The organism is Modicisalibacter coralii (assembly GCF_004117855.1).
In the GTDB taxonomy this organism is placed as follows: Bacteria; Pseudomonadota; Gammaproteobacteria; order Pseudomonadales; family Halomonadaceae; genus Modicisalibacter; species Modicisalibacter coralii.
The window spans coordinates 1-57,073 of sequence record NZ_QWBW01000028.1; the positions used below are offsets into that span (position 1 = coordinate 1).

Below are 57,073 nucleotides of genomic sequence, written 5' to 3' on the forward strand. Positions count from 1 at the left end.
GGGGCCACGCGCGGCATCGCCACCGCCAGGCCCGGCGGCATCATGCGGGCGACCATCGCGTCGCGCAGCGCGTCGGAGGGCGGCTCGGCGAGCAGACGCCGCGACAGGTCGGCGAAGTCGATCACGCCCATCGACTGGATGCGCCCCTCGGCGATGTCGGCGAGCAGTTCGGAGAGCCGCCGCGAGAGGTTCTCGATGGCATTGAGCACCCGGCCGATGGCGCCGGTGAGCATGCCCAGCTCCCAGCTTTCGCCATGCTCGCGCTCGCGGACCTCGCGCCAGGTATCGAAGCGCTCGCCGAGATCCGGCGTGGCGAGCTGCGAACGCGCGCCGAGCAGGGTGTGCTGAATGGTCGACAGGGCGTTGTGGTAGTGGCGCTCGTTGTCGATGAAGGCACTCAGCTTGCCCTCGCGGGTGGGATTCTCGCGCACCCGGCGCAGTTCCTGGGTCAGCGCGCGGATCGCCATCAGGATCTGGTTGGTGATGTCGGGGATCCGCGCGAAGTCGCCCCGCGCCAGTGCGGCGAGCACCTTGGCGGCGTCGTACTCGGAATACAGCAGGTCCTCGACCTGGCTGGCCAGGGTCACCGCCTGGCGGCCACTGGGCGTGAGGCGCACCTGGCCGGTCTGGCCCTGCTTCTCGATCAGCGCGGTGCGCTTGGTGCTGCGCGGCAGCCGTGTCTCGGGGTCATCGTTCCCAGCGCACGCGGCCGGTGTCGACGCCGCGTCCCGGAAGTGAATCTCGCTGGGGGTGGCCAGCAGATTGACGACGAACGCCACGTCGTCGGCCGACAGCCGCGGATAATGCTCGCGCAGATACGCCAGACAGCGGGTCTGGGGCACGAAGGCGCTGTTGGTGGCGAAGTCGACATCGAGCAGGTAATCGAGCAGCAGGCAGCCGAGATCCAGCCAGTAGCCGTCGCGCAGGCCGCGGCGCTGTTCCTGGCTGACCTGGACGGACGGCGTGCCCGGCTCGCGGGCACTGTCGTGCAGGTCGACCAGCCGCGTGGTGGCGACGAGCAGCTTGCTCCAGGCGGTCATTTCCCTCTCCCCGGTGGGCCTTGGGCAAAGGGCGCATTATGCCAACTCCCCCGCGCCGGGTCATGGCGTCCCACGCCGGGCGGCCCTGGTGGGCGACGATATGCGACAATGACCGCGGTCGGCGAACTGTCATCGACGCTTTCGGGAAGCGCTGAACAAATAGGCGAGCGGGATGAAGCGCAAGGCGCCCGGCGCACAGGAACCGCAGCATATGGGGTATATGTGAGGATTCCGCGCACCGCGCAACGCAGCGATTCGCCCGTGCAGGCATTTGTGCAGTGTTTCCTTCGAGTGACGCCAGCGCGCCCGGCCCCGCACAGCCCCACCGTCACCGCCGCGGTGACGGCCGGACGCTCGGCGGCGGCGATCTTCCCCACCGGCTCCGGCAAGTCGCTGTGCTATCAGTTGCCGGCATTGCACCTGCCGCACCTGACGCTGGTGGTCTCGCCACTGCTGGCGCTGATGCAGGACCAGCTGGCGTTTCTCGAGCGCCACGGCATCGCCGCGGCGAGCATCGACTCCAGCCAGGGTCGCGAGCAGACGGCGGCGGTGATGGAGGGCGTGAAGCGCGGCGAGATCCGCATCCTGATGATCTCGGTGGAACGCCTCAAGAACGAGCGCTTTCGCACCTTCATCAAGAACGTGCCGATCTCGCTGCTGGTGGTCGACGAGGCCCACTGCATCAGCGAATGGGGGCACAACTTCCGCCCCGACTACCTGAAGCTGCCCGACTACCAGCGCGAGTTCGCCATCCCCCAGGCGCTGCTGCTCACCGCCACCGCCACACCGCGGGTGATCGACGACATGGCACGGCGCTTCGCCATCGCCGCCGATGACGTCACCACCACCGGCTTCTACCGGCCCAACCTCAACCTGCTGGTCGAACCGCTGGCGGCCGAGGCCAAGCCGCGCTTTCTGCGCGACTGGCTGCGTCCGCGGCTGGCCGGCGACACGCCGCCGTCGAGCATCGTCTACGTCACCCTGCAGCACACCGCCGAGCGGGTCGCCGGCTACCTGCGCCAGGCCGGGCTGGATGCCGTCGCCTACCACGCCGGGCTCGACGCCGAAACGCGCGATCGCATCCAGCGCGACTTCATGCACGACCGGGTCGCGGTGATCGTCGCCACCATCGCCTTCGGCATGGGCATCGACAAGCACGACATCCGCAACGTGGTGCACTTCGATCCGCCCAAGTCGCTGGAGAACTACAGTCAGGAGATCGGCCGCGCCGGCCGCGACGGCGAACCTTCCGATTGCCTGGTGCTGGCCGGCGGCGACAACCTGCGGGTACTGGAGAACTTCGTCTACGGCGACACCCCGGAACCGGGCGGCATCCGCACGGTGATCGAGGCGATTGTCAGCGAGCGCGAGGGCAATCACTGGGAACTGGTCCTCAATCGGCTCTCGCAGCGCAGCGACATTCGAGCGCTGCCGCTCAAGACGCTGCTGGTGCAGCTCGAGATGCGCGGCGTGATCGCCCCGCGCTACGCCTACTTCGCCGAGTACCGCTTCCAGTACCGGATCGAGCCCGACGAACTGGTGGCACGTTTTTCCGGCGAGCGCCGCGATTTCGTGGCGGCCATCGTCGCCGCCGCCGAGCGCGCCCGCACCTGGTGCCAGCTGGACTTCGAGGCCCTGCATCGCCATGGCCGGGAACACGGCCTGGACACCCGCCGCGCACGGGTGATCACGGCGCTGGACTACTTCCACGATCAGGGCTGGATCCGCCTCGAGACCCGCCAGATGACCGAGGTCTACGAAGTCCTGCAAAGCGACGTCGACCCCGCGCGGCTCGCCGCCGAACTGCACGCCGACTTCCGTGCCAAGGAAGCCGCCGAGATCGCCCGCATTCACGCCATGCTGGCGTTCTTCGCCAGCGACACCTGCCTGAGCCACCGCCTGGCCGACCACTTCGGCGACGACCGTGCGCCGCGGCACTGCGGCCACTGCTCGGTGTGCGCCGGACGCGTGGCGCGCCTGCCCGAGCCGCCGGCGCCGACGCCGCTGGCCGAACGGGATTTCCGCGAGCTGGCCGGCGAGTTCCTCGAGCGTGCCGCCGACGAGGGCGACCCGGCGAGCAGCGAGTGCGTCACGCGATTTCTGTGCGGGCTCACCACGCCGCGCCTGACCCGGCTCAAGGCACGCCGGCTGCCGGGCTTCGCGGTGCTGGAGGGCTATCCTTACGGCGAGGTACGTGGCTGGGTCGAGCAGCACCTGGAGGGGTGATGGCTGGACGCCGCGGGGCGTCTCGGCATACTAGCCTAGCTAGAGAGGCCGGATTCGCGGCTCGATCCCGGAGGCATCGCCATGACGACACTCGATCACGTTCGCCTGCTCGCCCGCTACAACGCCTGGATGAACGAGCGGCTCTATGCGGCGGCGGCGCGGCTGCCGGCCGAGGCAATGCAACGCGACCGCGGCGCCTTCTTCGGCTCGCTGCTGGGAACGCTCAATCATCTGGCCGTCGCCGACACCATCTGGCTGCAGCGCTTCGCCACGCATCCCGCCCAGCACGGCGAACTCGAGCCGGTGCGTCGCCTGCCCCGGCCGCGCTCGCTCGACGAGACCCTGTATGCCGATCTCGAGGCCCTGGGCGCGTATCGCCACTGGCTCGACACCCTGATCCAGGCCTGGTGTCAGGCGCTCGCCCCCCGGGATCTCGAGCACGTGCTGCGCTACTCCAACACGCGCGGCATCGCCGCCCACAAGCCCGTCGACCAGCTCCTGCTGCACTTCTTCAATCACCAGACCCACCATCGCGGCCAGGCCACCACCCTGCTCAACCAGGCCGGCGAGGATGTCGGCGTCACCGACCTGCTGGCCTTGATCGGCGACGTCTGACGTCGAACCGGGGCGTCACACCTTCTTGACGAACTCCGACTTGAGCTTCATCGCGCCGATGCCATCGATCTTGCAGTCGATGTTGTGATCGCCTTCCACCAGCCGGATGTTCTTGACCTTGGTCCCCACCTTCACGACCGACGACGAGCCCTTGATCTTGAGGTCCTTGACCACGGTGACGCTGTCGCCGTCCTGCAGCAGGTTGCCGTGGGCGTCGCTGACCACCGGCGTGTCGTCGTCATTTTCGACCGCGCCGTTGGCGACCCACTCGTGGGCGCACTCCGGGCAGATCAGCAGGTCCTGATCCTGATAGGTGAACTCCGATCCGCACTGGGGGCAGGCAGGCAACTGGCTCATGAAGGATGTCCGTTAACAGGGATGAAGCGCGCAGTGTAATCGGTCGCGGCGCATTGCCCAACCTGGCTGCCCAGCACGAGGCTTTCACCGGGCACGCCGCCCGCTCAGCCGGGCCCCGACCCGGCGTCGTCGCCCCACTGCGCCAGCAGCGTCTCGATGAACAGCTCGGCGGTGCTCGAAAGGGGATGATCGTTGCGCTGGCGTCGGTGCCATCGGCGTGCTGATCAAGAAGCCAACTGGTCCCGCCCGGCCTCCCTGATCGGCTTCGTCCTGGCGCCGGGTGCCGAGACCTATTTCTATCAGGCGGTCCAGTTCCAGGGCAGCATCAGGCATGCCGGGAGGAGCTGATCTGGCTGGCGGGCTTCTGCGCGCTGATTGCGGCGATCGTCGGGCTGGGCTTCATCAGCACGGCGGCGCTGTTCTGTCTGGCTTTCCTGGTGGGCATCGCCCGACTCAAGCCATGGACGGCCGCGGGAATGGCCGTCGGCGTGGTGGTCTTCCTGGTCGGCATGGCGCACTTCCTGACGCTCACCTACCCCAGCGGGGTTCTCGACCCCTGGCTGTTCGGCTGACCCCTCACTCCCCATCCCCTGCCGCCCGGCAACGGCTCGCGGCGGCAGGCCCTCCCCCGATTGTCGATCCCGGCTGAACCCGTAGCCTGCGAAGGTTATACTCGCGTCACGACGATCCCTTCCCCGATAAGGCCACCGGATGCTCGACCTCGCTGCCCGACCCTCGACTCGCGTGTTCATCGACCGGCAACACGGTATCGCCACCGATGTCGAGCCCGCCGCCCGCCAGCCCCGGGGAAGGCTCTGAAAGTCGATCTCGCCTCGCGGGGCCTTCCGGCCCAATGGCTGGCGCTGATCCTGCTCTCGGCGCTGATCGCCCTGGCGCTGGTGAGTCTGCAGGTCCCCGCCGGGCTGCTGCTGGGGCCGATGGCGGCCGGGGTCCTGGTCGCCGTGGCTGGCGTGCGCGTCCGTGTGCCGCGCTGGCCCTTCTTTCTCGCCCAGGCGAGCATCGGCTGCATGATCGCCCAGAGCATCACCCTGCCGATCCTCCACGAGATCGGTCGCGACTGGCCCACCTTCAGCATCGCGGTGGTGGCGGTGATCGCCGCCAGCAGTCTGCTCGGCTGGCTGCTGGCACGCTGGCAGGTGCTTCCCGGCACCACGGCGATCTGGGGCTCGGCCCCGGGGGCGGCCACCGCCATGGTGCTGATGGCGGAATCCTTCGGCGCCGACGTGCGCCTGGTCGCCTTCATGCAGTACCTGCGGGTGGTGATCGTGACCCTGGTCGCCTCGCTGGTGGCCTCGTTCTTCATGCCCGCCGACACCGCCGCCGCGCCCGCTCGCCAGTGGTTCGCCGCGGTCGATCCCGTCGCCCTGGCGACGACGCTGGGCGTGATCGGCGTCGGCGCCGTGGCCGGCCGCGTCTCCCGGCTACCCGCCGGCCCGCTGCTGGTGACCCTGGGCGGTGCCACCCTGTTGCAGGATTTCGCCGGGGTGACCCTCGAGCAGCCCGCACTGCTGCTCGCCGTCAGCTATGCCTTCGTCGGCTGGAGCATCGGGCTGCGCTTCGACCGCACCATCCTCGCCCACGTCGCCCGCTCGCTGCCCAGCGTGATCGCCTCGATTCTCTGCCTGGTGGCGCTATGCGGCGGCTTCGCCGCCTTGCTGGTGGTGTTCGCCGGGATCGACCCGCTCACCGCCTATCTCGCCACCAGCCCCGGCGGCGCCGACTCGGTGGCGATCATCGCCTCCTCGACCCACGTCGACGTGGCCTATGTCATGGCGATGCAGATCGCCCGCTTCGTGCTGGTGCTGCTGTTCGGCCCGCACATCGCCCGGCTGATCGCCCGACGTGCGCAGCGTCGTCGGTCCGAGGGCTGAACCGGGGGCATCCACTCACGAGCCATCCTCCGATGCATGAGCGGCATGACACATTCGGAACCCACATGAGCCCTTACAACGGCTTATGGCGCTCGACTGCCCTGACGTAGACTTGGCGGCGCTTCACTCGCCAACAAGATCAAGGAGTGCAAATCGTGGCCACCGACGCATCGTCCAAGCCGCCCAATCTCTGGCGCCGCATCCCCCTGTGGCAGAAGATTCTCGCCGGGCTACTGCTCGGCGCCCTGACCGGTGCGCTGATGGGCGAGAAAGCCGCACTATTCAAGCCGCTGGGCGATATCTTCATCAATGCCATTCGCATGCTCATCGTGCCCCTGGTGTTCTCGACCCTGGTCGTCGGTATCACCGCCATGCGCGATCCGCAGAAAATGGGCCGTATCGGCCTGCGCACCGTGGCGCTGTATCTGATCACCACGGCCTTCGCGATCGGCATCGGACTACTGGCCTCGACCCTGTTTCAGCCGGGTGTGGGCCTCGACATGAGCTTCGAGGCGAGTCAGGAGGCCAAGGAAGCCCCGAGCCTGGTCGAGATCCTGGTCGGCCTGGTTCCCAGCAATCCCATCGATGCCCTGGCCAATGGCAATATCCTGCAGATCATCGTCTTCGCCATCGGCCTGGGCATCTCGCTGACACTGATCGGTGACAAGGGCGAGCCGGTCGTTCGGCTGTTCGAGAGTTTCGCCGAGGCGATGTACAAGCTGACGAACATCGTCATGGCCTTTGCCCCCTTCGGCGTCTTCGGGCTGATCGCCTACGTGTCCGGCAGCTACGGCCTCGAGGTCCTGCTGCCGCTGGCCAAGGTCATCGGCGTCGCCTATCTGGCCAGCCTGGTTCACGTCCTGGTCGTCTACTCGGGACTCCTGGCATTCCTGGGTCGCCTCAATCCACTGCGCTACCTGCAAGGCATCATCGACGCCCTGGTCGTGGCCTATTCGTCGGCGTCATCGTCGGGGACGCTGCCCGTCTCGATTCGCTGCGCCCAGCAGAACCTCGGCGTGTCCAACGGCGTCGCGGGCTTCGTGCTGCCCGTGGGTGCCACCATCAACATGGATGGCACGGCGATCTATCAGGGGGTGGTCGCCGTCTTCATCGCCCAGTTGGTCGGGGTCGATCTGTCCCTGGCCGATTACGGCATGATCGTGCTGACCGGCACCCTGGCCTCGATCGGCACCGCCGGGGTGCCCGGCGCCGGGCTGATCATGCTGTCCATCGTCATGAGTCAGGTCGGCCTGCCCCTCGAGGCGATCGCCGTCATCGCCGGCATCGATCGTATCCTCGACATGGCGCGCACCTGCGTCAACGTGGCCGGCGACCTGATGGTCACCACCCTGGTCGGCAAGAGCGAGGGCGAACTCGACGAGCGTGTCTACAACGCCACCGCCAAGCAATGACCGAATTGCCCTCCCCGGGCGGCCCCGGGGAGGGCGAGTCAGCGCTCACCGACTCACCAGCACGACCCCGGCCAGCAAGGCGCCGCCTCCGATCACGAAGTTGACGGTCAGCGGTTCGTTCAGGAACAGGGCGCCGAAGAGCACGCCGAACACCGGCGAGAGGAACGAGAACACCCCCAGTTGCGAGGCCCAGTAGCGCCGCAACAGCGCGAACCACAGCAGCAGCGCGCCGAACGAGATCACCAGCGTCTGGAACCCCAGGCTGGCCAGCGCCGGCAGCGTCGGGCGCATGGCGCCGATGTCACCGAGTAGCAGCGCCGCCGGCAACAGCACCAGGGCGGCGATGGCCAACTGATAGCACAGCGTCTGCTCGGCCGGCGCTTCGGAAAGTCTCGTGCCGCGCAATACCAGGGTGGTCGCCGCCCACGACAGCCCTGCCAGCAGCCCCAACGCATCCCCCAGCACGATCGCACCGGCCTCGCCGAGCCCCGCCGTCGGCGTCATGGCGATCGCCATTCCCGCGAACGCCAGGCCCACGCCCCACCACTGGCGCCGAGCCAGTTGCTCGCCAGGCACCCACAGATGCAGGCCGAGCGCAGCGAACACCGGCGCCGTGTAGAGGAACACCGACATGTGCGAGGCCAGCGTGTAATCGAGCCCCCGGGCGACGAACACGAACTCGAAGGTGAATCCCAGGCCCACCAGCATCCCGGGCCCCAGGTGAGCGCGAAAATCCGCCGCGCGCAGGCCTCGCCAGCGCGCCAGGCCGCCCACCAGCAGCAAGGCCCCCAATGAACGCAGCGCGACCTGGGCCAGCGGCGAGACGTCCGCCGCCACCGCCTTGATCGCCACCTGCTGGAGACCCAGCGCCAGGCAGAAAAGCGTCATCAGCACGCTGGCCGGCATGTCGATGGAGCGCCGAGAGTGTCTATAACTGAGTGTCGAGTCGGCAGCGGACGCCGTGTTAGCGGACCCTTTCATGGCAGATCTCCTCCGGTTTTATCGCGACCATTGGAGCAACTGACAGACCCGCTCCCAACCGATTACTCTGTCACCCTAGGCTCAGGAAAAATCATCCATGATCGAAAGACTGCCGCTCAATGCCCTGCGCGCCTTCGCCGAGGCGGCCCGTACCGGCGGCTTCAAGACGGCAGCGGAACGCCTCGGCGTGACCCCGGGAGCCGTCAGCCGTCAGATCAAGCAACTCGAGGATCGCCTGGGGGTCGCGCTGTTCGAACGCCATGCCAACGGCGTGCGGGTCAACGAGGCCGGTCGACGACTGGCCGAGGACATCGATGCCGGCCTGGCGCGCATTGCCGGTGGCGTCCAGGCGGCCCGCGAACGGGCCCGCCCGGTCACGACGCTGACGCTGAGTGCACCACCTTCGCTTGCCCAGTTCTGGTTGCTGCCACGCCTGGCGGCGTTCGAGGCCCAGGAGGGGCAGATCGAGATCGCCCTGGATGCGGACCAGAATCTCACGATGCCGGCCTGGCACGACAACGGCGCGCGTCTCGCCCTGCGTTACGGTCGCGGCCCCTGGACTGGCGTGAAGAGCGTTCGGCTGTTCGGCGACGCGCTGTTCCCGGTCTGCGCCCCCGTCCTGCGGGAGCGCGGGCGTCTCGAGACGCCCGCCGACCTGCTCGCCCATCCCTTGTTCGAGGTGACCTGGGAGTCGCGCCAGAACATCGACTTCCCCGGGTGGCGCGAGTGGTTCGACGCCGCCGGCCTGGGCGATGTCGAGGTGCCGATTCGCCACCGCTTCTCGCTCTACGGCCTGGCCCTCGATCAGGTGATCGCCGGGCGCGGCGTGATGCTCGCCAGCCCCGTCGTGGCTGGCGATCGCCTGGCCAGCGGCGTGCTGATCCGGCCCTTCGGCAAGCGACAGGTGATCGATTCGCCGTTCACCTACGAGCTGATCCTGCCCGCCACCGGCCGCGCCCCGCCGATGGTTCGGCGCTTCATCGACTGGCTGATCGCGGAAGCCCAACGCTTCGATAGCGAGGCCGCCTGGGCGACGTCGGACCAGCCGGGCATTGCCTGAGGCCCGTTGCCGGTGCATCGCTGGCCGCAGACATCGAGAACGTCGATACTGACTCGCGGCGTCCGTTCATCGCGGGCGGGCAATAGTCACCCGTTCTGCTTTCCCTACCCACCCCCAAGAGGCATGACATGATCGTCATCTATGGCATCAAGGAACACCTGGACCCCATCAAGGCGCGACTCTCCGACGCGATACACGCCAGCATGCAGGCGATCCTCGGCCTGCCGGACGACAAGCGCGCACACCGGTTCATCCCGCTGGCGGCCGAGGACTTCTACTACCCCGGTGGCCGGTCGCCGGCGTACACGGTCATCGAGATCAACATGATGCAGGGACGCGCGGCGGATACTCAGAAGGCGCTGATCAAGGAGCTGTTCCGGCGCGTGGAAGCGGAGGTGGGCATTGCGCCCGTCGACCTGGAAATCACCCTCAAGGAACAGCCGGCCCATTGCTGGGGCTTTCGTGGCATGACCGGCGACGAGGCCCGCGATCTCAAGTACTCGGTGAACGTCTGACGCACTGCGCGCCCGCTCGACGCAGCGGGCATGATACGCGCGAGTGGGCCGGACTCGGCCCCGACCGTCCACCGCCAGGGAGTCCCGATCCGTGATGGCCATCCGCCCCTTCGACGCCGCCGACTGGCCCGCCGTATGGCGTTTTCTGGAACCCGTGCTGCGCGCCGGCGACACCTACAGTTTTCCCCGTGACATCGGCGAGGATCAGGCCCATCAGGCCTGGTTCAGCACGCCCCGGGCCACCTTCGTTGCGGTGGACGAGGCGGATCGCCCCCTCGGCACCTACTACATCAAGCCCAACCAGCCCGGTCAGGGCGATCACGTCTGCAACTGCGGCTATGTGGTCGACGCCGCCCAGCGCGGCCGGGGCATCGCCTCGTCACTCTGTGCGCATTCCCTGGCCACGGCCCGGGAGCTCGGGTTCACGGCGATGCAGTACAATCTGGTGGTCGCCACCAACACCGGTGCCGTGCGCTTGTGGCAGAAGCACGGCTTCGCCATCGTCGGCACCCTGCCCGGGGCGTTCCGGCATCCCGCGCAAGGGCCGGTCGATGCCCACGTGATGTATCGGCGCCTCGACCGCTGAGCCCGGGCTGCCGGGCCCGGCGATTGTCGCCACAACCGCGAGAGGACAGGTGCATGGAACTGCAGTACCGCGCGGCCCGCCGCGACGATCTGGAAAGCCTGGTGTCCCTGCTCGCCGACGACGCGCTCGGCAGCCGGCGGGAAGACACCGCCGTCCCGTTGAATGAGGCCTATATTGCCGCCTTCGAGGCCATCGACCGGGATGCGAACAACCAGCTGCTGGTCGCGGAGCTGGACGACCGGCTGGTCGGCATGCTCCAGCTGACGTTCATTCCGTACTTGACCCACACCGGCAGCTGGCGCTGCCTCGTCGAGGGCGTCAGGATCCACGAGGCGTTCCGGGGCCGCGGTCTTGGCGAGCAGATGTTCGCCCACGCCATCCGGGAAGCGCGAGCGAAAGGCTGCAGGGTCATCCAGTTGACGAGCGACAAGCAGCGCCCCGACACGCCATCAGGTTCTACGAGCGACTGGGCTTCGAGGCCACCCACGAGGGCTTCAAGCTGGCACTATGAATGCACGGGCGGTACGCGAATGCCGGCCACCTCACTGACTTCAGGAGCCCCCATGAACCTCGACGAACTGCTCGCGGAGCTGGAAGAACTGGGCGACCGGCACGATGCCACGGCCGAGACGAAGGCGCACAAGTACCTCAACATCACCCGGGAGACCGGCGAGTTCCTGACCGTGCTGATCAAGGCCGGCGCGGTGCGCCATATCCTCGAGGTGGGCACCTCGAACGGCTATTCCACCTTGTGGCTCGCCGCCGCCCTCCCCGACGGCGGTCATGTCACCACCCTGGAAATCTCCCCGGACAAGGCCGACCAGGCTCGCGACAATTTCCAGCGCGCCGGGCTGGCGCACCGGATCACGCTGGTCCGCGAGGATGCCTCCCGCTACCTCGAGCGCGCCGCGGGGCCCTTCGACCTGATCTTCCTCGATGCCGACCGGGCGAGCTACCGGGGGCTGGCGGAGACCATCGTCGCCCTCGTTCGCCCCGGCGGGCTGCTGGTCTGCGACAACGCGCTCTCCCACGCCGATGAGATGCGCGCCTTCATCGACTACATCAATGACAGCGGGGCCTTCACGACGACCACGGTGCCTGTCGGCAAGGGCGAGTTCGTCGCCTGCAAAGATGCCTAGACCGTTCCGGACAAACCGCCACCAGACGCCCCTTACCTCCATCAGGATGCTTCGACGCGACGCGCCTGGCGCCTTGCCGCCGTCGCCATCCCGACCACGCTGCCCACCACGATCAGGCATGGCGAGGGCAGCGGAGCGTCGGTCAGCTTGTCGGGCATGTCGGCGAGCGTGCCGGTCAGCGACCGCTGCTCGGGCAGCGAGGCATTGCTGATCAGCAGGATCGGCCAGTCGTCGGGCAGTCCGGCGCCACGCAGCCCCTCGCAGATCGCCGCGACCTTGGCCAGTCCCATGTAGAACACCAGCGTCTCGTCGGTGCGGGCCAGCGACTGCCAGTCGGGTGTGCCGCCCTCGCGACACAACTGCGCGGTGATGAAACGCAACTGCTGGGCGTGGGCGCGGTCGGTGAGCGCCAGGCCCATCGCCGCGGCGGCCCCGGAGGCGGCGGTGATGCCGGGCACGATCGTCGCGGGTACCTCGGCCGTGGCGAGGGCGGCGAGCTCCTCACCCATGCGGCCGAACACTCCCGGGTCGCCCCCCTTGAGGCGCACCACCGACTTGCCCTCTCTCGCCAGACTGACCAGCAAGGTGCCGATCTCGGCCTGCGCCACGCTGTGATGGCCACGCGCCTTGCCGACGTAGTAGCGCTCGCGGCCGGGAGGAATCAACGCCAGGATGTCGTCGCCGACCAGTCGGTCGTAGACGATGGCGTCGGCCTGGCCGAGCAATCGCGCGGCGCGCAGGGTGAGCAACCCCGCGTCGCCCGGCCCGGCGCCGACCAGATAGACATGACCGGGGCGGCACTCGCCAGGGACGATGCCCGGCAGCCCGGTGGCGCGCCCCGGGCCGACGATCCGCGACAGGGTTCGCGAGGCGCCCTCGGCCAGACGCGCCAGCAGCCCGGGACGTTCACAGCGCTTCGCTTGCCAGGGTTTCACGGTCGGCAGCATGGGCCGTCTCCTCTTCGATCAGGGATTTCAATTCGGGAATGCAGGAACCGCATTGGGTGCCGCAGGCCAGCCGCGCGCCCAGCGCCTCGACGCTGGCGTCGCCGGCACGGATCGCCGTGACGATCGTCTTCTGGCCGACCCGGTGACAGCTGCACACGATAGGCCCGGCATCGCTCTCGCCGGCATCGCAGCCGGCCAGCAGACGACGGCGCCGCTCGCTGGGCAGCGCCTCGCCGTTAGCGGCCTCGGCGAAGCGTGCGTCGAGCCAGTCGAGTGCCGGCAGTTCGGCGGGCGGGCCGACCATCAGCCACCAGCACAACCGATCGCCATCGAAACCGGCGGCGCGTAACCGCCCGCCGGCGGCGTCCTCGGCCCACAGCGCCGGCTCGCCCGGCAGGTTGGCCCGGGCCCAGGCCAGCCAGTCGCGAGCGGCTTTCTCCACCCCGCCGCAGGCGCTTCCCGGCTCGCCACCGGCGAGCTGCCAGCGCTGGCAATGGCCCAGGGGGATGCGTGCCCAGTAGGCGCTCTCGTCGCGCCAGCTCGGCTCGCGCTCGGCGTCACTCCCGGCTTCATTCTCAACGTCGCTGTCGAGCGGATCGGCGACGATCAGCGTCGCCTCCCAGCCCACCGCCAGCGGGGCGAGACTCACCGCGCCGTGCTTGGACTCGGGCTGACCCGAGAGCGGATCGCGATGGCCGGCCAACAGCCCACCCATGCGTGCCCGACCGCTGAAGCTGTCGTTCCAGTGCATGGGCACGAATACCTCGCCGCGGCGCATGGCGTGCGAGACGCGCACCCGAGCGCGATACTCGCCATTCGCGCCCTCGAGCCGAGCAAGCTGCTGGTCGTGCAGACCGTGTTCCCGGGCATCGTCGGGGTGCACCTCGATGAACGGCTCGGCACGATGGTTCATCAGCCGGGGCGCGCGGCCGGTGCGAGTCATGGTGTGCCACTGATCGCGCACGCGGCCGGTATTGAGCCGCAGTGGCCGCGCCTCGCTGAGCGCCTGGCGTGGGCCCCGGGGCCGCACGGCGACCAGCCTGGCGCGGCCGTCCGGGGTGGCGAAGCGACCCGCCGTGAACAACCGCGCCGTGCCCTCGGGGGCACGCTCGTTGACCGGCCACTGGATGGGCGCCAGGGCGTCGTAGCCGGCGCGGTCGAGCCCGGCGAGCCCGGAGATGTCGAAGCACCGCGCACCTTCGCCCGCGTTCTCGAAGCCGGAGAGCCGGGCATGCTCGTCGAAGATCTCGCTCGGGTGGCAATACCCGAAGGCCTCGGCGAAGCCCAGCCGCCGGGCCACCTGGGTGATGATCCACCAGTCGTGACGCGCCTCGCCCGGCGGGGCCAGCAGGCCACGCTGGCGCGAGATGCGCCGCTCGGAATTGGTCACGGTGCCATCCTTCTCGGACCAGCCCGACGCCGGCAGCACGATGTCGGCGTATTGCAGGAGGTCGGCATCGGCCATGCACTCCGACACGATCACCAGCGGACAGGCCTCGAGGATGCGCCGTATCCGGTTGGCGTCGGGCAGGCTGACGCCGGGGTTGGTGGCCATGATCCACAGCGCGCGTATCTCGCCGCGCTCGATGGCATCGAACAGCTCCACCGCCTTGTGACCGGGTCCCTCGGGCAGGGCCGGGTCCAGCGAGGCGGTGGCCCAGAAGCGCGCGACCCGATCGCGTGCACCGGGCGAGTCGTAGTCCATGTGCGCGGCGAGCTGATTGGCCAGCCCGCCCACCTCGCGGCCGCCCATGGCGTTGGGCTGGCCGGTGATCGAGAACGGCCCGGCGCCCGGCAGGCCCAGCTTGCCGCCGGCCAGGTGGCAATTGATGATGGCGTTGCCCGTGTCGGTGCCGCTGCTCGACTGGTTGACGCCCTGCGAATAGAGGGTCACCACGTGCAGCTGGCTGGCGAACCAGTAGCAGAAGGTCTCCAGGCGCTCGGGGTCGACGTCGCAGTCGGCGGCGATCGCCTCGATGGTGCAATCGTCCTCGGCCGCCGCGGCCAGCGCGGCCTCGAAGCCCTGGGTGTGGCGCTCGAGGTAGAGCGAATCGCAACGCCCCTTCGCCGCCATCCACGCCAGCAGACCGGTGAACAGCCGGGCATCGCTGCCCGGGCGCAGGCCCAGGTAGAGATCGGCGATCTCGCAGGTGTCGGTGACCCGCGGGTCGATCACCACCACCCGCAGCAGGGGATTGCGCTGCTTGGCGCCGCGCAGGCGCTGGTAGAGCACCGGATGGTTCCAGGCCAGGTTGGAGCCCACCAGCACCACCAGCTCGGCCTCTTCCAGGTCCGCGTAGTTGCCGGGCACGGCGTCGGCGCCGAAGGCGCGCTTGTAGCCGGCCACCGCCGAGGCCATGCACAGCCGTGAATTGGTATCCAGGTGGGGCGTGCCGAGAAAGCCCTTGAACAGCTTGTTGGCGACGTAGTAGTCCTCGGTCAGCAACTGGCCGGACAGATAGGCCGCCAGCGAATGGCGGCCATGCGCGGCGCGGGTCGCCTGCAGCCGCGAGGCGACAGCGTCGAGGGCGGTTTCCCAGCCGACCTCGACGCCGTCGACGCGGGGCCGGGTCAGCCGGCCGCGCCGGCCCAGCGTCTCGGCGAGCGCCGAGCCCTTGACGCACAGCCGCCCATGGTTGGCCGGATGATCGCGGTCACCCTCGACGCCGGTGACGCGCTCGCCATCGTGGCTGGCGATCACCCCGCAGCCGACGCCGCAATAGGGACACGTCGTGGATGTCTTGTGCATGCTGCCTCCCTCGAAGCGCCTAACGACAAAGGGGCCCGACCCGCCATCTGGCGGATCGGGCCCCTTTGCCCGGTGTCATCGTCTTGTCCGTCGTCGCGTTCTCGTGTGCCGATCTGCCGCCGTTGGCCGACCGTGAACGCCCGGACGTGGGTCCTTGACCCATTTCTGAAGACGTTTCAGCAACAATCGCGCCCGAACGGGTTTATCGCTTTCAAAACAGCCACCTGAAAAACCTCGGCGGCATCGGGCCCGGCGCGTGGCCGCGAAAGGCCCGGCCCCCGGCCCACGTCGCGCCCCTTGCTGGTGCAAGCGCGGACCTCATTGCACAGCCAGCGACCGAATCCGCGCCACCCGGGTCGTGACGTGGTCGCCAGAAAAACCGCCAATCGCCTGACGGCAAAGCGGAAAATCGCCACCTGGCACGTCCTTCGCTTCACATGACGCAGCGATGGATACGGATCAGCGTCGATCCCGGGCCACTGGCTCGTCATCCATTGGACAATCGACACGTCACGAATACAGGCAAAGGCGCCTGGCGCAGTGAGGACGACACCGTCCGCATTGCGTCAGGCGCCTTTTTGCGTTGGCGCGTCGGCGCCGGGAGGAAGATGCATGACCCCACACGACAGCCCCACGGACGAGCGCTTGCTGATCGTCGGCAACGGCATGGCCGGGCACCGGCTGCTCGAGGCACTGCTCGCGCGCGAGCCGCGCCCGCAACGGATCACCGTGATCGGCGACGAACACACGCCGGCCTACAACCGCATCCTGCTCTCGCCGCTGCTGGCCGGCGAGACCGACCGCGAGACGCTGACCCTGCGCGATCACGACTGGTATGCCGAGCAGGGCGTCGAGCTGATCCTCGGCGAGCGCATCGAGACGCTCGACCGAGAACGCCGCCTCGCGCTCACCGACACCGGGCGCACTCTCGCCTACGACCGGCTGGTGCTGGCGACCGGCTCACGGCCCGCGATGCCCGACGTACCGGGCATTCGCCTGCGCGGCGTCCACGGCTTTCGCGATCTGGACGACGCCGTGGCGCTGACCCGTCTCGCCGAGTCCGCCCGGGCCGGCAGCGATCGCGCGGTGGTGGTGGGCGGCGGCCTGCTCGGCCTGGAGGCCGCCGAAGGGCTGCGCAAGCGCGGCATGCAGGTCAGCGTGCTGCAACGCGGCACGCACCTGATGAACCGCCAGCTCGATGTCACCGCCGCCGCCCTGCTGCGCGGCGAGCTCGAGAGCCGGGGCCTCGAGGTGGTCACCGGGACACGCCTGGCGGCCTGCGACGGCGACCCGCAGGGCCACGTGGCTGCCGTGCGCCTCGAGGACGGCCGACGGCTGCCCGCCGACTGCGTGGTGATCGCCGCCGGGATCACCCCCAATACCGAACTCGGCACCCGGAGCGGCCTGACAACCCGGCGCGGGATCGTCGTCGACGCCTGGCTGACCAGCAGCGATCCGCGGATTCACGCGCTGGGCGAATGCTGCGAATTCGAGGGCCGCACCTACGGCCTGGTCGAGCCGATCTGGCGTCAGGTCGAGGTCCTCGCCGCGCGCCTCTGCGGCGAGCCGGTCGAGGGCTACGTGGAGGCGCCGAGCGCCACCCAGCTCAAGGTCAGCGGCGTCTCGCTCTACGCCTTCGGTCCCATCGAGCCCGACGCCGACCACGAGGTCCTCACCTATCACGATCCACAGCAGGGTGACTACCGCCGCCTGCTGCTGCGCAACGACCGGCTCGAAGGCGCCGTGCTCTACGGCGACACCGCCTTCGGCCCCTGGTATTTCGAACGCTCGCTGGCCGGCAGCGATCTCGGCGCCTGTCGCCAGGCGCTGCTGTTCGGTGCCGGCGACGCCACCGCCCTTCTCGAGGAGGCCGCATAACCATGAACAAGCAACGTCTGATCATCATCGGCAACGGCATGGTCGGCCACCATCTGGTCGAACAGCTGATCGAACGCCATGCCACCGACCGCTTCGACATCCGCATCTTCGGCGAGGAGCGTCACCCGGCCTACGACCGCGTGCACCTCTCGGAGTACTTCGCCGGGCGCGACGCCCGGTCGCTGGCCATGGGCGAGGTCGGTTTCTACGACGCCAACCCCGTCACCCTGCACCTCTGTGAGGCGGTGACGGGCATCGATCGCGACAACGGCGAAGTGGTCACCGACCGGGGCCGCTACCCCTACGACAGCCTGGTGCTGGCCACCGGCTCCTATCCGTTCGTGCCGCCGATCGCCGGCGCCGAGGCGGGCCAGCCCAACCGGCTGGTCTATCGCACCCTGGACGATCTGGACACCATCCGGGCGGCCGCCGCCGATGCCCGCCGCGGCGTGGTCGTGGGCGGCGGTCTGCTCGGCCTGGAAGCCGCCAACGCCCTGAAGTCGCTGGGGCTCGAGGCGCATGTGGTCGAGTTCGCGCCGCGCCTGATGCCGGTGCAGCTCGACGACCAGGGCGGCACGGCGCTGCGTGACAAGATCGAGAAACTCGGCGTGGGCGTGCACCTCGACCGCGCTACCACCGAGATCGTCCCCGGCGAGGACTACCGCTACCGCATGCATTTCAAGGATGGCGAGTCTCTGGAAACCGACCTGATCGTGTTCTCCGCCGGTATCCGCCCCCAGGACGCCCTGGCCCGCCAGTGCAAGCTGGAGATCGGCGAGCGCGGCGGCATCGTCATCGACGACCAGTGCCGCACCTCCGATCCGGAAATCTTCGCCATCGGCGAATGCGCGCTGTGGTCGAATCGCATCTTCGGCCTGGTCGCCCCCGGCTACACCATGGCACGCAACGTCGCCGATGCGCTGTGCAGCGAGGCAGGCGACGAGCAGCCCACCTTCACCGGGGCCGACATGTCCACCAAGCTCAAGCTGCTGGGCGTCGACGTCGGCTCGATCGGCGACGCCCACGGCGCTACCGAGGGCGCCAGGAGCTATCGCTACAACGACGAGACCACGGGCATCTACCGCCGCCTGGTGGTCTCCGCCGACGGCAAGCGCGCCATCGGCGCGGTGCTGGTCGGCGACAACGCCGCCTACGACACCCTGCTGCAGTACGTGCAGAACGGCATCGAGCTGCCCGCCGACCCGGCCTCGCTGATCCTGCCGAGCGTCGAGGGTGCGCCGACGCTGGGTGCCGACGCCCTGCCCGAGACCGCCTCGATCTGCTCGTGCCACAACGTCACCAAGGGCGCGATCTGCGCGGCGATCGATGCGGGCGCCACCGACCTCGGCGCGGTCAAGGCCGAAACGAAGGCCAGCACCGGCTGCGGCGGCTGCGCGGCGCTGCTCAAGAGCGTGGTCGACAGCGAGCTCGAGGCCCGCGGTGTCGAAGTCGACCAGTCGATCTGCGAGCACTTCGCCCACACCCGCCAGGCGCTCTATTCGATCGTCCGCGTCGAGGGCATCAGGACCTTCAGCGAGCTGATCGAAAAGCATGGTGCTTCACAAGGCCACGGCCTCGGCTGCGACATCTGCAAGCCCGCGGTGGCGTCGATTCTCGCCTCCTGCTTCAACGAGCCGATCACCGACGCCGCCCACGTGCCGCTGCAGGACACCAACGACACCTTCATGGCCAACATGCAGAAGAACGGCACCTACTCGGTGGTGCCGCGCATTCCCGGCGGCGAGATCACCCCGGCCAAGCTGCGCGTGCTCGGCGAGGTCGGCGAGAAGTACGGCCTCTACACCAAGATCACCGGCGGCCAGCGCGTCGATCTGTTCGGCGCCCGTCTCGAGCAGTTGCCGGACATCTGGAGCGAACTGATCGCCGCCGGCTTCGAGACCGGCCACGCCTACGGCAAGGCCACGCGCACCGTGAAGTCCTGCGTCGGCAGCACCTGGTGCCGCTACGGCGTGCAGGACAGCGTGGGCATGGCGATCCACCTGGAGAATCGCTACAAGGGCCTGCGCTCGCCGCACAAGCTCAAGTTCGCCGTCTCCGGCTGCACCCGCGAATGTGCCGAGGCGCAGAGCAAGGACGTCGGCGTGATCGCCACCGAGCACGGCTGGAACCTCTACGTCTGCGGCAACGGCGGCATGCGCCCGCGCCACGCCGAGCTGTTCGCCACCGACCTCGACGACCAGACGTTGATCCGCTACATCGACCGCTTCCTGATGTTCTACGTGCGTACCGCCGACCGCCTGCAGCGCACCTCGGTGTGGCGCGAGAACCTCGAGGGCGGGCTCGACTATCTCAAGGCCGTGGTGATCGACGACAGCCTGGGTCTGGCCGAGGAACTCGAAAGCCAGATGCGCCACGTCATCGACAGCTACGAATGCGAATGGGCCAACGCCCTCGACGACCCGGAGAAGCTCAAGCGCTTTCGCAGCTTCGTCAACGACCAGCGGCCGGATCCGGACATTATCGTGACGGAAGAGCGCGGCCAGCTTCGTCCGGCCTAACGAAATGGCTGCGCAAGCGAATCGCTGCGTTGCGCGGTGCTCGAAAACTCGCCTAACAAAACGTTATGTCTCGTTTTCTGTGCGCCGCGCGCCTTGCGCTTCATCTTGCTCGCCGATTTCTTTGAATTTCTACAAGGGGTAGAGAGCATGAGCACCGCAACGGCAATCAAGCACGACGTGACCTGGCAGCCGCTGTGCCACCAGGCGGATCTGGTGGCGTTTTCCGGGGTGGCGGCCTGGCTGGAAACCGCCGAGGGTCCCGCCCAGGTGGCCCTGTTCTACGTCCCGGGCCACGAGACCGAACTGTTCGCCGTGGACAACCACGATCCGCTGGGCGGGGCCAACGTGATCGCCCGCGGCATCGTCGGCGACGTCAAGGGCGAGCCGGTGGTCGCCTCGCCGCTCTACAAGCAGCATTTCAGGCTGTGCGATGGGGTCTGTGTCGAAGACCCCGACGCCCGACTGCGTCACTGGCCGGTGCGCATCGCCGGCGAGCGGGTGGAGATCGGACTACGCGGGTAACGCACCTGGTCGGCACGCGTCAGTGACGTGTCTGGCCGGCGCTCATCACCCGGTTGCGACCGGCACTCTTGGCCCGATACAGGTTCTGGTCGGCCTCGTTGATCAAGCTGCCGACATCGTGATCGTCGCGCATTTCGGTCACCCCGGCACTGAAGGTGCAGGCAAAACGCTCGCCGTCGGCGCTGAACGTCAGCGCGCTGAAGGCCTCGCGCAGCTCGTCGAGAATCTCGGCGGCCTGGGACTCGGCGCAGTCGTTGAGTACCAGCAGGAATTCCTCGCCGCCATAGCGGCCGATCAGATCACTCTCGCGCAGGCGCCGGCGCAACAGATTGGCGAGCGCACGAATCACCTCGTCGCCGACCAGATGGCCATGGCTGTCGTTGACCCGCTTGAAGTGGTCGATGTCGAGCATCACCGCACACAGCGAGGCCTGGCGACGCCGCGACTGGGCCATCGCCGACATCAGCCGCTCCTTGACGTCGGCGTGCTTGAGCAATCCGGTCAGACCATCCCGCGTCAACGCCACGGCCAGGGTCCGCGAGCGCCGCGCCCGCGAGGTCACCGCGGCGACCAGCGCCTCGGGAGCGATGGGCTTGGCCATGAAGTCGTCGCCGGCCTTGGTCATCGCCTCGAGCTGCGCGTCGGCGTCGTCGGAGGCCGAGAGATAGACGATCGGTACCTGCAACCAGCGGCGGTGGAAGCGTACGATCTGCGCCAGTTCGGGGCCGCTGCACCGGGGCATGCGCACGTCCAGCACCAGCACGTCGGGGGCGAAGCTGTCCAGGGCGTCGAGGGTCTGTGCGGGGTCGCCGAGGGTCATCACCATGAACCCGACTTCCTCGAGGACCAGGCGGTGATAGGCGAGCATCGTCTCGTCGTCGTCGACCATCAACACCCGGGGCGGCGGCATGCGATGCTGGCGCAGCTGGGTCTCGAGCATGTCGGCCAGGCGGATCGGTTCGAGGGGTTGCGAGATGAACCCCACCACCCCGGCACGCACGGCCCGCAACTGGATGTCGAAATCCTGCGATTCGCTGGTGACGAACAGCGGCAGCGGCGCCTCCAGACGGCTCTGGATCGTCTCGGCGATCGCCAGACCGCTGGCGCCTCCCTGGTTCTCGAGGTGCAGATCGAGGATCAGGGTATCGGGACGCTGTCGGTCGCAGGCGCGTTCGAGATCGTCGCCGTCGGTGAACAGTTGCGCCCGATAATGGAAGCTCTCGAGCATCTGACAGAGATGCTGACCGGCCTTTTCATCGTCCTCGAGCACATAGATCAACGGGCGTTCATGGTCGGTCACCACGCCCGAACGGCCGAGCCGGATGGTCTCGAGCGCCCTGAGCGGACGTGTCGGCTGCAGTGACTCCGCCTCGCGTCTCAGGTCCTGCAGTTCACGCAGGAAGGCGCTGGCATCGGCCGACGAGGGCGACTCGAGCAGGCGTTCGAGACGGCGTTCGAGCAGCCGGCAGGCCTCGCCGACCGCCTCGAAACCGAAGGTGCCCGCCGAGCCGGCGAGGCGGTGCAGGCGCTCGCAGACCGGCCGCCAGGCAGCGCCGTCGACCACCGGGTTGCTCTGATGGTGCACCTGATCGGCCAGGTCGTTGAGCTCGTTACCCAGCCAGTAGGCGTATTCGCGCCGCATGCGTGCCAGTTTCTTTTGCGCTTCGGCACTAACGTTCTGATCCATTGAAACGATTCCAGATCGTCTTGAGTTGATCGGCAAGGGTCATGGGGTCGAAAGGCTTGACCACCACGGCGGCGGCGCCGAGATCGTAATAGGCGCGGTGATCGTCGCTATTGGCCCTGGCGGTCATGAACACCACGGGGTAGCGCGCCACATCGATCACCTCGGCGAGGCCGGCCAGGGTCGTGGGGCCGTCCATGTCCGGCATCATCACGTCGAGCAGCAGCAGATCGGGCGCGAACTCGGCCGCCTGCTCGATCGCCTCGCGCCCTCGCGTGCAACTGAGTACCGTCAGTCCCCCGACCGTTTCCAGCGCCACGCGGGTGATGGTGATGATCGACTCATCGTCCTCGACGTGGAGAATCCGCTGCAGGGTTGTCATCTTCGAGCCTCCCCACCGTTCTCGAGACGTTCGCCCGAGCGAAGCACCGCCGGCAACCATACCCGAAATACGCTACCCTGCCCCAGCGTCGAGGCGAAGTCTATGCATCCGTGCATGTGTTCGACCAGTTGCTTGGTGATGGCGAGCCCCAGCCCGGTGCCGCCACGCCGCCGGGTGGTCCCCGCCTCCGCCTGGGCGAAGTGCTGAAAGACTCGCTCGCGGAACGCCTCGGGGATGCCGTCGCCGTGATCCTCGACCTCGATGCACACGCCCGCATCGTGCCTCCGATAGCGCACCGTCACCGTACCGCCGCGGGGCGAGAACTTGATGGCGTTGGAAAGCAGGTTGGCCATGACCTGGGCGAAGCGCAACGCATCGACCTCGACCGCGACCGACTCGTCACCCTGCAAGACCAGCACGACACCGAAGCGCTCGGCGTAGCCGAGGTTGCTGTCCAGGGCATCCTCCAGCAACGGTCGCAGCGCGTGGCGTTGCAGGTCGAAGGCCAGCTTGTCGGCGGCGAGCTTTTCCCAGTCGAGCAGGTCGTCGATCAGTTGCCCGAGTCGCTCGGCATTGCGCTGGGCGACCCTCAGCATCTCCTCGACCGACTCTGGCACAGCACCGATGACCCCGCCATTGACCAGGTCCAGAGCCCCCTTGATCGAGGTCAGCGGCGTACGCAGCTCGTGGCTGGCCACCGCCACGAATTCGCTCTTCAGACGCTCGAGCTGACGCTGCTCGGTGATGTCCTGGATCTGCGAGACGAAATACTGCGGCCGCCCCTGACCATCCCGCACCAGCGACACCGACAGCTGGCAGCACAGCAGGCGCCCGGTGCGGGTGAAATAGCGCTTGGGCATCTGGTAATAGGGGATTTCGCCGCTGATCAGCTGGCCGACCTGAGTGAGGTCGGCGGCCAGGTCGTCGGGATGCGTCAGGGTCTGAAAATCGGTCTTCAGCAAGACCTCGCGCTCGTACTCCCACATCTCGCAGAGCGTGCGATTGACCTCGATGAACGCGCCCTCCAGGGAGACCAGCGCCATCCCCTGGGGCGCGGTATCGAAAGCGGTTCGGAACTGCGCCTCGCTGAGCCGCAGGGCTTCCTCGACGGCATACAAGCGACTCAGATCGAGCGCCATGCCCAGGTACCCGATCGGCTCCCCCGCGTCGTCCTGCATCACGCTGACCACCAGCCGCACCCGGCGCTGGCCGCCGTCGCGGCGAACATAGGTCCAGTCGCGGTTCTCGGGACGGCCCAGGCGCGGGGTCAGGACGAACAGGTCGAAGCCGTAGACCGGGCGGTCCAGTTCCCGGGAGAGTTCCGCGGCCCGTTGCTCCAGTTCGTCGGGCCTGTGAAACGCCAGGGGCGTCAGTTGCCCGACGACCTCGTCGGCGGTATAGCCCAGCAGGCGTTCGGCACCGGGATTGAATAGCGTGATGAGCCCCCGGCGATCGGTGGAGATGATCGCCACCTCGGTGGAGGCATCGATCACCGCCTGCAGATGGGCGCGGGTCTCGGCGATCTCGCGCTCGGCTCGCTTGCGCTGGGTGATGTCGTGCATCCCCACCACCGCACCGAGTCGTTCGCCGTGATCGTCGAAGAACGCCCGCCCGTTGCAGGCGACGAACCGCGGTGGCTGGTCGGGAACCCGGATGCAGAGTTCCTGATCGCGCACCGTCTCCCCAGCCCAGGCTCGCCGCAAGGGGATACGTTCGAGCGGCAATGGCGTCCGGCCATCGGCCTCGAACAGATCGAAGCGTCGCGACCATTGTTCGGGCGGCAGGCGTTCGGGCCCCGCGCCGTGCCAGGCCCGGGCCCGGGAATTGAAGAAGCTCAACTCGCCCCGGTCGTCGCAGGCGACGACCCCCTCGGGCAGCGCCTCGAGCAGGCTATCGAGCAGGGCGTGCCGGGTCCGCGCCTCGCGCTTCTGGCGGCGCTGCTCGATCAGGCTAACGGTGAGCCGCGCCAGATCCTCCAGGGAACGCAGTTGCGCTGGCTCGAGTTCGCGGGGCTGACGATCGATCACGCACAGGGTGCCCAGCCGATGGCCACTCTCCATCTCCAGGGGTATCCCGGCGTAGAAGCGGATATAGGGGCTATCGACGACCAGCGGATTGTCGGCGAAACGAGAGTCACAACGGGCATCGTGGACGACCAGCGGCTCGCGCTGGCGAATGGCGTGAGCGCAGAAGGCCAGGCTGCGCGGCGTCTGACAGACGCTCAGGCCCTGCTGGCTCTTGAACCACTGGCGCATCTCGTCGACCAGCGAAATCAGGGCGATCGGCGTGCCGCAGAGTTGCGAGGCCAGGCGTGTGATGGCGTCGAACTCCGCTTCGGGAGGCGTATCGAGAATGTCGTAGCTGGCCAGCGCCGCCAGACGCTCGGCTTCGTCGCGATCGATATCGCCATTCTCCTGGTGCATGCACGGGCTCCCCTGGCAGATCACTGGCGCATTCCGAACGGATTCATGCCGCTCAAGGATATGACAGCCGGCGACCGAGTACGACAGCCGCTCGATCACGGTCGCGATTCGTCTACACTCCCCCGTATGACACCGATCCTGCAACGCAACGGCCCGGAGACGACCATGGAAGAGCGTATCTGCGAATGCCCGCATTGCCAGTGCCCCGTGCCCGGCACGGCCATCCCCGTTAACGGTCACTACTACTGCTGCTCGGCCTGCGCCACGGCTCATCCCGACCGCGAGCCCTGCCAGAACCCGGACTGCGACTGCCACCGGCATGGCTGGGGCGGCATCAAGACCTGAGCCCCGCGCCGGTCGTTCCGCCGACGCCCGGCGGCGATCGTCCTGTTCTCTGCCGGCCTCGCCCCGCCTATTCCCACTTGCCGAAGTGCGGCGCAAAAACGTGGAATCGTCGACTGGCGTTTCGTCAGTCGAGGGTTCATCTTGACGATAAGCCCTGACGGGGCCGCGCCATCCACCACCAACCAGGAGAGTCGACGACACCACACCACCCGGGGAGTCATGCCGCCACTGTCGCGCCGACGGCTGTAACCGGGGAGCAATCCCCCGCTGTCAGCGTCGATACCGCCGCCAATTTGAGGAGTGCTTCCGCCGATGGTACGAATCGACAAGAAAGCGACCCGCCTTTACGTGCTCGACACCAATGTCCTGATCCACGATCCCGCCGCGCTCTATCAGTTCGAGGAGCACGATGTGGTGATCCCGATGACGGTGCTCGAGGAACTCGACAAGCACAAGAACGGCATCCGGGAAATTGCCCGCACCGCCCGCCAGATCAGCCGCACCCTCTCCGAGCTCACCGCCCGGGTTTCCTTCGACGAGATCCAGCGCGGTATCCCGCTGCCCGGTACCGGCCAGACCGGCCGCCTGCGCTTTCTCTGTTACAACGATGTCCAGCCGATCGACCATCTGGAGGACAGTCCCGACAACCGCCTGCTCGCCGAGACCTGCCGGCTGCGCGACGAGCGACCCGATGCCTCGGTGATCCTGGTCACCAAGGACATCAACCTGCGCGTCAAGGCCGCCGCGCTCAACGTGCCGGTCGAGGACTATCTCAACGACCGGGTGTTCAGCGACAGCGACGCGATGATCGAGGGCGCCAAGGTCTATGCCCGGGCCGGCAAGGATGGCGTGGGACTGTGGGAGTCGCTCAACGTCGACGTCACCGTCGAGCGGATCGATCATCACACCTTCTACGACCTGCGCGGCACGATCCCCGCCGACTGGCATCTGGGGATGCTGGTCTCCGACAGCGAGAACGGCGCCGACTTCGAGGCCATCGTGCGCGAACTGTCGCCGCAGAGCGCGCGCCTGCAACTGCTGACCAATTACCGCCACCACGCCGGCGTGTGGGGCGTGCATGCCCACGACAGCCGTCAGAACTTCACCCTCAACCTGCTCATGGATCCCGAGATCGACCTGGTGACCATTGCCGGCACCGCGGGTACCGGCAAAACCTACATGACGCTGGCGGCGGCCTTCCAGCAGACCCTAGACAGCAAGCTCTTCGAGCGCATCGTCTTCACCCGCGCGCCGATCCCCATGGGCGAGGACATCGGCTTTCTGCCCGGCACCGAGGAGGAGAAGATGTCGCCGTGGATGGGGGCCTTCCACGACAACATGGACAACCTGCTGCGCGACGAGCACGACGGCACCACCAGCTGGAGCGAGGGCGCCACCCGGCAGTTGATCGGCTCGCGGGTGCAGATCCGCTCGCCGACCTTCATGCGCGGACGCACGTTGAGCGACACCTTCCTGATCATCGACGAGGCGCAGAACTTCACGCCCAAGCAATTGAAGGGCCTGATCTCGCGGGCGGGGCGCAACTCCAAGATCGTGCTGCTGGGCAATGTCGGGCAGATCGACACCCCCTACCTGACCGCAAACACCTGCGGCATGGCGGCGGTGGTCGAGCGCTTCCGCGACTGGCCGCACGCCGGGCACGTCACCCTGAGAAGCGTCGAACGCTCGCGCCTGGCGCTGGCCGCCGAAGAATTGCTCTAACCCTCTCGACCACCCAAAACGGCACCCTCGGGTGCCGTTTCTCCGCCGCGCCTCGCCGACTCACTGGCGTGAGGTATTCACGGCCTTTTCCAGCAGCGCTTCGCTCTCGCTGCCGGGGCCTTTCTTCATGATCTCCTGCGCCTCGTGATAGAGACAGACATAAGCATTGCAGGAGGCACAGAACACCTTGTCGTCCGGGTTGTGGACTTCGGAGACGCGCATCAGGTGGCTGCCGCACTTGGGGCAGCCCACGGGCAGGCGAAAGTCTTGCGACAGATCATGATCGGACATGGGCACTCACTCCCTTGATGGTGTGCGACAGGCCGTCGTCGGGGCCTGCCTACAGTCTTTGGGTCGCGGCGGGATTTATCAAGCACCTTGTCGACGCAGCAGCACGCTGACGTTGTTGGCCGGCATGTCGACGACGCGCTCGAGGCTCAGGCCGTTGGCCCCGGCCAGGGTGTTGACCGCGGCCAGCGAGCGAATCCCCCAGCGCGGGTCCCGGCGGCGCAGATCGTCGTCGAAGGCCAGATTGCTGGGCGCGGTGGGCACGCCATCGCGCAGGAAGGGGCCATAGAGCAGCAACAACCCGCCCTCGGGCAAGCGCCTTCCCGCTTCGCCCAGCAGTGCCTCGGTCACGCTCCACGGCGCGATGTGCAACAGATTGATGGCGACCAGCGCATCGAAGTCGGTGACCGCCCAGGGGCGCGCTTCCACGTCCAGCATCAGCGGTTCGGCGAGATTGTCGAGACCGGCCGACTCGCGCCAGGCGGCGATCGAGGCCAGCGCCGACGGGCTGGGATCCGAGGGCTGCCAGGTCAGCCCCGGCAGCGCCGCGGCGAAGTACGCGGCATGCTCGCCGGTGCCGCTGGCCACCTCGAGTACCCGCGTGGCGCCGCCGAGCGCCGCTTCGAGCACCTCGAGAAGGGGTTGCCGATTGCGCGCCACCGCGGGGCTGGACAGGCGCCGCTCGGGCCCGTCACTCACGGTGTCCATGCTTTGCATACTGACACTCCTTGACTGGATATCGGGGCGTTCCGCGCCGGAAGACGCCCACATCGACCCGGGACGCTCGTCCCATCACCCTCAAGTTCCGCCCCATGCTTGCCGATAGTCCGGATAGGTGGTGGGCCGTCCCGGGGCGTGACCATCATGCGACCGGCCTTGCGGCCCATCAAGCGCCAGGACAGACCCGTTACCATGCAACTGCCCCCCATTCCCGACAACGAAGCGCAGCGTCTCGAGGCGCTGCACCGCCTGGAATTGCTGGACACGCTGCCGGATACGGCGTTCGACCAGTTGACCGAACTGGCCGCCCGGGTCTTCGACGTCCCCGTGGTGCTGGTGTCGCTGGTCGACACGGCGCGCCAGTGGTTCAAGTCGGCCCACGGCCTGGATTGCCGGGAGACCACCCGCGACGTCTCCTTCTGCGCGCACGCGGTCACCGCGGACCGCCCGCTGATCGTCGAGGATGCCCACGCCGACAGGCGCTTCGCCGACAATCCGCTGGTCGTCGACGACCCGCACATCCGCTTCTACGCCGGCCAGCCGTTGCACACGGCCGAGGGTCAGCCGATCGGCACCCTGTGCCTGATCGATCGTCGGCCGCGCGAACTCGACGCCGGCCAGCGTGAATGTCTGGCATTGCTTGCCGCCCAGGCCGAGGAGTTGATCCGCCTGCATTTGGCACACCTCGCACGACGAGACAACGAGCGTCGGCTGCAGCGCAAACGGGCGTTGCTTAAGGTGCTGCATCAGGGCATCACCGACTATCGGGCGCTGATGTCGGGCGAACGCCTCTGGCACTTCCTGCTGGAGGCGCTGCGCGAACTGACCCAGAGCGACTACGCGCTGATCGGCGAGGTGCTGTACGACGACAATACGCCGGCGCTCAAGATCCATGCCATCACCGACCTGACGTGGAGCGACGAATCGCGCCGCTTGATGGAGCGCCTGCAATCCGGTGACATGCTGCTCGGCAACCCCGATAGCCTGCTGGGCCGGGCCTTCGCCCACGGCGACACCGTGATCACCGACGATCTGGCCAATCATCCCCGTCGCGGCGGCTTCCCGCCCGGGCACCCGCCGCTGTACAACTATCTGGGCGTGCCGATCGTCCATGACGGCCGGGTGATCGGCATGTACGCCACCGCCAACAGCGCCGAGGGCTATTCGCCGGAGACCGTGGAGTGGCTGGAGCCGTTCAACGCCACCTGTGCGCTGCTGATCAACCTCTACCGGCAATTCTCCGAGCGCGACCGCATCGAGCGCGATATCGCCCAGGCCCGCGACCTGGCGGAGAGCGCCAGCCGCGCCAAGAGCGAGTTCCTGTCGGCGATGAGCCATGAGTTGCGCACGCCGCTCAACGCCATCCTGGGATTCGCCCAGTTGCTGGCCAGCGGCCGCCGCGACCCGCTCTCGGCGCGCCAGCAGCGTCAGGTCGCCCAGATCCGCAGCAGCGGCGAGCACCTGCTGACCCTGATCAACGATATCCTCGATCTGGCCCGTATCGAAGCCGGTCGCATGACGCTGTCGCTCGAGCCGGTTTGCCTCGCGGCCGTCTGTCGCGAGGCCATGGAACTCCTATCGCCGCTGGCCCGGGACGCCGGCATCGCGCTGCAGGCCCCCGCTCTGCAGGGGCCGACGTTGGTGCGTGCCGATGCCACCCGGCTCAAGCAGGTACTGCTCAACCTGCTGTCCAACGCCATCAAGTACAACCGCCCGCAGGGCCGGGTCGCCCTCGCCATCGAGGTACACGCCGATACCGTTCGGCTGAGCGTCGAGGACACCGGCAGCGGCGTCGACGCAGAGCGCCTCGACGAACTGTTCGAACCCTTCAACCGACTGGGGGCCGAAAGCAGCACCATCGAGGGTACCGGGATCGGCCTGGCGCTGACGCGCCAGCTGGTCGAACGGATGCACGGGCGGATCGGCGTGGAAAGCGAACCGGGCCGGGGCAGCCGTTTCTGGTTCGAACTGGAGCGCGCCATCGATGACGCCCCGGCCGCCGACGACGAAGCCTGCACGCCAGCGCCGCTGACTGCCAAGCCGCCGCGACGGGTTCTCTACATCGAGGACAACCCCGCCAACCAGCGGCTGATGGAAGATCTCTTCGACGAGTTCGAGGGACTGTCACTGTACTGCGCCCCCACGGCCGAACTGGGCATCGACCTGGCCGCCTCGCTGGGCCCCGACCTGATCCTGATGGATATCCACCTACCGGGCATGAACGGTCATGCGGCGTGCAAAGCGCTGGCCTCGCGTCAAACGACCCGCGAGATCCCGGTCATCGCCCTGTCCGCCAACGCCATGACCACCGACATCCATCACGGCATGGCCGCCGGATTCCGGGCCTATCTCACCAAGCCCGTGGAGATCGGCGCGTTGCGTGCCGCCATCACTGCCTGCTTCATGGAGGACGCCAGCAATGCCTGACAAGGATACGTTATGCGCCAGCCACATCCTGGTCGTCGACGACAACCCCGCCAACATCGCCCTGCTCGAGGACCTGCTCGATGATGCCGGCTTCACCCACGTCACCAGCCTCGCCGACCCGCGCCGGGTCCTCGCCTATTGCCGCGAGACACAGCCGGACCTGTTGCTGCTCGATGTGCGCATGCCGCACATCGACGGCCTGACGCTGCTCGCCGACCTGCAGCGAGCCTGGAAAGACGAGGGGCCGCCGGTGATCGTGCTCACCGCCCAGACCGACCGTGATACCCGTAGCCGGGCCCTCGAACTGGGAGCTCGCGACTTCCTGACCAAGCCCTTCGATCATCAGGAAACCCTGCAGCGCGTATCCAATGCCCTGCAGGCCGGGCGACTCTACCGCCAGCGCCTCGACCAGACGTCGCAGCTCGAAGAACTGATTGCCCAGCGTACCGCCGAGCTCGAGCGCCTGGCGCTCAGCGAGCCGATCACCGGCCTGCCCAATCGCACCGCGATGATCCAATGGCTGGAGCGTCGCCTCGTCGACGGCGCCTCGCCCTACCTGCTGTTCATCGCCCTCGATGGCCTCGACGACATCGCGCGGCTGCACGGCTACCCGGCCGCCGACGCCCTGCTGACCCATGCCTGCCGGCTGCTGGAAGACGCCATCCACACCGGCGACCGCCTGGGATGCTGGGGGGGTGCCGAATTGCTGGTGGTGAGTCACGACGCCCTCGATGACGCGACACTTATCGAACACGCCCAACGATTCCGCGACCTGCTCGCCCGCGACCACCGCATCGGCGACCTGCTCATGTCCCTGAGCGCGCGCATCGGCATCAGCCGCGCCGGCGTCGACGCCGAGGCCGCCGACCAGTTGATTCGTCAGGCTACCCTGGCGTTGCCGACGCTCGGTGAGCGACCGGTGGGCGTGTATTCCGCCGAACTCGAATGCGCCCACCAGCAACGCGCGCGCATGCAGCAACTGCTGCGCGAAGCCATCGACCGGGACGAGTTCCAACTGGTCTTCCAGCCCAAGATCGAACTGGCCACCGGCCGCGTGAGCGGCGCCGAGGCGTTGCTGCGCTGGCACAACGCCGAACTGGGCCACGTCTCGCCCGGCGATTTCATTCCGCTCGCCGAGGCCAGTGGCGATATCCTGGCGATCGGCGACTGGGTGGCCGGCGAAGCGATCCGCCAGGTGCGCGACTGGCGCGACCGGAATCGAGTCGAGGCGGATTTCAGCATCGCCATCAACGTCGCCACCCGCCAACTGATGACCGGCGACTTCAGCCAACGCCTGCTCGCCCGGCTGGACGACGCCGGATTGCCCGCCCACGCCATCCAGGTCGAGGTCACCGAGTCGGGGCTGATGGAAGACGTGTCGCTGGCGCGGGAGACGCTGCGCCTGCTGGCCGACCAGGGCCTGAAGATCGCCATCGACGACTTCGGTACCGGCTACTCGTCGTTGGCCTACCTCAAGACCCTGCCGGTGACCACGCTGAAGATCGACCGCACCTTCATCAACGACATGCTCACCAGCAGCCACGACCGCAACCTGGCCATCACCGTGATCACCCTCGCTCACAGCTTCGGCTGCGACGTGGTCGCCGAAGGCATCGAACAGCCTCAGCAGGCCGAGTTGCTGGCCTCGCTGGGCTGCGAGAGCGCTCAGGGTTACTGGTTCTCGCCGCCACTGCCGGCGGCACGCTTTCTCGACTGGAAGGCCGGCTACGATGAACGGTGTCGGGCGTTTCGCGGCCCCGGCCTGGTCTCGGGAGCCTGAGGCCGGATCACGGGCGTTTCCCGGTTCACCCGCAATGCAGCAACCTCACCCCCTGCTGTCGAAACGAGCTCCCTTCCACCTGCGATGCACTGAAAAAAAGGCCCGCCGGGTAGGCGGGCCGAACAACAGCCTCGGCTGTCGAGAGAGAATCGTGTCGTCGGTCGTGTTCAATGATGGAAGCGCTCGGCGGCCTCGCGGGCCAGGGCCTTGATACCCTCCCAGTCTTCCGCCTCGATGAGCTTGCCGGGGGTCACCCAGGAACCACCGACGCACATCACGTTGGGCAGCTTGAGGTAGTCCTCGGCGTTGTCCGGGGTGATACCGCCGGTGGGACAGAAACGCGCCTCGGGGATCGGCCCGCCGAAGGCCTTGATCGCCGCCGCACCGCCGCTCGCTTCGGCGGGGAAGAACTTGAAGCGCCGATACCCGTACTGCCAGCCGGCCATCAGCTCGGAGACAGTCGCCACCCCCGGCAACATGGGTACCGGGCTCGACACGCCGTGCCGATACAGGGCATCGGTGGCACCCGGCGTGACCACGAAGTCCACACCCAGCTGTTCGGCCTGGCGGTACTGGGCCGGGGTCAGCACGGTGCCCGCGCCGATGCTCGCCCCGGGCAAGGCCTCGCGCATGCGGGCGATGGCGTCCAGTGCACAGTCGGTACGCAGGGTGATCTCGAGGACCGGCAGCCCGCCCTCGACCAGGGCACGGCCCAGCGGCACGGCATCCTCGAGGCGCTCGATGGTCAGCACCGGAATCACCTCGGCCTTCTGGCAGATACTGTCGATCTCGGTGGTCCGGGTGGAGGGCAGCTGCTTTTCAGTGGACATGATTGGCTCCAGCAATTCGGTTCAGGGCGCCCAGTAGACGGCCAGCGGACAGGCCAGGAAGGCGCGGATGGGCAGCTCGCGGGCGTCGTCGCCGGCCATGGCTCGGGCCAGGACCGCGCGCTTGTTGTCGCCGGCGATATGCAGAAAGTGGCGTTCGGCACGGTGCAGACAGCCCGCGCTGAGGGTGATTCGCGGCTGTGCCACGCTGGGGGCGCGCACCGCCACGGCAACCTCGTCGGTGGTCAGCGCCAGCCCCAGTTCGCCGCTGTCGGGAAACAGCGACGCGGTATGGCCATCGCCGCCCATGCCCAGGATCACCGCACTGGCCGGCCAGGGCAGTGCGGCGATGCGGCTCGCCACCGCGGCGGCGCCCTGCTCGGGCGTGGCGTCGTCGGTGGTCAGGGGGTGAAAGGTCGCGGCCGCGGCCGGCCCCTGGACGAGATGCTCGCGAGCCAGCCGGGCGTTGCTGTCGGGGTCGTCCTCGCTCACCCAACGCTCGTCGGCCAGGGTCACGTCGATGCGTGACCAGGGCAATGCCATGGCCGCCAGACGCTCGAAGAAGGGCACCGGCGTCGAACCGCCCGAGACCACCAGCAGGGCCCTGTCACGATGCTCCAGGTCGGCGACGAGCGCCCCGGCCACCGCCTCGGCGAGCTGCGCGGCCAGGTTCTCACGGGGCGATGTTGCGTCACTCATGCGTTCTGCCTCATTCACTCACTCGCTCAATAATCCTCGTACCAGCTGCGACCGTCCTTGGTAATCATGGCGATCGACGCCACCGGCCCCCAGGAGCCCGCCGGGTAACGCCGCGGCGGGACGTCGCGGGCCGCCCAGCCCTCGATCAACTGATCGCACCAGCGCCAGGCGTACTCGACCTCGTCACGACGCACGAACAGGTATTGCTGGCCCTTCATGACCTCGAGCAGAAGACGCTCGTAGGCATCGGGAATCCGCGACTTGGGGAAGGCGCTGTTGAAGTCGAGGTGCAGCGGCCCGGGGCGCAGGCGCATGCCCTTGTCGAGCCCGCCGTCCTTGGTCAGCACCTGCAGGGCGATGCCCTCCTCGGGTTGCAGACGGATGATCAGCTTGTTGGCGGCCAGGTCACGCTGGTCGGGATCGAAGATGTAGTGCGGCTGCTGGCGAAAGTGGATGACGATCTGCGAGAGCTTCTCGGGCATCCGCTTGCCGGTGCGCAGATAGAACGGCACGCCGGCCCAGCGCCAGTTCGAGACCTCGGTCTTCATGGCGACGAAGGTCTCGGTGCGGCTATCGGTATTGGCGCCCTCTTCCTCCAGGTAGCCCGGCACACTGGTGCCGTCGATCGAGCCGGCGATGTACTGGCCGCGCACCACGTCGCGACCGAGGTTTTCCTGGGTGAAGGGCTTGAGGGCCTTGAGCACCTTGACCTTCTCGTCGCGGATGGCGTCGGCGTCGAGATTCGACGGCGGGTCCATGGCGATCAGACAGAGCAGTTGCAGCAGGTGATTCTGGACCATGTCGCGCAACTGGCCGGCCTTGTCGAAGTAGCCCCAGCGCCCCTCGATGCCGACCTGCTCGGCGACGGTGATCTCGACGTGCGAGATCTGGTTCTGGTTCCACTGGTTGCCGAACAGCGGGTTGGCGAAACGCAGGGCGATCAGGTTCTGGACGGTCTCCTTGCCCAGGTAGTGGTCGATGCGATAGATGCGCGACTCGGGGAACACCTCGCCGATCGCGTCGTTGATCGCCTGCGAGGACGCCAGGTCGTAGCCGATGGGTTTTTCCACCACCACCCGGGACTCGTCGTCGAGGCTGCCGCTGGCATTCAGGTTGCGACAGATGTCGCCGTAGATGCTCGCCGGCACCGCCAGGTAGATGGTCATCGGTCGCTCGGCGCCCTCGCGCCACTTGGCGATGGCGTCGTACCCCTCGACGGTGGCGAAATCGAGCTTGAGGTATTCGAGGCGCGCGATGAAGCGCTCCAGGCACGCCTTGTCGAGGGTCTCCGCCTTGACGCGCTTCTTCAGCGCCTGCTGAACGCGCTGGCGGAAGGTCTCGCCATCGATGTCCTGGCGTGCCAGCCCGAGGATACGCGTCGACTCGCCCAGCAGGCCGTCCCGGTCGAGGTGATACAGGGCCGGATACAACTTCCGCAGAGCCAGGTCGCCCAGGGCGCCGAACAGCGCCAGATCGATATCGGGCGTGGTGTCATGGATCATGCCTCGAACCCCTTCAATCTGGTAATCTTACGCATAAAATATGCCATCAAGGTATCAGCCAGCAACTTATATCGGTAATTTTACCACCAAAGATGCACGCCCCTTGGGGTCGCGACTTGGCGCCATTCGGTGCGTCACGCTAGGATGTGGCTATCAATGTAGTTAAATCACTACATAATGACATCACGGAGCCTCTTTCCCGCATGGCCAGCCATGATCTTCTCGAACGCATTCGCGCCCGCCTCGACGAACTCAATCGCTCGGAGCGCAAGGTGGCTGACGTCATCCTCCAGGACCCGGCCACCGCGACCGGGCTGAGCATCGCCACCCTGGCCCAGGCGGCCTCGGTCAGCGAACCCACCGTCAACCGCTTCTGCCGCAACTTCGACGCCAAGGGTTATCCGGATTTCAAGATCAAGCTGGCCCAGAGCCTGGCCGGCGGCACCCCCTATGTCAGCCGCAGCGTGGAACGCGAGGACGATGCCGCGCGCTACGGCGACAAGATCTTCGGCGCGACCATCGCCGCCCTCGACGACGCCCGCCGGGCGCTCGACGCCAAGCGCGTGGAGCGCGCCGTCGACTACCTGATCCAGGCCAAGCAGATCAGCTTCTTCGGCCTCGGCGCCTCGGGGCCGGTCGCCCAGGATGCCCAGCACAAGTTCTTCCGCTTCAACCTGCCGGTGATGGCCTACGAGGACGTGCTGATGCAGCGCATGGTCGCCGCCGCCAGCCACACCGGCGATGCCATCGTGATCATCTCCTATACCGGGCGCACCCGCGAGCTGGTCGAGATCGCACGACTGGCCCGCGAGAACGGCGCCGTGGTGCTGGGCATCACCGCGCCCCATTCGCCGCTCGCCAGGGAGTGTACCGAGACCCTCGAGGTCATCACCCCCGAGGACACCGACGTCTACATGCCGATGACCTCGCGAATGATCCATCTGGCGCTGATCGACGTGCTGGCCACCGGCGTGACCCTGCGCCGCGGCGAGGACTTCCAGACCCATCTCAAGAAGATCAAGGACAGCCTCCAGGCCACCCGCTTTCCCGCCACCGAGGAGTAGGCCGCCCCACATCGCGCAGCGTAGCCGTCGGCGTCCGGCCCGGGCAACGCCTCAGGCCCGGACGGGCTTGCCCCCGTCGCGCCCAGGCACAACAATAGCGCCCTCCGAACACCAGAGGAGCTCCACCATGCGACGCCTGTTCGCCACCGCCCTGATGCTGCTTGGCCTGGCCCCCGCCGCCCAGGCGCAGGAAACCTTCCGCTTCACCGCAATTCCCGACGAGGACCAGTCGCGACTGGTCGAGCGCTTCCAGAAGGTCGCCGACTACCTGAGCGACACGCTGGACGTCGAGGTCGAGTATGTGCCGGTGAAATCCTACAGCGCGGCGGTGAGCGCGTTCCGCAACGATCAGGTGCAACTGGCCTGGTTCGGCGGACTCTCGGGCGTCCAGGCACGGCGTCTGGTGCCGGGATCCCGGGCACTGGCCCAGGGCGTCGAGGACGCCGCCTTTCACAGCTATTTCATCGCCAACACCGACACCGGCATCGACCCCCACCAGGAGCGGATGCCGGATGCCTTCGCGGGCAAGTCGTTCACCTTCGGCGCCAAGACGTCCACCTCCGGCCGGCTGATGCCCGAGTACTACCTGCGCGAGCGTTTCGACGAAGCGCCCGAGGCGCTGTTCTCGCGGGTCGGCTTCTCCGGCGATCATACCCGCACCATCGCCCTGGTCGAGTCCGGCACCTATGACGTCGGCGCGGTCAACTACACGGTCTGGGACGCCGCCGTGGCCGATGGCCGCGTCGACACCGACAAGGTCAAGGTGATCTGGGAAACCCCGGCCTACCCCGACTATCAGTGGACGATCCGCGGCGACGCCGACGCGCGCTTCGGCGACGGCTTCACCGACCGCGTGCGCCAGGCGCTGCTCGACATGGAGGCCCCGGAACTGCTCGAGAGCTTCCCGCGTCAGGGCTTCATCCCGGTCGACAACGACGCCTATGCGCCGATCGAAGCCGTCGGCGAAGACCTCGGCCTGCTGCGCTGACATGGCGCCCGCGCTGCTGTCGCTGGCCGGCGAGGACGTCGGCCACGGCAACCGGGTCATCCTGCCGCGACTATCGCTGACCCTGCACGCCGGCGAGCGTGTCGCCCTGCTCGGCCAGAGCGGGGCCGGCAAGTCGACGCTGCTGGCCGCGCTGCGCCGGCGCCTGGCCGGCGAGGTCGCCTGGTGCCCGCAGAGCCACGGGCTGGTCCCGCAGCTGGCGGTCTATCACAACGTCTACATGGGCCGGCTCGAGCGCCACTCGGCGCTGGCCAATCTGTGGAACCTGGTCCGTCCCGAACGCCGGGCCTGGACCGAGATCGGCCAACTGTGCGCGGAACTCGGCCTCGACGGCCTGCTCAAGCGCCCAGTCGCCCGCCTCTCCGGCGGCCAGCGCCAGCGCGTGGCGATCGCCCGTGCGCTCTATCAGCAGCGCCGCGTCTTCCTCGGCGACGAGCCGGTGGCCAGCGTCGACCCCCACCAGGCGCTGCGCCTGCTGGCGTTGATCGACGCCCGCCACGCCACCAGCGTCGTCGCCCTGCATCAGCGCGAGCTGGCGCTCTCGCACTTCGATCGCGTGTGGGGGCTGCGCGAGGGCCGGCTGGTGCTCGACGCCACCACCGACACGCTGACGCTGGCCGACCTCGATCGACTCTACCCCGATGCCGACGTCCCCCCCGACAAGCCGGCCGACGAGGACGCGCATGGCTGAATCGGCCGCCCCGGGCATCCTGCGCGGCGACTCCCCCGGCCTGCGCCTGGCGCGGCGGTCGCTGGCGCTGATCGCGCTGTGTGCCGTGCTGCTGCCCTTCGCCGACCTGGCGGTGGTCGCCCACGACCCCTGGGCGGAACTGGGCCGCATGGCCGCGGGCCTGGCGCTGCCGCACTGGCGCGAACTGAGCTCGCCGCTGCACGCCATCGGCCTGACGGTGAGCGTGGCCCTGTGGGGCACCCTGCTCGGCGTGCTGCTGGGCTTTCCCCTGGCACTGGTGTTCTTCCGCTCGCGCCTGGTGCGGGCCGGCTGCGCCTTCGTGCGCGCCATCCACGAACTGTTCTGGGCCCTGCTGTTCCTGCAGGTCTTCGGGCTTTCGGCGGTGACCGCCCTGGCGGCGCTGGCCGTGCCCTACGCCGGGATCTTCGCCAAGGTCTATGCCGAGATCCTCGAGCAGACCCCGGCGGCGGCGGCCGACAGCCTGCCGCCCGGCGTCGGCCGGCTGTCACGCTTCGTCTATGCGGAGTTGCCGCTGGTCTGGGAGCGTCTGGCCGCCTATACCCGCTACCGTTTCGAATGCTCGCTGCGGGCCAGCGTGCTGCTGGGTTTCGTCGGCCTGCCCACCCTGGGTTTCCATCTCGAGAGCGCCTTTCGCGAAGGCCACTATCACGAGGCGGGCGCACTGCTGTGGTTGTTCTACCTGCTGATCGGCTCGATCGGCCTCTGGGCACATCGCCGCCTGCTGCCGCTGCTGGCCCTGGGCTGCCTGTTCCTGCTGGGCCCCTGGCCCGACGTCGACGCCGGCCTGCTGTGGCGCTTCGTCAGCCACGACCTGTGGCCGGCGCCGCTGCTGAACGGCGATCCAGCGGGGCTGGTGGCCTGGCTGGGGGCTATTCCCGATCTGGGCCCGGCGATCGGCAATACTCTGCTGCTGGGTCTCATGGGCACCGTGGGCGCGCTGGTCATCGCCCTGCTGCTGTGGCCGCTGGCCAGCCGCCACTTCGGCAACCGTGCCTCCCGGCTGGGGGGCAGCGCGTTGCTGATCGGGCTGCGCTCGACGCCGGAACTGATGCTGGCGTTCATCTTCCTGCTGCTGCTCGGGCCCTCGATGCTGCCCGCCTGGCTCGCCCTGGCGCTGCACAACGGTGCGCTGATCGCCTTTCTCGCCGCGCGCCATGCCGACGGCGTCGAACCCGGCATGCCCGACCTGACCGCCAGCGGTCGTTACGCCTACGAGTTGCTGCCGCGCATCTACCCCGGCCTGCTCGCCCTGCTCTTCTACCGCGCCGAAGTGATCATTCGCGAGACCGCCCTGCTGGGCATGCTGGGCGTCGCCACCCTGGGCTTTCACATCGACTCGAGCTTCCAGTACCTGATGTTCGATCAGGCGTTCTTCCTGCTGCTGGTCACCGCCGGGCTGAACATCGTCGTCGACGCCGTGGCCCGTCGTTACCGGCCTCGCGAGGTGGTGATGGACGACCCGTGCAGTCGCTGAGAAGGCGGGTTTAGGTCTCATGCGTACACTTCATGTGCATTCCCCTGGATCTTACCCAGCAGTTAGTGGACACAGATCCAAGCGATCCTCAAGGCCTCGGGGCTGAGTATTCCGATCGCAGCGCCGAGGCTTTAGAGTGCATTTCCAAACCCTCTGGTGATGGGCGCCGGTAGCAGGGCAAAGCGAGGGGCCTTTGCCATGGCCGGAAAATGCTCCTTTCCATTCCGGCATTCCCGCCATCCATGGCGGTCAGATAGCAAAGGTAGCGCCCAGGGAGGGATTCACAGCGCCCTCGCGGCGTCCTGCCACCGGAGAAGCGCACTTCGTCTACCGGTTGTGAAAGGCGTTTTTAGGCCGGCTCCTCGTCCAGCAAGGTTTCATAGGGAATATGCAGCCCCTTGTGCAGGTTCCGCACCATGCGCAAGCTCAACCCGCGCCGGCGATTCAGGACCTCCGAAACCCGGCCACTGGAGCCGATGAAACGCTCCAGGTCGCGCGGTGTCAGGCCCTGCTGCTCCATGCGAAACTTGATAGCCTCGATGGGATCGGAAGGCCCGACAGGATAATGCTCATCCTCATAGCGCTCGACGAGGATCGACAACACTTCCAACTCGTCGGCCTCTTCACTGCCCTCCTCTGCGTCCCACAGCACCTCCATCCGTGCGAAGGTGCGATCCAGGTCAGCGTCACTGCGAATCGGCTGGATGTTCATCTATATGGTCTCCGCATCTACCTGATCATACTGCTCGTGCGTGCCCACAAAGCGTACCCATGCGATCTGCTGCGAGTAGCGGATCGACACGATGACCCGGTACTTGTTGCCGCCGATGTTGAACACCACGCGGCTCCCCTTAAGGATACTTGCCGTGCGAATCTCCGCTTTCAGCGCCTGCGGCGTCGGCCAACTGGCCTTCGTCATCATGTGATACCACTCCGTCAGCGGTCGCTCGGCATCGGCATAGCCTTTCTCCCAGAACTCCCGCAACGCGCGTTTCGCGATGACTCTCACAACCTCCTCCCTTTTTGGGAGAACATAAACCCTCCCACTTTGGGAGTCAAGCCGTGCCACTCATTGACGAAGGCTTGGGGCTGGTACAGCCTCACCCTTGAGACGGGCGGCAAGCGTCGGCGCATCAACATTACCACCGCCAAGGCATCAGGGTCGGTGAAGATACCGACACGGCCGACGTAGGCAGCCTCTCGGCGCCCCATGCCGCGCCATTTCAACAAAGAGAAGGCCCGTCCTCGTCGAGGCACGGGCCTTCAATCGCTGCGTTTCCTTGCCAGCTCACCACGAGCTTCCTGCTCGTGCCTCCTTGGTCGTTCGGGCTTCCTGTTCCCGCTCTTCCCTGACAGGCGTCCTTGCCTGGAACCACGATACGCGCCCCTGGCCGCCATCGAGAGATAACATGGGTTATTCAAGGTAAAAAATAATCAATCTGGATTATCGGGTTTGCCATCGCCGTGATTGAGGTTCAGGGTGAAGGGGACGTTCACCGCTCGGCATCGCGACTCAAGGCCTCTGCCTCCTTCGCCTCCCGCAAACCGTGGCCCCACGGCACATAGGCCCCACATGGCGACAGCACCTCAAGAAGTCTGCCTGACAGACAATCTGATGCATTTCATGGCACTGTCCGACACCGACATGCATCTGCTGGCCGAACTGGAGCAGACGCCCCAGCCGGTTTCTCGAGGCCAAACGCTCTGGAAGGCCGAGGACGTCCCCCGGACCCTGTACACCCTGCGCCGTGGCTGGGCCTACAGCATGCACCGCTCCGAGAGCGGCGAAGGGCAGGTGCTGGATATCTTCCTGCCCGGCGACCTGATGGGGATTCGCGAACTCACCTTGCCGGCTCATTCGACCGACGTCGTCATGCTGACATCCGGCGTCGTCTGTCCCTTTCCCGCCGAGCGGCTGCTCGACATATTCCAGCATTCCCCGTCGCTGACCCTGGCCATCCATGCCGCCGCCGCCCGGCAGCAGGTCATCATCAGCAAGCGCCTGGTCAATATTCTGCGTCATGATGCCCGGGCACGCATCGCCCACTTCGTGCTCGAGCTTTACTATCGCCTCAAGCGCGTGGACGAATCGGTTCACCGAGACTTCTCGGTGCCGCTACTGCAGAGCGACTTCGGCAAGCTGCTGGGCATGACCAAGGTGCATGTCAGTCGCACCCTGGGCGAAATGGAGAGCCAGGGCCTGTTGCGCAAGACCCGCAAGGACATTCAGATCCTGGATCTCGAGCGATTGCTGGAGATCTCCGCCTTCGACCCTATGAAGCTGACCGATCAGCTCAACCCCACCCTGACGGCGGCGCTCTTTCCCTCGGCGCCGACCTGACCGAACACGGGTCAAAACAAGACCCGGCTCGATGACCGGGTCAATGGTCTTGCGTTCCTGGACAACTTCCACCGGCGCCCCTGCCGGTGCTTCCCTGGTCAACGCTCCCTGGATGCCCCTCCCTGGAGGTCATGCCAGCACCAGACTAGTCGAGACACGCCAGGGCCGTCTTGATCCAACTCAAGGCGCGCGCCGAGAGACACCGGGCCGCAGTGGCGAGACGCAAAAGGCCACCGCATGCGCCACTATGGCGCCGAGATCGGGCAGCGACGCCCCGGGCGTCAGCGGGGAGAAACGGAACGCGTTACCGGCCCATCGGTCGTGGGCGACACGCTGCCGGTTGTCTGGCATAGCCTCTCGCGATTTGCCTGCGACTCCAGCAATACGAGCGCTTTCTGGTAATAGGTGCTCTTCGTCGCGCTGTTCACGGCAACCGCCGTCAGGCTGGCACGGATATCATGAGCGGCATTCGTCGCCTGTCGGGCACAGTTGAGACATCGATAGAGATTGCGTGTGCCGAAGACGGGCACCGCCAACGTGCCGCATTTGGCACACGACAGCGACTGGCTGCGGATGATCTCGACCGTTTTGCGAATGCGGCTCTCGTGAACCTCCCTTGCCCCTGGCGATATTGCTATGGTCACGTCGTGAAGCACACCACTGCCCTCCGCTACTGGTTCTTTACCTCATCTATCGGCATTGTCGGAATCGACTTGAGGCACCTCGCGCGACCGGAGCATCCGGAACGAGGGCCGAGCGGCCAAGCTGCCGAAATGGACAGGCATTATTCCTGGCGATCACGTCGCCGCGTGGATTGCACTCCACGCCATCGCCCCGCCCGCGAATCGTCGCTGACACGCTTTCAGAGTGGCCCATGTCATTCACCGCCACGCTGGAACGCCCCTCTATTAATTATGATTAGTATTTAATCTATGTTATGTAGCCAAGCAAATTAAACGTGAGACCGTGTGTCGCTGAGCAAGGAGGTATCAACCCGGCACCAGACATTCGCCCCAGGGACGGGCCGATGGACCACGGAGGGTTGTTCAAGGAAGCTCACGGGCAGCAGTGACGCACCGCCCATCAGAACCCGGCCTCGGCCGGGTTCTTTTCGTTCGCCGGGCGCCTGCGGCGCCAATCGGGAAAAAGTTCCTTCCCACCGAAATCTCCATGCGCCCGTGGGCCATCCAGACGGGTTTTGTGGAAGGGAATTCATGTCCATAGCGTTGGCTCAACGTTTCACGCTGATCCGTAATGAACCGACAATTTCCGGGCGTCAGCATCAATCAAGAGTATTTCACTAAACTAACCGCAGTTAACTAGTTTATCCGAGGCTATTACACGATTTAACCCTTCCTATCATTCGGGTTAATGATGTTTTACCATTGCGCTTCCTTTGGGGAGTAGCCGACTTCCGACAGCCTCGGAAGTGCCTGCATCAACAAGCTCGACGCGCTGCGTCGTGGTGCAGGCGACCGTCACCGGTTGGCGAGACCGAAGGTATGTCACGCGTTCCAGACCGGGCACGCGAGGCATGCCTTTCTGTCTGCCCGGTACGGAGACGCGTCATGACCCTGGCTTCCACCCTGTTTCTCGCCTTCGCCATGTCCACGGATGCCTTCGCCGCCGCCGTCGGCAAGGGTGCCGCCCTGGAGCGCCCGCATTTTCGAGAAGCCCTGCGCACCGGCCTGATCTTCGGCACCATCGAAGCCACCACGCCGGTGATCGGCTGGAGCGTGGGGTTGGCTGCCTCGCGCTATGTCGCCCAGTGGGACCACTGGATCGCCTTCACCCTGCTGCTGCTGCTCGGCGGCCACATGATCAAGGAGGGCCTTTCCCCCGTCGACCGGGAAACCGCGCAGCGCCCCCACCAGCACTCCTTCCTGCGACTCGCCATGACCGGTTTCGCCACCAGCATCGATGCCATGGCCGTGGGCATCGGCCTGGCCTTCGTCGACGCCAACATCGTCTCCACGGCGCTGTTCATCGGCCTCGCCACGCTGATCATGGTCACCCTGGGCGTCCTGCTGGGCCGGGTCCTGGGGCGCGTGGTGGGCCAGCGGGCCGAGTGCATCGGCGGCGTGATACTGATCGGCATCGGCTGCCTGATCCTGGTCGAGCACCTGGGTCTGGTCGGTTGAGGGCGTCGACCCGCGCGGGACCGTCGGACGGCACCGGAAGTGGCCGGGTGGCGCCGACTCGCGTAGGGTAAGACCTGATCGACCCGACGCCAGTCAGCGCCGACCGGGACTCCACGGTCACCCGACGGCCCGCTTGCCCCCACCAGGAAACGACGAGAGACCGCACGATGACTCCCGCCTCGCTCTTTGTTCAGGACTGGCGTGCCTGGCTGCCCGATGGCGATGCCGCCGGCGACACGCACATCTCCACCGAGGCCCGCCCCGCCGGACGCTCGGTGCCGGCGATGCTGCGCCGACGCCTCAGCAACCCGGGGCGAGCGGTGTGCGACATGCTCGCCGACCTCGACCCCGAAGGCACGACGATCCTGCTGCATGCCTCGCGACACGGCGACGGCGAGCGCACCCTGGAAATGCTCTATTCGCTGGCCGAAAATGCGCCGCTTTCGCCGGCGCGCTTCGGGCTGTCGGTCCACAACGCCGTACTCGGCGTGCATTCCATCGCCAGCGGCAATCGCCGTTCGCTGCAGGCGATCTCGGCCAGCGGCGACGAATGGGCCGCCCTGCTCGATGAGGCCTGCGGCTATCTGGCCGAAGGGGCGCCGCGGGTGATCGCCGTGTTCAGCGATGCCCCGGTCCCGGCCCGCTTCGCCGCTCATGCCCCGCCGGACCGCGGCAGCGCCGCCGTGGCCGCGGTCCTGTCCCCGGCCGAGGGCAGGGAGATCGTTCCCGCCCCCGCGTCGGGCGAGGCTCTCTCGGCGCTGGATGCCCTCCAGCCCGTCGATATCATCGACTGGCTACGCCACGGCGGCAGTCTGACCAGCCCGCTGCGAGGCCGGACCTGGCGGCTCGACGCCTGATGGCAGCCGCTGCGTGGCCGCCGGGCTGGCTGGCCGCCATCGATCGCGGTTGGCGGACCCTCGCCACCGCCCTGGCCTTCGCGGTCTTCGCGCTCTGCACCCTGCTGATCGGCGAGATCGTCGCGCCGCCACTGCGCCTGGCGAGCCGCGACGCCGCCACCGCCCGGCGCCGTGTCCGGCGGCTCGTGCAGATGACCTGTCGCGGCTTTCTCGCCACGCTGCGCGGCCTGGGACTGATCGCCTACCGCATCGACCAGGCACAGCGCCTGAGTCAGCCCGGCCGGCTGCTGCTCGCCAACCATCCCACCCTGATCGACGCCCTGTTCCTGCTGGCCCACACGCCCGACGCCAACTGCATCGTCAAGGGCCGTCTCGCCGCCCATCCGGTGACACGCGGCGTGATTCGCGCCGCCGGCTACGTCATCGCCAGCGACCCCCGAGCGACGATTGCGGCGGCCCGCCGGGCGCTGGACAATGGCCAGACACTGATCGTGTTTCCCGAAGGGACACGCTCGACGCCGGGCGCGCCGATCCGGCTGCGGCGCGGCGCGGCGACCATCGCCCTGGGCGGGCGCACACCGATCCTCCCGGTGCGCATCCGCTGCCGACCCAGCACCCTGACCAAAGGCGAGGCGTGGTATCGTGTACCGTCGCAACGCCCCGGCTTTCACCTCGAGGTCGGCGATGTCCTGTCACCGCGGGACACCCGGGCCGGCGAGACCGCCGAGGCGATCCGCGAGCTGACACGACGGCTGGAAGCCTATTTCAACGACATCGACCGGGACGAGGAAGCCCTGCATGACGACCGAGCTGGAACGCGAGCTCAAGCAGCTGATCATTGACACCCTGGAACTCGAGGACGTCACCCCCGAGGACATCGACCCCGACGAGCCGCTGTTCGTCGAGGGGCTCGGCCTGGACTCCATCGACGCCCTGGAACTGGGCCTGGCGCTGCAGAAGACCTACGGCATCCAGCTGCAAGCCGACAGCGACGACACGCGTCGCCACTTCGCCAACCTCAGGACACTCGCCACCCTGGTCGAGGAACGCCGCGTCAAGTAACCGTCTCCCGCTCGTCACGATGGCTCGATCCCGTCCCACGAACGCTGCTCTCCCGCGCCCGGGCCGCTGGCTCGATCTGCTGCTGGGAGGCCTGACCTTGGGCTGGCCCTGGCTGGTCGGCCACGCCCCGCTCGGCGAGCGGGGCTGGCCGTGGCTGGCGGGACTGATCCTGCTGGCCGCCTGGCGACTGCCGCGCGGCCGCAAGCGCTGGGCCTGGCTCGCGGCCTTGCCCGCGGGGCTGATGGCGGCGAGCGGCAACGCCGACACCGCGATTCGGCTGTGGCCGGTGGCGGTCAATGCCGCCCTGCTGGCGTTGTTCGCCGCCTCGCTCTACCGGCCGCCGACGCTGATCGAACGTCTGGCCCGGCGCCAGACACCGGACCTGCCGGCCAGCGGCGTGCGCTACACGCGCCGCGTGACCTGGCTGTGGTGTGGTTTCTTCGCCGTCAACGGCACCCTGGCGCTGGCCACGGTCATCCACGCCGACCCGGCGCTGTGGACGCTGTACAACGGCGGCATCGCCTATGCCGCGATGGCGCTGCTGTTCACCGGCGAGTGGTGCGTGCGCCAACGCGTCAAGCAGAAGAGTTCGTCATGACCCAGACACCCTTGCAATCGGCGCCCTGGCGCGACGACGATCCCGCACGCCGCATCGGCTGGTCACCGGCGGGCCCGGGCACCACCCTGGGCGAGTTCCAGCGCCGCATCGTCGCCTGGCAGGCGTTGCTCGACGACCTCGCCGCACCCGGCGCGCACTGGCTGCTCCACGAGCGCGATCCACTGACCTTCGCCGCGGCGTTGATCGCCCTCTGGGAGCGCGGCGACAGCGCGCTACTGCCCGCCGACGACCGTCCCGAGACGCTCGCCGGGGTGGACCGACTGACCCGTGCCCGGCTCGGCGACGTGCCCGGCGGCCACCGGCCCGACGCCTCTCGAGACAAGGCTGGCGAGGCCCCGCGCTGGGGGCACTTCGATCCCGAGCGTCGGGCGCTGTCGCTGTACACCTCGGGCTCGACGGGGGCGCCGCAGCGCCTCGACAAGCGCTTTCGCCAGCTCGACGCCGAACTGGCCACTCATCGCACGCTGTGGCCGCTCGCCGGCGACGTGACCATCAGCCAGGTCAGTCATCAGCACATCTACGGTCTGCTGTTCGCCATCCTGCGCCCGCTGTGCGAGGCGGCCCCGCTCGCCGAGACCACCTGCCGCTACCTGGAGACCCTGCACGCCTGGCTCGGCGCCCTCGTCCCGGCCGAGCGGGCACGACTGATCAGTGCACCGCCGCCGCTCGAGCGCCTGCCCGAGAGCCTGGACTGGGCGGCGGTCGGCGACCGCCTGAGCGCGGTGTACTCCTCCGGCGCGCCCTTGCCGGCCGAGGCCGGTGCCCGGGTGAGGCGCCTGCTCGGCGCGCCGGTGCGCGAAGTCTACGGCAGCTCGGAAACCGGCGGCATCGCCTGGCGCGACCAGCACGACGGCGATGCCTGGCACCCCTTGCCCGGCATCGGTGTCCGCGACGATGGCGAGCAGCGACTGTGGCTGCGCTCGCCGTTTCTCGAGACCGCCGACTGGCAGCGCCAGGCCGATCGCATCGAGCCGCTCGCCGACGGCCGCTTCCGCCTGCTGGGGCGCACCGACCGCATCGCCAAGGTGGGCGGCAAGCGTGTCTCGCTGACCGCCATGGACCGGGCGCTGGCCGCCGATCCACGGGTGCGCCGGGCGAGCACCCTGACACTACCCCGGCACGCCACCCGCCTGGGGGCGATCGTCCAGCTCGACGCCGCCGACCTGCCCCGCGATCATGCCACGCGGCGCGCCCTGGTCGCCTCGCTGCGCCGACAGCTGACGGCGGCCTTCGAGACGACGGTGATCCCGCGCTACTGGCGCTTCGTCGCCGCCTGGCCGACCAATGCCCAGGGCAAGCTGTCCGCCGAGCGTATCGAGCGCTTGTTCCGCGATCTCCACGATCGTCGTCAGCCGCGCTGGCTGGGCGTCGAGACGCCCGCCCCCGACGAGTGCCGCATCGCCCTCGAGGTCCCCGAACGGCTGGCCTATCTCGACGGTCACTTCCCCGACCATCCGGTGGTGCCGGGGGTGGTCCTGGTGCAGTGGGCCTGCGACCTGGCCCGGGAGCACCTGGGGCTGTCGGCCCCGTTCACCGGCATGGAGCGCGTCAAGTTCCCCCTGCTGCTGCTCCCCGGCGAGCGCGTTACCCTGTCACTCGCGCTGGCGGCGCACGACGATCACCAGCGACTGATGTTTGCCTTCGACGGCGCGCGCGGCTGCCATGCCAGCGGTCGGGCGCGCTTCGCCCTCGAGGAGGTCCCATGACGCCGGCGCGCTGCTGTGTGCTGATCCCGGTCTACAACCATGCCGGGGCCATCGCCGCCACCTGCGAAGGGATTCGCCGCGAACTGGGCGTGCCGCTGCTGCTGGTCGACGACGGCAGCGATGCCGACTGTCGTGCGGTGCTCGAGTCCCTCGCCGAGGCCGACGACATCACCCTGGTTCGCCTGCCGGTCAATCGTGGCAAGGGCGCGGCGGTCAAGGCCGGCCTTGCCGAGGCCGAGCGCCAGGGTTTCACCCATGCCCTGCAGGTGGATGCCGACGGTCAGCACGACCCCGCCGACCTGCCCGCCTTTGTCGCCGATCTCGCCGCCGACGACGCGCGCCTGCGCATCGGCTATCCGCGCTTCGACGACAGCGTGCCGCGCCATCGCTACTATGCCCGGTACCTCACCCACGGCCTGGTCTGGCTCGACACCCTGTCGTTCGCGCTGCGCGACACCATGTGCGGCGTCAAGCTGTTCCCCGTCGCCGTCACGCGCCGGCTCATCGCGCGTCACCCCTGCGGCGAGCGCATGCAGTTCGACACCGAACTGCCGGTGCGCTGGGTATGGGCCGGACGGGAGGTGATCAACCTGCCGGTTCGGGTACACTACCCGCTCGACGGGGTCTCGCATTTCGCCATGGGCCGCGACAACGCCCTGCTCGTGCTGATGCACCTCAAGCTCTTCGCCGGGCTGCTGTGGCGCCTGCCGCGTCTGCTGCGCCGGCGCTTCGCCGGCCAGTCGCCAGGGGGACGATCGACGTGAGTGCCACGGACGAGGCACCGCGCCACTGGGCGCGCATCCAGGAATCGGGCAGCGTCGCCGGCATGCGGATCATGGTCTGGATCCGCCGCCGGCTGGGGCCGCTGCCGTTTCGCTTCATGCTCGTCTGGGTGATCCTCTACTACTACCTGCGCCGCCCGCTGGCCCGGCGCGCCTCGCAGCGCTATCTACGCCGCATCTGGCCGCTGCACGCCGGCCACCCGCCACGGGGCCTGAAGCGGCTGGTGCTGCGCCACTTCTGGGCCTTCGGCCAGTCGTTGATGGACAAGGTCGCCGCCTGGAGCGGCATGCCGCTGGACGTGCGCCTCGAGGCCGACCACCGCGCCCGCCTCGACACCGCGATCCGCAGCGGCCGCGGCGGGCTGATGCTGGTCTCGCATCACGGCAATCTCGAGATCTGCAGCGCCATGAGCGAGACCCGCGACGACTTCCACGTCACCCAGTTGATGCACACCCGCAACGCCGAGAAGTTCAACACCCTGCTGGATCGCTCCACCCAGCGCCGCGGTCCCGAGATCGTCGAGGTCAGCGAGATCACCCCGGCCACCGCCATGCGCCTGGCCGAGCGCATCAATGCCGGCGGCTTCGTGGTGATCGCCGCCGACCGCGAGCCGCTCGCCGATACCGGTCGTACCCGCGACATCGACTTCCTGGGCGAGCCCGCGCCCTTCCCGGAAGGGCCCTTCTGGCTGGCCGCGCTGCTGCGCTGCCCGATCTACACCCTGGGCTGCGTGCGCGAGGGCGGCCACCACCGGGTGACCTTCGAGGCCTTCGACGACACCTCCACCCTCAGGCGCCGCGACCGCGAACACTGGCGCGAGACCGCCATGCAACGCTACGCCGCCTGGCTCACCGAGCAGTGTCGGCACTACCCACTGCAATGGTTCAACTTCTTTCCCTTCTGGCACACCGATGATCGCTGATGCCGCCGCGCTGCCCCGGCTGACGCTCAGAAGCGCCCCGAACCGCCTGCGCGGCTTCCTCGCGGGCAGAATCGCCAGTGCCACCGACAAGGAGACCGTCATGCGCCTGCTCATCCTGCTGTCATTGCTGTGGGCGATGCCCGCGCTGGCCTTCGACCTCGATGACCTGCAGCACAGGCTCGCCGCCACCCCCGATCTCCAGGGACGCTTCGTGCAACAGCGCCACCTGGCCGATCTCGACACCGACCTGACCAGCCGCGGACGCTTCCGCTACCAGCGCGACACCCGGGTGGTGTGGATCCTCGAGCAGCCGGTCGAGGATCGGATGGTCTTCACCCCGGAGGATGCCGGACGGCTCAGCGAGGCCGACGGCGAGCGCGGCAACGACGACCGCCGCCGCCAGCAGGCCGCCACCCTGCTGATGAACCTGCTCGACGGCGACTGGCAGGCCCTCGAGACACGTTTCGCGATTACTCTCGACGGCGACGCCGAAGCCTGGCAGGCGACCCTCGAGCCGCGTCAGGACGCACTGCGCCGTTACCTGAGCCGGATTCGTCTCGCCGGGGGTCGCTACGTCGAGCGTCTGGCCATGCACGCCGCCAACGGCGACGTGCTGACGGTACGCTTCAGCGACCAGCGCCCGCTCGATGACGCCCGCTGATTCCACGGGTCGACGCCTGGCGCGGCTCTGGGGCGTGGTGCTGCTGATCGCCCTGGGCGTGTTCGTCTGGCAGGTGCGCGACGGCCTGCCCACCGACACCCGACTCACCGCGCTGCTGCCCCCGGATCGCCAGTCGCCGCTGATCGAGCGTGCCGGCGAGCAGTTGGGCCAGCCCTTCGCGGACCGCTTCGTGCTGCTGGTCAGCGCGCCCGACCTGGGCGACGCGGCAGGCGCGCTCGCCGAGGCCCTGGGCGCGGCCGACGACGGTCAGCTGGTCGCACGCCTCGACTGGCGTGACGTCGATCTGGCCGATGCCGATCCCCGCGAGTCGCTGGACCGCTACCGCTATCGCCTGCTGCCCCCGGCGCTGCGCGAGACGATCCACACCGACGGCGGTACCTCGCTGGTCCAGCCGGCCCTCGAACGGCTGTTCTCGCCGACCGCCTCGCCGCAGCCGGTGGCCGACCCCTTCGGCCTGCTAGACCGCTGGCTGGCAGCGCGGGACGACAGCCCGGTCACGCCCTGGCACGGCCTGCTCACGGTGCGGGGCGACGACGGCACGCGGCATGCCCTGCTGATCGGCCAGTTGGCCGCCAATCCCTATTCGCTGCCCGCCCAGCAGGCGCTGACCGAGACCCTCGCGGCCTTCGAATCGGCGCACCCCGAGGCGAGCCTGCTGCACTCGGGGCTGATCTTCCACGCCGCCGCGGGGGCGCGACAGGCCCGTCACGAGATCACCACCATCGGCCTCGGTGCCTTCGTCGGGCTGATCGCGATCCTGCTCGCGGTGTTCCGCTCGCCGCGCACCCTGGTCTCGCTGCTGCTGCCGCTGGGCTGCGGGCTGCTCGTCGCCCTGCCGCTGACACTGGCGCTGTTCGGCCGCCTGCACCTAATGACACTGGCCTTCGGCGCCAGCCTGATCGGCGTGGCCATCGACTACGCCCTGCACCTGCAGTGCGACCGCGCCATCCAGGGCCGGGCCTTTCGCCTGCGCGCCCTGCTGCCGGGGCTGACGCTGGGCCTGGTGTCGAGTCTCGCCGCCTATCTCGCCCAGGCGCTGACGCCGCTGCCGGGGCTGCGACAGATGGCGGTCTTCGCCGCCGCGGGGCTCGCCGGCGCCTGGCTCACCGTGGTGCTGTGGCTGCCCCGCCTGCGCCTGCCGGCCCATCCGGCCACGGCACGCATCGCCGAGCGGCTGTGGCGGCTGACCACGCCCCGGATAAGCCGTTCGCGCGGTGTCGCCGTCATAGCCGTCGGCCTATCCCTGGCGCTGCTCGGGCTGATCGCCGCCCGGCTCACGGTCGACGACAGCCTGCACCTGCTCAACCCCTCGTCGGCCGAACGGCTGGCCGAGGAGCGCCAGGTCCAGCACCTGTTGGGCAGCGACACCGGCAGTCACTTCCTGCTGGTCACCGCCCCGGACGAACCCGCCTTGCTGTCGCGCCTCGCCGCGCTCGGCGACGCTCTCGACGCGGCCATCGCCGACGGCCTGTCGATCGGCTACGACGATCTGGCCGACCGGGTCCCGCCCCCCGCCGTTCAGGACGCCAACCTGGCCGCCGTGACCACGCTCTACGGCGAGCCGCTGGCGACGCTGGTCGAGCGTGCCGGCCTGCCCGAACGGGTCGTCCGCGAGGCCCGGGCCCGGCTCGATGGCGTGCCCAGGCTCGACGTGGCGAGCTGGCTGGCGATGCCCGCCGGCCAGGGTGACCGGCGGCTGTGGCTGGGCCGCGTCGCGCAGCACGGCAGCGACACGCTGGCGGCGACGCTGGTGCTCACCGGCCTCGATACCCCCGCCGAGGTGGCACGCATCGAGGCGATCGCCCATGCTCGGGAGGGGACGATCTACGTCGACCGGGTCGCGCGACTCTCGGGGCTGCTCGGCGAACTGCGCCGGCACATCGCCGTCTGGGTGGGTGTGGCTCTGGCGGCGCTAACGCTGCTGCTCGTCTGGCGCTACCGGTGGCGCGCCTGGCGGGTCGTCGCGCCGCCACTGGGCGCGCTGCTCGGCGTGCTCGCGGTCTTCGCCGCCCTGGGCATCCCGCTCAACGTGTTCAGCCAACTGGGGCTCTTGCTGGTCCTGGGCATCGGCCTCGACGCCGGCATCTTCAGCGCCGAGCATGGCCGCCGCCCGGCCACCTGGCTGGCGATCAGCCTGTCGACGCTGACCAGCGTGCTGGCCTTCGGCCTGCTGGCCTTCAGCGCCACGCCGGCACTGCATTATCTGGGCCTGACCTGCCTGATCGGCCTGACGCTGGTCTGGCTGCTGGTCCCCTGGGTACGCCCCGATCCGACCCCCGCCAAGGAGAGTGCGCATGGCAACGACCACCCCTGATGCCAAAACCCCGACTTCGGCGAGCGACGTGGCAAGCGACGTGGTGGTGATAGGCGCCGGCCCCGCCGGTGCCCTGGCGGCGGCCAGGCTGGCCACCGCCGGCCACCGCGTGCGGGTCATCGAGCGCGAACGTTTCCCGCGTTTCTCGATCGGCGAGAGCCTGCTGCCCCAGTGCATGGAACCTCTCGAGCGCGCCGGGCTGCTCGACGCCGTGCGCGCCGGTCATTACCAACCCAAGAACGGCGCCGCCTTCACGCGCCACGGGCTCGGCACCGTCATCGACTTCCACGACAAGACCACGCCCGGCTGGAGCGACACCTTCCAGGTCGAGCGCGCCGACTTCGACCAGCGCCTGATCGAGGCCGCCCAAGCGCGCGGCGCGCGGGTCGACTTCGCCACCACGGTGGAATCGGTCGAGCCCGACGCCCATCGCCCTGCGCTGACGATCCGCGACGAGACCGGCCACACCCAGCGCCTCGAGACGCGCTTCATCCTCGATGCCAGCGGCTACGGCCGGGTCCTGGCCCGGCAACTGGGGCTGGCCCGCGACCCGCGCCTGGAACCACGCACGGCGCTGTTCACCCATGTCGAGATCCTGCTCGACGACGACTTCGACCGCGAGAAGATCCTGATCGGCGTGCATCCCAACGACCCGCAACTGTGGTACTGGCTGATCCCGTTCCGCGAGGGCCGCGCCTCGGTGGGCGTGGTCGGCGACACGGCGACCCTCGAGGCCGCCGGCAACGATGCCGAGAGCCGCTGGCGGGCGCTGATCGACGCCGAACCGCGCTTCGCCGAGCTGCTCGCCGACGCCCGTCCGGTACGCCCGATCCAGGCACTCGCCGGCTATTCCGCCGACGTCGAGCGCCTGCACGGGCCGGGTTACGCCCTGCTGGGCAACGCCGGGGAATTCCTCGACCCGGTGTTCTCCTCCGGGGTGACCATCGCCCTGCGCTCGGCGGACATGGCCACGACACTGCTCGAGCGCCAGCTCGCCGGCGAGCGCGTCGACTGGGACACCGAGTTCGAGGATCCGCTGCGCGCCGGCGTCGCGACCTTTCGTGCCTTCGTCGATGCCTGGTACGACGGCCGCCTGCAGACGATCATCTTCCAGCGCGATCCGCCGGCCGAGCTGCGCCGGATGATCAGCGCGGTGCTCGCCGGCTACGCCTGGGACCGGGACAACCCCTTCGTCAGTGCCAGCCGTCGGCGTCTCGACGTACTCGCCGAGCTGTGCGGTCATCCCATGGGGGGCGCCTCGTGAGCCGACCCAAACCCTGCCGACCGGCGATCCTCCTGCTGCTGGCGCTGTGGCTGACGGGCTGCTCGCTGGCCCCACCGGTGCCACCCGCTCCCGAGCAGCCGGCACTCGCCGACCCGGCCACCATGAAGCGCCGGCTCACCTTCCAGCCCGACGATCCGACCCGTGATCCGCAGACGCTGATCGCCCTGCTGCGTCTGGACGGCGCGACCCTGCGCGCGGTGCTGCTCACCCCCTATGGCCAGCGCCTGGTGACCCTGGTCCACGACGCCGACGGCGATCGCTACCAGGCCGGCGACCTGCCCCTCGACACGGTGACCGAGCGCCTGCCGCCCGCCGACTGGCTGGCCGCCCGGCTCGTCTGGTGCCTGTGGCCGGTCGAGACGCTGCGCGAGGCGTTCGCCGGCAGCGACTGGTCGGTGACGGTCGCCGACGGGGCACGGATCATCCGTCATCGCCAGCGCATCATCGCCCGCATCATCCCCGCCGACACCCGGGCCGGACGCGACGACACGGTCTTGCTCGACGATCGTCAGGGTGGCTATCGTCTGCGCATCGCCCCACTGACGGAGACCGCCCAATGAGCGCCCACGACTCGCGATTCCCGTGCCGTCTCTCCGCGCCCGGCGTGGTCTGCAGTCTGGGCAGCGACCCGGCGACGCTGTCCCGGGCGCTGCGCGAGGGACACCGCGGCCTGACGACCAGCGATGCCTTCACCCCCGGTCGCCCGCTGCCACTGGGCGCCGTCAGCGAGCCGCTGCCCGACACCGCCGACTGGCCGGCCGCCCATCGCAGCCGCAACAACCAGTTGCTGGCGCTGGCCCTGGAACGCCTGAGCGACGCAATCGAGGCGGTACTGGCACGTTTCGCCCCCGAGCGCATCGGCGTGGTGCTGGGCACCAGTACCTCGGGAATCGGCGAGACCGAACGGGCCCTCGCCCAGGCCGGCCGCGAAGGGCCGCTGCCCGCGGATTTTCATTACGCGCGCCAGGAACTGGGCGCGCCAGCGCGTTTCGTCGCCGAACGGCTGGGCCTCGCCGGGCCGGTTCACGTGCTCTCCACCGCCTGCAGCTCCAGCGCCCGGGCCCTGACCAGCGCGCGCCGGCTGCTGCTGGCCGGCGAGTGCGATGCGGTGATCGCCGGGGGCGCCGACAGCCTGTGCCGGCTGACCGTCAACGGCTTCGCCAGCCTCGAGGCGGTCAGCGATCGCCCCTGCTTGCCGTTCTCCGCCAACCGCGACGGCATCAACCTGGGCGAGGCGGCGGCGCTGTTCGTGGTCACCCGCGACCCCGGCGGCATCCAGCTCGAAGGCTACGGCGAGAGCAGCGATGCCTACCATGTCTCGGCACCACGCCCCGACGGCAGCGGTGCGCTCGAGGCGATGCGCGCCGCCCTGACCCGGGCGGGACGCGCCCCCGAGACGATCGATTACCTCAACCTGCACGGCACCGGCACCGGCCACAACGACAGCATGGAAGCCCGCGCGGTGAGCGCACTGTTCGCCACCCCGCCGCCCTGCAGCTCGACCAAGGCACTGACCGGGCACACCCTGGGCGCCGCCGGCGCGCTGGAAGCCGCCTTCTGCTGGCTGGCGCTCAGTGAGGGCTTCCTGCCCCGCCACGTCCACGACGGGGTCGACGACCCCGAGCTGCCGCGCCTGCCGCTGGCGACCGGCGAGCCCGTCACCGCCGGGCCGCGGGTGGCGCTGTCCAATTCCTTTGCCTTCGGCGGCAACAACGCCAGCCTGCTGCTGGCCCGCGACGACGGAGAGCGGCCATGACCGAACGATCCGAGCTGCCCTGCCCGATCGCCGGCTACGTGCCCCAGCGCGGCCCCCTGTGCCTGCTCGACACCTTGCTCGCCGCCGACGAGACGAGTCTCGTCGCCAGTGTGCGCCCCGGCGACAACGCGCTGTTCGTCAATGAGGCCGGCGTGCCCGGCTGGGTGGGCGTCGAGTGGCTGGCCCAGGCGGYCGCCGCCTGGGCCGGGTGGCACGCGGCGGCACATGGCGACGCACCGGCGGTGGGCTTTCTGGTCGGCACGCGCCACTATCGCTGCCGGGCGACGGCGTTCGCCGCCGATGGGTCGCTCGCGGTGCACGTCACCCGCGACTTCGTCGCCGACAATGGCCTGGCCCGTTTCCGTGGCGAGATTCGCGACGGCGACGACGTCCTCGCCGAGGGCAACCTGACCATCTACCAACCCGCCGCCGAGGACGCCCCGCGCCATGCCTGACACACGACCCGCCCCCCCCGCCGGAACCATCCTGGTCACCGGTTCGAGCCGCGGCATCGGCCGCGCCGTGGCGCTGCGCCTGGCCCGCGACGGCTTCGACATCGTGCTGCATTGCCGCCATAACCGGGACGATGCCGAGGCCGCCGCCACGCAGATTCGCGCGCTCGGACGCGAGGCGCGGGTGCTGTGCTTCGACGTCACCGAGCGGGCCACCGCCCGCGAGACGCTCGAGGCCGACATCGCGGAACACGGCGCCTACTACGGCGTGGTCTGCAATGCCGGCGTCACCGCCGACGGTGCCTTTCCGGCGCTCAGCGACGACGCCTGGGACCGGGTCCTGTCGACCAGCCTGGACGGCTTCCACAACGTGGTGAAACCGCTGGTGATGCCGATGATCCGCCGCCGCGCCCCGGGGCGCATCGTGGTGATGGCCTCGGTCTCGGGACTGATGGGCAATCGGGGCCAGGTCAACTACAGCGCCGCCAAGGCCGGGCTGATCGGCGCGGTCAAGGCGCTGGCGGTGGAACTCGCCAAGCGCCGCATCACCGTCAACGCCGTCGCCCCCGGGCTGATCGATACCGACATGACCGCCGGCGAGGAGACCGAGGCGGCACGCCGCGGGATCCCCATGCAGCGCCTGGGCACCGCCGAGGAGGT

51 protein-coding genes and 1 riboswitch (1 of these 52 cut by a window edge) are annotated in these 57,073 nt (G+C 68.3%); of the genes, 35 read left to right on the forward strand and 16 right to left on the reverse strand.

What is annotated here, in order from left to right:
- Window positions 1-1,040 (reverse strand): hypothetical protein (locus D0901_RS15070; RefSeq protein WP_129141134.1); only part of this gene is annotated, 1,040 nt, incomplete at its 3' end.
- A 291-nt stretch (window positions 1,041-1,331) separates the two neighbouring features.
- Here D0901_RS15070 and D0901_RS15075 point away from each other — a divergent pair.
- Window positions 1,332-3,266: a RecQ family ATP-dependent DNA helicase gene (locus D0901_RS15075; RefSeq protein WP_233440442.1), complete on the forward strand. Its 1,935-nt coding sequence runs from the start codon at window positions 1,332-1,334 to the stop codon at window positions 3,264-3,266.
- A gap of 81 nt (window positions 3,267-3,347) precedes the next feature.
- Window positions 3,348-3,881 (forward strand): DinB family protein, encoded by a 534-nt coding sequence (locus D0901_RS15080; RefSeq protein ID WP_129141136.1) that lies wholly within the window; start codon window positions 3,348-3,350, stop codon window positions 3,879-3,881.
- A 15-nt stretch (window positions 3,882-3,896) separates the two neighbouring features.
- Here the strand turns inward: D0901_RS15080 and D0901_RS15085 are convergent, their stop codons facing one another.
- Window positions 3,897-4,238 (reverse strand): zinc ribbon domain-containing protein YjdM, encoded by a 342-nt coding sequence (locus D0901_RS15085; protein WP_129141137.1) that lies wholly within the window; start codon window positions 4,236-4,238, stop codon window positions 3,897-3,899.
- A gap of 632 nt (window positions 4,239-4,870) precedes the next feature.
- Here D0901_RS15085 and D0901_RS15090 point away from each other — a divergent pair.
- Both D0901_RS15090 and D0901_RS15095 read left to right on the forward strand, forming a co-directional pair.
- Window positions 4,871-6,130 carry an AbrB family transcriptional regulator gene (locus tag D0901_RS15090; protein WP_224419409.1) on the forward strand — a complete coding sequence of 420 codons (1,260 nt, stop codon included), beginning with the start codon at window positions 4,871-4,873 and terminating at the stop codon, window positions 6,128-6,130.
- Between the two features lie 155 nt (window positions 6,131-6,285).
- A complete protein-coding gene (locus D0901_RS15095; RefSeq protein WP_129141138.1) occupies window positions 6,286-7,542 on the forward strand; it encodes a dicarboxylate/amino acid:cation symporter in 1,257 nt (418 codons plus the stop codon).
- Between the two features lie 45 nt (window positions 7,543-7,587).
- Here D0901_RS15095 and D0901_RS15100 read toward each other — a convergent pair whose 3' ends face one another.
- Entirely contained in the window at window positions 7,588-8,523 is a 936-nt protein-coding gene (locus D0901_RS15100; protein ID WP_233440443.1) for a DMT family transporter, read from the reverse strand.
- A 97-nt stretch (window positions 8,524-8,620) separates the two neighbouring features.
- On the opposite strand from D0901_RS15100, the gene D0901_RS15105 reads away from it, so the two are divergent.
- The 4 genes from D0901_RS15105 (at window position 8,621) to D0901_RS21295 (ending at window position 11,823) form a co-directional block, all read left to right on the forward strand.
- Window positions 8,621-9,583: a LysR substrate-binding domain-containing protein gene (locus D0901_RS15105; protein WP_129141139.1), complete on the forward strand. Its 963-nt coding sequence runs from the start codon at window positions 8,621-8,623 to the stop codon at window positions 9,581-9,583.
- A 128-nt stretch (window positions 9,584-9,711) separates the two neighbouring features.
- Window positions 9,712-10,098 (forward strand): tautomerase family protein, encoded by a 387-nt coding sequence (locus D0901_RS15110; protein WP_129141140.1) that lies wholly within the window; start codon window positions 9,712-9,714, stop codon window positions 10,096-10,098.
- A gap of 94 nt (window positions 10,099-10,192) precedes the next feature.
- Window positions 10,193-10,684, forward strand: coding sequence for a GNAT family N-acetyltransferase (locus tag D0901_RS15115; protein WP_129141194.1), 492 nt, complete (start codon window positions 10,193-10,195; stop codon window positions 10,682-10,684).
- Window positions 10,685-10,737: 53 nt separating this feature from the next.
- Complete coding sequence (locus D0901_RS21295; RefSeq protein ID WP_233440444.1) at window positions 10,738-11,823, forward strand: GNAT family N-acetyltransferase; 1,086 nt, start codon at window positions 10,738-10,740, stop codon at window positions 11,821-11,823.
- 41 nt (window positions 11,824-11,864) lie between these two features.
- Here the strand turns inward: D0901_RS21295 and cobA are convergent, their stop codons facing one another.
- Both cobA and D0901_RS15135 read right to left on the reverse strand, forming a co-directional pair.
- Complete coding sequence (gene cobA, locus D0901_RS15130; protein WP_129141142.1) at window positions 11,865-12,770, reverse strand: uroporphyrinogen-III C-methyltransferase; 906 nt, start codon at window positions 12,768-12,770, stop codon at window positions 11,865-11,867.
- Window positions 12,730-15,519: a nitrate reductase gene (locus tag D0901_RS15135; RefSeq protein ID WP_129141143.1), complete on the reverse strand. Its 2,790-nt coding sequence runs from the start codon at window positions 15,517-15,519 to the stop codon at window positions 12,730-12,732. Before D0901_RS15135 ends, cobA begins: the two co-directional genes overlap by 41 nt.
- 612 nt (window positions 15,520-16,131) lie before the next feature.
- Between D0901_RS15135 and D0901_RS15140 the strand changes: the two genes are divergently transcribed.
- The 3 genes from D0901_RS15140 (at window position 16,132) to nirD (ending at window position 20,438) form a co-directional block, all read left to right on the forward strand.
- A complete protein-coding gene (locus D0901_RS15140; RefSeq protein ID WP_129141144.1) occupies window positions 16,132-17,397 on the forward strand; it encodes an NAD(P)/FAD-dependent oxidoreductase in 1,266 nt (421 codons plus the stop codon).
- 2 nt (window positions 17,398-17,399) lie between these two features.
- On the forward strand, window positions 17,400-19,916 hold the full coding sequence (nirB, locus tag D0901_RS15145) for a nitrite reductase large subunit NirB (RefSeq protein ID WP_129141145.1): 2,517 nt from the start codon (window positions 17,400-17,402) through the stop codon (window positions 19,914-19,916).
- A gap of 147 nt (window positions 19,917-20,063) precedes the next feature.
- Window positions 20,064-20,438 carry a nitrite reductase small subunit NirD gene (gene nirD / locus D0901_RS15150; protein ID WP_129141146.1) on the forward strand — a complete coding sequence of 125 codons (375 nt, stop codon included), beginning with the start codon at window positions 20,064-20,066 and terminating at the stop codon, window positions 20,436-20,438.
- Between the two features lie 19 nt (window positions 20,439-20,457).
- On the opposite strand, the gene D0901_RS15155 is transcribed toward nirD, so the two are convergent.
- Genes D0901_RS15155 through D0901_RS15165 form a run of 3 tightly spaced genes read right to left on the reverse strand, consistent with a single transcriptional unit; the run spans window position 20,458 to window position 24,927 of the window.
- Window positions 20,458-22,125 carry a GGDEF domain-containing response regulator gene (locus D0901_RS15155; protein ID WP_129141147.1) on the reverse strand — a complete coding sequence of 556 codons (1,668 nt, stop codon included), beginning with the start codon at window positions 22,123-22,125 and terminating at the stop codon, window positions 20,458-20,460.
- The gene (locus D0901_RS15160) at window positions 22,109-22,504 is read right to left on the reverse strand and encodes a response regulator (protein ID WP_129141148.1); all 396 of its coding nucleotides are present in this window, start codon (window positions 22,502-22,504) and stop codon (window positions 22,109-22,111) included. Before D0901_RS15160 ends, D0901_RS15155 begins: the two co-directional genes overlap by 17 nt.
- Window positions 22,501-24,927: a PAS domain S-box protein gene (locus D0901_RS15165; RefSeq protein WP_162500882.1), complete on the reverse strand. Its 2,427-nt coding sequence runs from the start codon at window positions 24,925-24,927 to the stop codon at window positions 22,501-22,503. The genes D0901_RS15160 and D0901_RS15165 overlap by 4 nt, the downstream gene beginning before the upstream one ends.
- A 165-nt stretch (window positions 24,928-25,092) precedes the next feature.
- Here D0901_RS15165 and D0901_RS20925 point away from each other — a divergent pair, with 165 nt between their 5' ends.
- Both D0901_RS20925 and D0901_RS15170 read left to right on the forward strand, forming a co-directional pair.
- The gene (locus tag D0901_RS20925) at window positions 25,093-25,272 is read left to right on the forward strand and encodes a metallothionein (protein ID WP_162500883.1); all 180 of its coding nucleotides are present in this window, start codon (window positions 25,093-25,095) and stop codon (window positions 25,270-25,272) included.
- Between the two features lie 312 nt (window positions 25,273-25,584).
- Window positions 25,585-26,994 carry a PhoH family protein gene (locus D0901_RS15170; RefSeq protein WP_129141150.1) on the forward strand — a complete coding sequence of 470 codons (1,410 nt, stop codon included), beginning with the start codon at window positions 25,585-25,587 and terminating at the stop codon, window positions 26,992-26,994.
- A 60-nt stretch (window positions 26,995-27,054) separates the two neighbouring features.
- Here D0901_RS15170 and D0901_RS15175 read toward each other — a convergent pair whose 3' ends face one another.
- Together D0901_RS15175 and D0901_RS15180 are read right to left on the reverse strand one after the other, a co-directional pair.
- Window positions 27,055-27,285, reverse strand: coding sequence for a hypothetical protein (locus D0901_RS15175; protein WP_129141151.1), 231 nt, complete (start codon window positions 27,283-27,285; stop codon window positions 27,055-27,057).
- A gap of 78 nt (window positions 27,286-27,363) precedes the next feature.
- On the reverse strand, window positions 27,364-27,999 hold the full coding sequence (locus D0901_RS15180) for a DUF938 domain-containing protein (protein ID WP_129141152.1): 636 nt from the start codon (window positions 27,997-27,999) through the stop codon (window positions 27,364-27,366).
- 195 nt (window positions 28,000-28,194) lie between these two features.
- Between D0901_RS15180 and D0901_RS15185 the strand changes: the two genes are divergently transcribed.
- A complete protein-coding gene (locus D0901_RS15185) occupies window positions 28,195-30,429 on the forward strand; it encodes a GAF domain-containing protein (RefSeq protein WP_129141153.1) in 2,235 nt (744 codons plus the stop codon).
- Complete coding sequence (locus D0901_RS15190) at window positions 30,422-32,209, forward strand: putative bifunctional diguanylate cyclase/phosphodiesterase (RefSeq protein WP_129141154.1); 1,788 nt, start codon at window positions 30,422-30,424, stop codon at window positions 32,207-32,209. Before D0901_RS15185 ends, D0901_RS15190 begins: the two co-directional genes overlap by 8 nt.
- Window positions 32,210-32,376: 167 nt before the next feature.
- Here D0901_RS15190 and D0901_RS15195 read toward each other — a convergent pair whose 3' ends face one another.
- The 3 genes from D0901_RS15195 to zwf are packed head-to-tail and all read right to left on the reverse strand — an operon-like array spanning window position 32,377 to window position 35,237.
- Window positions 32,377-33,039 (reverse strand): bifunctional 4-hydroxy-2-oxoglutarate aldolase/2-dehydro-3-deoxy-phosphogluconate aldolase, encoded by a 663-nt coding sequence (locus D0901_RS15195; RefSeq protein ID WP_129141155.1) that lies wholly within the window; start codon window positions 33,037-33,039, stop codon window positions 32,377-32,379.
- A 21-nt stretch (window positions 33,040-33,060) separates the two neighbouring features.
- Window positions 33,061-33,735 (reverse strand): 6-phosphogluconolactonase, encoded by a 675-nt coding sequence (pgl, locus tag D0901_RS15200; protein WP_129141156.1) that lies wholly within the window; start codon window positions 33,733-33,735, stop codon window positions 33,061-33,063.
- A 26-nt stretch (window positions 33,736-33,761) separates the two neighbouring features.
- Window positions 33,762-35,237, reverse strand: a complete 1,476-nt coding sequence (gene zwf, locus D0901_RS15205; protein ID WP_129141157.1) for a glucose-6-phosphate dehydrogenase — start codon at window positions 35,235-35,237, stop codon at window positions 33,762-33,764.
- Window positions 35,238-35,440: 203 nt separating this feature from the next.
- On the opposite strand from zwf, the gene D0901_RS15210 reads away from it, so the two are divergent.
- From D0901_RS15210 to D0901_RS15225, 4 genes are all read left to right on the forward strand, one after another.
- Window positions 35,441-36,301: a MurR/RpiR family transcriptional regulator gene (locus D0901_RS15210; RefSeq protein ID WP_129141158.1), complete on the forward strand. Its 861-nt coding sequence runs from the start codon at window positions 35,441-35,443 to the stop codon at window positions 36,299-36,301.
- A 127-nt stretch (window positions 36,302-36,428) separates the two neighbouring features.
- Window positions 36,429-37,289: a putative selenate ABC transporter substrate-binding protein gene (locus tag D0901_RS15215; RefSeq protein ID WP_129141159.1), complete on the forward strand. Its 861-nt coding sequence runs from the start codon at window positions 36,429-36,431 to the stop codon at window positions 37,287-37,289.
- A 1-nt stretch (window position 37,290) separates the two neighbouring features.
- Window positions 37,291-37,998, forward strand: coding sequence for an ATP-binding cassette domain-containing protein (locus D0901_RS15220; protein WP_129141160.1), 708 nt, complete (start codon window positions 37,291-37,293; stop codon window positions 37,996-37,998).
- Window positions 37,991-39,493 carry a PhnE/PtxC family ABC transporter permease gene (locus D0901_RS15225; RefSeq protein WP_129141161.1) on the forward strand — a complete coding sequence of 501 codons (1,503 nt, stop codon included), beginning with the start codon at window positions 37,991-37,993 and terminating at the stop codon, window positions 39,491-39,493. Before D0901_RS15220 ends, D0901_RS15225 begins: the two co-directional genes overlap by 8 nt.
- Before the next feature lie 349 nt (window positions 39,494-39,842).
- Here D0901_RS15225 and D0901_RS15230 read toward each other — a convergent pair whose 3' ends face one another.
- Both D0901_RS15230 and D0901_RS15235 read right to left on the reverse strand, forming a co-directional pair.
- Window positions 39,843-40,205: a helix-turn-helix domain-containing protein gene (locus D0901_RS15230; protein WP_129141162.1), complete on the reverse strand. Its 363-nt coding sequence runs from the start codon at window positions 40,203-40,205 to the stop codon at window positions 39,843-39,845.
- The gene (locus tag D0901_RS15235; RefSeq protein WP_129141163.1) at window positions 40,206-40,502 is read right to left on the reverse strand and encodes a type II toxin-antitoxin system HigB family toxin; all 297 of its coding nucleotides are present in this window, start codon (window positions 40,500-40,502) and stop codon (window positions 40,206-40,208) included. It abuts the gene before it with no gap.
- A 615-nt stretch (window positions 40,503-41,117) separates the two neighbouring features.
- Here D0901_RS15235 and D0901_RS15240 point away from each other — a divergent pair.
- The gene (locus D0901_RS15240; protein ID WP_162500884.1) at window positions 41,118-41,834 is read left to right on the forward strand and encodes a Crp/Fnr family transcriptional regulator; all 717 of its coding nucleotides are present in this window, start codon (window positions 41,118-41,120) and stop codon (window positions 41,832-41,834) included.
- A 281-nt stretch (window positions 41,835-42,115) separates the two neighbouring features.
- Here D0901_RS15240 and D0901_RS15245 read toward each other — a convergent pair whose 3' ends face one another.
- Window positions 42,116-42,490 carry a hypothetical protein gene (locus D0901_RS15245; RefSeq protein ID WP_129141165.1) on the reverse strand — a complete coding sequence of 125 codons (375 nt, stop codon included), beginning with the start codon at window positions 42,488-42,490 and terminating at the stop codon, window positions 42,116-42,118.
- Window positions 42,491-43,227: 737 nt separating this feature from the next.
- A riboswitch (yybP-ykoY riboswitch) is annotated at window positions 43,228-43,402 on the forward strand.
- Here D0901_RS15245 and mntP point away from each other — a divergent pair.
- The 15 genes from mntP to fabG form a co-directional block, all read left to right on the forward strand.
- A complete protein-coding gene (gene mntP / locus D0901_RS15250) occupies window positions 43,403-43,975 on the forward strand; it encodes a manganese efflux pump MntP (protein ID WP_129141166.1) in 573 nt (190 codons plus the stop codon).
- 167 nt (window positions 43,976-44,142) lie between these two features.
- Window positions 44,143-44,832: a beta-ketoacyl synthase chain length factor gene (locus D0901_RS15255; protein WP_129141167.1), complete on the forward strand. Its 690-nt coding sequence runs from the start codon at window positions 44,143-44,145 to the stop codon at window positions 44,830-44,832.
- A complete protein-coding gene (locus tag D0901_RS15260; protein ID WP_129141168.1) occupies window positions 44,832-45,674 on the forward strand; it encodes a lysophospholipid acyltransferase family protein in 843 nt (280 codons plus the stop codon). Before D0901_RS15255 ends, D0901_RS15260 begins: the two co-directional genes overlap by 1 nt.
- Window positions 45,631-45,894, forward strand: a complete 264-nt coding sequence (locus D0901_RS15265; protein ID WP_129141169.1) for a phosphopantetheine-binding protein — start codon at window positions 45,631-45,633, stop codon at window positions 45,892-45,894. Before D0901_RS15260 ends, D0901_RS15265 begins: the two co-directional genes overlap by 44 nt.
- A gap of 19 nt (window positions 45,895-45,913) precedes the next feature.
- Window positions 45,914-46,492: a COG4648 family protein gene (locus tag D0901_RS15270; protein ID WP_129141170.1), complete on the forward strand. Its 579-nt coding sequence runs from the start codon at window positions 45,914-45,916 to the stop codon at window positions 46,490-46,492.
- A complete protein-coding gene (locus D0901_RS15275) occupies window positions 46,489-48,219 on the forward strand; it encodes an ApeI family dehydratase (protein WP_129141171.1) in 1,731 nt (576 codons plus the stop codon). The genes D0901_RS15270 and D0901_RS15275 overlap by 4 nt, the downstream gene beginning before the upstream one ends.
- Entirely contained in the window at window positions 48,216-48,983 is a 768-nt protein-coding gene (locus tag D0901_RS15280; RefSeq protein WP_129141172.1) for a glycosyltransferase family 2 protein, read from the forward strand. Before D0901_RS15275 ends, D0901_RS15280 begins: the two co-directional genes overlap by 4 nt.
- On the forward strand, window positions 48,980-49,924 hold the full coding sequence (locus D0901_RS15285) for an LpxL/LpxP family acyltransferase (RefSeq protein WP_129141173.1): 945 nt from the start codon (window positions 48,980-48,982) through the stop codon (window positions 49,922-49,924). The genes D0901_RS15280 and D0901_RS15285 overlap by 4 nt, the downstream gene beginning before the upstream one ends.
- Entirely contained in the window at window positions 49,914-50,585 is a 672-nt protein-coding gene (locus D0901_RS15290) for an outer membrane lipoprotein carrier protein LolA (RefSeq protein WP_129141174.1), read from the forward strand. Before D0901_RS15285 ends, D0901_RS15290 begins: the two co-directional genes overlap by 11 nt.
- Window positions 50,572-52,920, forward strand: coding sequence for an MMPL family transporter (locus tag D0901_RS15295; protein WP_129141175.1), 2,349 nt, complete (start codon window positions 50,572-50,574; stop codon window positions 52,918-52,920). The genes D0901_RS15290 and D0901_RS15295 overlap by 14 nt, the downstream gene beginning before the upstream one ends.
- Window positions 52,901-54,184 (forward strand): NAD(P)/FAD-dependent oxidoreductase, encoded by a 1,284-nt coding sequence (locus D0901_RS15300; protein ID WP_129141176.1) that lies wholly within the window; start codon window positions 52,901-52,903, stop codon window positions 54,182-54,184. The genes D0901_RS15295 and D0901_RS15300 overlap by 20 nt, the downstream gene beginning before the upstream one ends.
- Entirely contained in the window at window positions 54,181-54,765 is a 585-nt protein-coding gene (locus tag D0901_RS15305) for a DUF3261 domain-containing protein (protein WP_129141177.1), read from the forward strand. The genes D0901_RS15300 and D0901_RS15305 overlap by 4 nt, the downstream gene beginning before the upstream one ends.
- Complete coding sequence (locus tag D0901_RS15310; RefSeq protein WP_129141178.1) at window positions 54,762-55,961, forward strand: beta-ketoacyl-ACP synthase; 1,200 nt, start codon at window positions 54,762-54,764, stop codon at window positions 55,959-55,961. The genes D0901_RS15305 and D0901_RS15310 overlap by 4 nt, the downstream gene beginning before the upstream one ends.
- Complete coding sequence (locus tag D0901_RS15315) at window positions 55,958-56,416, forward strand: hotdog family protein (protein WP_129141179.1); 459 nt, start codon at window positions 55,958-55,960, stop codon at window positions 56,414-56,416. Before D0901_RS15310 ends, D0901_RS15315 begins: the two co-directional genes overlap by 4 nt.
- Window positions 56,409-57,073 carry the 5' portion of a 3-oxoacyl-ACP reductase FabG gene (fabG, locus tag D0901_RS15320; protein WP_129141180.1) on the forward strand. It continues 85 nt past the right edge of the window, so 665 of the gene's 750 nt are visible here — the first part of the coding sequence; its start codon is at window positions 56,409-56,411; the stop codon falls past the right edge of the window. The genes D0901_RS15315 and fabG overlap by 8 nt, the downstream gene beginning before the upstream one ends.

Excerpts from the sequence above, each read along its gene's own strand:
- D0901_RS15080 (WP_129141136.1), top strand. The coding sequence starts at position 3,348 with ATGACGACACTCGATCACGTTCGCCTGCTCGCCCGCTACAACGCCTGG.
- D0901_RS15085 (WP_129141137.1), bottom strand. The coding sequence starts at position 4,238 with ATGAGCCAGTTGCCTGCCTGCCCCCAGTGCGGATCGGAGTTCACCTAT.
- D0901_RS15100 (WP_233440443.1), bottom strand. The coding sequence starts at position 8,523 with ATGAAAGGGTCCGCTAACACGGCGTCCGCTGCCGACTCGACACTCAGT.
- D0901_RS15105 (WP_129141139.1), top strand. The coding sequence starts at position 8,621 with ATGATCGAAAGACTGCCGCTCAATGCCCTGCGCGCCTTCGCCGAGGCG.
- D0901_RS15110 (WP_129141140.1), top strand. The coding sequence starts at position 9,712 with ATGATCGTCATCTATGGCATCAAGGAACACCTGGACCCCATCAAGGCG.
- D0901_RS15115 (WP_129141194.1), top strand. The coding sequence starts at position 10,193 with ATGGCCATCCGCCCCTTCGACGCCGCCGACTGGCCCGCCGTATGGCGT.
- D0901_RS21295 (WP_233440444.1), top strand. The coding sequence starts at position 10,738 with ATGGAACTGCAGTACCGCGCGGCCCGCCGCGACGATCTGGAAAGCCTG.
- cobA (WP_129141142.1), bottom strand. The coding sequence starts at position 12,770 with ATGCTGCCGACCGTGAAACCCTGGCAAGCGAAGCGCTGTGAACGTCCC.
- D0901_RS15135 (WP_129141143.1), bottom strand. The coding sequence starts at position 15,519 with ATGCACAAGACATCCACGACGTGTCCCTATTGCGGCGTCGGCTGCGGG.
- D0901_RS15140 (WP_129141144.1), top strand. The coding sequence starts at position 16,132 with ATGACCCCACACGACAGCCCCACGGACGAGCGCTTGCTGATCGTCGGC.
- nirB (WP_129141145.1), top strand. The coding sequence starts at position 17,400 with ATGAACAAGCAACGTCTGATCATCATCGGCAACGGCATGGTCGGCCAC.
- nirD (WP_129141146.1), top strand. The coding sequence starts at position 20,064 with ATGAGCACCGCAACGGCAATCAAGCACGACGTGACCTGGCAGCCGCTG.
- D0901_RS15155 (WP_129141147.1), bottom strand. The coding sequence starts at position 22,125 with ATGGATCAGAACGTTAGTGCCGAAGCGCAAAAGAAACTGGCACGCATG.
- D0901_RS15160 (WP_129141148.1), bottom strand. The coding sequence starts at position 22,504 with ATGACAACCCTGCAGCGGATTCTCCACGTCGAGGACGATGAGTCGATC.
- D0901_RS15165 (WP_162500882.1), bottom strand. The coding sequence starts at position 24,927 with ATGCACCAGGAGAATGGCGATATCGATCGCGACGAAGCCGAGCGTCTG.
- D0901_RS20925 (WP_162500883.1), top strand. The coding sequence starts at position 25,093 with ATGGAAGAGCGTATCTGCGAATGCCCGCATTGCCAGTGCCCCGTGCCC.
- D0901_RS15170 (WP_129141150.1), top strand. The coding sequence starts at position 25,585 with ATGGTACGAATCGACAAGAAAGCGACCCGCCTTTACGTGCTCGACACC.
- D0901_RS15175 (WP_129141151.1), bottom strand. The coding sequence starts at position 27,285 with ATGTCCGATCATGATCTGTCGCAAGACTTTCGCCTGCCCGTGGGCTGC.
- D0901_RS15180 (WP_129141152.1), bottom strand. The coding sequence starts at position 27,999 with ATGCAAAGCATGGACACCGTGAGTGACGGGCCCGAGCGGCGCCTGTCC.
- D0901_RS15185 (WP_129141153.1), top strand. The coding sequence starts at position 28,195 with ATGCAACTGCCCCCCATTCCCGACAACGAAGCGCAGCGTCTCGAGGCG.
- D0901_RS15190 (WP_129141154.1), top strand. The coding sequence starts at position 30,422 with ATGCCTGACAAGGATACGTTATGCGCCAGCCACATCCTGGTCGTCGAC.
- D0901_RS15195 (WP_129141155.1), bottom strand. The coding sequence starts at position 33,039 with ATGTCCACTGAAAAGCAGCTGCCCTCCACCCGGACCACCGAGATCGAC.
- pgl (WP_129141156.1), bottom strand. The coding sequence starts at position 33,735 with ATGAGTGACGCAACATCGCCCCGTGAGAACCTGGCCGCGCAGCTCGCC.
- zwf (WP_129141157.1), bottom strand. The coding sequence starts at position 35,237 with ATGATCCATGACACCACGCCCGATATCGATCTGGCGCTGTTCGGCGCC.
- D0901_RS15210 (WP_129141158.1), top strand. The coding sequence starts at position 35,441 with ATGGCCAGCCATGATCTTCTCGAACGCATTCGCGCCCGCCTCGACGAA.
- D0901_RS15215 (WP_129141159.1), top strand. The coding sequence starts at position 36,429 with ATGCGACGCCTGTTCGCCACCGCCCTGATGCTGCTTGGCCTGGCCCCC.
- D0901_RS15220 (WP_129141160.1), top strand. The coding sequence starts at position 37,291 with ATGGCGCCCGCGCTGCTGTCGCTGGCCGGCGAGGACGTCGGCCACGGC.
- D0901_RS15225 (WP_129141161.1), top strand. The coding sequence starts at position 37,991 with ATGGCTGAATCGGCCGCCCCGGGCATCCTGCGCGGCGACTCCCCCGGC.
- D0901_RS15230 (WP_129141162.1), bottom strand. The coding sequence starts at position 40,205 with ATGAACATCCAGCCGATTCGCAGTGACGCTGACCTGGATCGCACCTTC.
- D0901_RS15240 (WP_162500884.1), top strand. The coding sequence starts at position 41,118 with ATGGCACTGTCCGACACCGACATGCATCTGCTGGCCGAACTGGAGCAG.
- mntP (WP_129141166.1), top strand. The coding sequence starts at position 43,403 with ATGACCCTGGCTTCCACCCTGTTTCTCGCCTTCGCCATGTCCACGGAT.
- D0901_RS15255 (WP_129141167.1), top strand. The coding sequence starts at position 44,143 with ATGACTCCCGCCTCGCTCTTTGTTCAGGACTGGCGTGCCTGGCTGCCC.
- D0901_RS15260 (WP_129141168.1), top strand. The coding sequence starts at position 44,832 with ATGGCAGCCGCTGCGTGGCCGCCGGGCTGGCTGGCCGCCATCGATCGC.
- D0901_RS15265 (WP_129141169.1), top strand. The coding sequence starts at position 45,631 with ATGACGACCGAGCTGGAACGCGAGCTCAAGCAGCTGATCATTGACACC.
- D0901_RS15270 (WP_129141170.1), top strand. The coding sequence starts at position 45,914 with ATGGCTCGATCCCGTCCCACGAACGCTGCTCTCCCGCGCCCGGGCCGC.
- D0901_RS15275 (WP_129141171.1), top strand. The coding sequence starts at position 46,489 with ATGACCCAGACACCCTTGCAATCGGCGCCCTGGCGCGACGACGATCCC.
- D0901_RS15280 (WP_129141172.1), top strand. The coding sequence starts at position 48,216 with ATGACGCCGGCGCGCTGCTGTGTGCTGATCCCGGTCTACAACCATGCC.
- D0901_RS15290 (WP_129141174.1), top strand. The coding sequence starts at position 49,914 with ATGATCGCTGATGCCGCCGCGCTGCCCCGGCTGACGCTCAGAAGCGCC.
- D0901_RS15295 (WP_129141175.1), top strand. The coding sequence starts at position 50,572 with ATGACGCCCGCTGATTCCACGGGTCGACGCCTGGCGCGGCTCTGGGGC.
- D0901_RS15300 (WP_129141176.1), top strand. The coding sequence starts at position 52,901 with ATGGCAACGACCACCCCTGATGCCAAAACCCCGACTTCGGCGAGCGAC.
- D0901_RS15310 (WP_129141178.1), top strand. The coding sequence starts at position 54,762 with ATGAGCGCCCACGACTCGCGATTCCCGTGCCGTCTCTCCGCGCCCGGC.